The 56,784-nt window shown below is 62.2% G+C and carries 50 protein-coding genes; 30 read left to right on the top strand and 20 right to left on the bottom strand.

Annotation, left to right across the window (positions count from 1 at the left end; translation table 11 throughout):
• Positions 1–733: 733 nt before the first annotated feature.
• Positions 734–2,047, bottom strand: a complete 1,314-nt coding sequence (locus ABQX22_RS25585; protein ID WP_349802654.1) for a methyl-accepting chemotaxis protein — start codon at positions 2,045–2,047, stop codon at positions 734–736.
• Between the two features lie 282 nt (positions 2,048–2,329).
• Positions 2,330–3,265, bottom strand: a complete 936-nt coding sequence (locus ABQX22_RS25580) for a MurR/RpiR family transcriptional regulator (protein ID WP_349802653.1) — start codon at positions 3,263–3,265, stop codon at positions 2,330–2,332.
• 359 nt (positions 3,266–3,624) lie between these two features.
• On the opposite strand from ABQX22_RS25580, the gene ABQX22_RS25575 reads away from it, so the two are divergent.
• The 11 genes from ABQX22_RS25575 to ABQX22_RS25525 all read left to right on the top strand — a co-directional run bounded on the left by ABQX22_RS25575 (position 3,625) and on the right by ABQX22_RS25525 (position 18,596).
• Complete coding sequence (locus ABQX22_RS25575) at positions 3,625–5,562, top strand: bifunctional 5-dehydro-2-deoxygluconokinase/5-dehydro-2-deoxyphosphogluconate aldolase (protein ID WP_349802652.1); 1,938 nt, start codon at positions 3,625–3,627, stop codon at positions 5,560–5,562.
• 56 nt (positions 5,563–5,618) lie between these two features.
• Positions 5,619–6,539: a myo-inosose-2 dehydratase gene (gene iolE, locus ABQX22_RS25570; protein WP_349802651.1), complete on the top strand. Its 921-nt coding sequence runs from the start codon at positions 5,619–5,621 to the stop codon at positions 6,537–6,539.
• Between the two features lie 2 nt (positions 6,540–6,541).
• Positions 6,542–7,351, top strand: coding sequence for a 5-deoxy-glucuronate isomerase (iolB, locus tag ABQX22_RS25565; RefSeq protein WP_349802650.1), 810 nt, complete (start codon positions 6,542–6,544; stop codon positions 7,349–7,351).
• A 25-nt stretch (positions 7,352–7,376) separates the two neighbouring features.
• The gene (locus ABQX22_RS25560; RefSeq protein ID WP_349802649.1) at positions 7,377–8,876 is read left to right on the top strand and encodes a CoA-acylating methylmalonate-semialdehyde dehydrogenase; all 1,500 of its coding nucleotides are present in this window, start codon (positions 7,377–7,379) and stop codon (positions 8,874–8,876) included.
• 245 nt (positions 8,877–9,121) lie between these two features.
• Positions 9,122–11,059, top strand: a complete 1,938-nt coding sequence (gene iolD, locus ABQX22_RS25555; RefSeq protein WP_349802648.1) for a 3D-(3,5/4)-trihydroxycyclohexane-1,2-dione acylhydrolase (decyclizing) — start codon at positions 9,122–9,124, stop codon at positions 11,057–11,059.
• A gap of 155 nt (positions 11,060–11,214) precedes the next feature.
• Positions 11,215–12,240: a Gfo/Idh/MocA family protein gene (locus tag ABQX22_RS25550; RefSeq protein WP_349802647.1), complete on the top strand. Its 1,026-nt coding sequence runs from the start codon at positions 11,215–11,217 to the stop codon at positions 12,238–12,240.
• 237 nt (positions 12,241–12,477) lie between these two features.
• A complete protein-coding gene (locus tag ABQX22_RS25545; protein WP_349802646.1) occupies positions 12,478–13,410 on the top strand; it encodes a sugar ABC transporter substrate-binding protein in 933 nt (310 codons plus the stop codon).
• A 64-nt stretch (positions 13,411–13,474) separates the two neighbouring features.
• The gene (locus ABQX22_RS25540; RefSeq protein ID WP_349802645.1) at positions 13,475–15,043 is read left to right on the top strand and encodes a sugar ABC transporter ATP-binding protein; all 1,569 of its coding nucleotides are present in this window, start codon (positions 13,475–13,477) and stop codon (positions 15,041–15,043) included.
• Between the two features lie 57 nt (positions 15,044–15,100).
• Positions 15,101–16,129, top strand: coding sequence for an ABC transporter permease (locus ABQX22_RS25535; RefSeq protein ID WP_349802644.1), 1,029 nt, complete (start codon positions 15,101–15,103; stop codon positions 16,127–16,129).
• A 317-nt stretch (positions 16,130–16,446) separates the two neighbouring features.
• The gene (locus ABQX22_RS25530) at positions 16,447–16,851 is read left to right on the top strand and encodes a TraR/DksA family transcriptional regulator (protein ID WP_349802643.1); all 405 of its coding nucleotides are present in this window, start codon (positions 16,447–16,449) and stop codon (positions 16,849–16,851) included.
• 230 nt (positions 16,852–17,081) lie between these two features.
• Positions 17,082–18,596, top strand: coding sequence for a T6SS phospholipase effector Tle1-like catalytic domain-containing protein (locus tag ABQX22_RS25525; protein WP_349802642.1), 1,515 nt, complete (start codon positions 17,082–17,084; stop codon positions 18,594–18,596).
• Positions 18,597–18,623: 27 nt separating this feature from the next.
• On the opposite strand, the gene ABQX22_RS25520 is transcribed toward ABQX22_RS25525, so the two are convergent.
• Complete coding sequence (locus tag ABQX22_RS25520; RefSeq protein ID WP_349802641.1) at positions 18,624–18,863, bottom strand: DUF2789 domain-containing protein; 240 nt, start codon at positions 18,861–18,863, stop codon at positions 18,624–18,626.
• Between the two features lie 343 nt (positions 18,864–19,206).
• On the opposite strand from ABQX22_RS25520, the gene ABQX22_RS25515 reads away from it, so the two are divergent.
• Positions 19,207–19,674: a hypothetical protein gene (locus tag ABQX22_RS25515; protein WP_349802640.1), complete on the top strand. Its 468-nt coding sequence runs from the start codon at positions 19,207–19,209 to the stop codon at positions 19,672–19,674.
• A gap of 113 nt (positions 19,675–19,787) precedes the next feature.
• Here the strand turns inward: ABQX22_RS25515 and ABQX22_RS25510 are convergent, their stop codons facing one another.
• Genes ABQX22_RS25510 through ABQX22_RS25485 form a run of 6 tightly spaced genes read right to left on the bottom strand, consistent with a single transcriptional unit; the run spans position 19,788 to position 25,845 of the window.
• Positions 19,788–20,153, bottom strand: coding sequence for a Na+/H+ antiporter subunit G (locus tag ABQX22_RS25510; protein ID WP_349802639.1), 366 nt, complete (start codon positions 20,151–20,153; stop codon positions 19,788–19,790).
• Positions 20,150–20,428 carry a K+/H+ antiporter subunit F gene (locus ABQX22_RS25505; protein WP_349802638.1) on the bottom strand — a complete coding sequence of 93 codons (279 nt, stop codon included), beginning with the start codon at positions 20,426–20,428 and terminating at the stop codon, positions 20,150–20,152. Before ABQX22_RS25505 ends, ABQX22_RS25510 begins: the two co-directional genes overlap by 4 nt.
• A complete protein-coding gene (locus ABQX22_RS25500; RefSeq protein ID WP_349802637.1) occupies positions 20,425–20,913 on the bottom strand; it encodes a Na+/H+ antiporter subunit E in 489 nt (162 codons plus the stop codon). Before ABQX22_RS25500 ends, ABQX22_RS25505 begins: the two co-directional genes overlap by 4 nt.
• The gene (locus ABQX22_RS25495; RefSeq protein WP_349802636.1) at positions 20,910–22,589 is read right to left on the bottom strand and encodes a monovalent cation/H+ antiporter subunit D; all 1,680 of its coding nucleotides are present in this window, start codon (positions 22,587–22,589) and stop codon (positions 20,910–20,912) included. The genes ABQX22_RS25500 and ABQX22_RS25495 overlap by 4 nt, the downstream gene beginning before the upstream one ends.
• Positions 22,586–22,930 (bottom strand): Na+/H+ antiporter subunit C, encoded by a 345-nt coding sequence (locus tag ABQX22_RS25490; protein WP_349802635.1) that lies wholly within the window; start codon positions 22,928–22,930, stop codon positions 22,586–22,588. The genes ABQX22_RS25495 and ABQX22_RS25490 overlap by 4 nt, the downstream gene beginning before the upstream one ends.
• Positions 22,930–25,845 (bottom strand): monovalent cation/H+ antiporter subunit A, encoded by a 2,916-nt coding sequence (locus ABQX22_RS25485; RefSeq protein ID WP_349802634.1) that lies wholly within the window; start codon positions 25,843–25,845, stop codon positions 22,930–22,932. Before ABQX22_RS25485 ends, ABQX22_RS25490 begins: the two co-directional genes overlap by 1 nt.
• 275 nt (positions 25,846–26,120) lie before the next feature.
• Here ABQX22_RS25485 and tusA point away from each other — a divergent pair, with 275 nt between their 5' ends.
• Positions 26,121–26,375 (top strand): sulfurtransferase TusA, encoded by a 255-nt coding sequence (gene tusA / locus ABQX22_RS25480; RefSeq protein ID WP_349802633.1) that lies wholly within the window; start codon positions 26,121–26,123, stop codon positions 26,373–26,375.
• A 35-nt stretch (positions 26,376–26,410) separates the two neighbouring features.
• Positions 26,411–27,553: a 4-phosphoerythronate dehydrogenase PdxB gene (pdxB, locus tag ABQX22_RS25475; protein ID WP_349802632.1), complete on the top strand. Its 1,143-nt coding sequence runs from the start codon at positions 26,411–26,413 to the stop codon at positions 27,551–27,553.
• Positions 27,554–27,762: 209 nt separating this feature from the next.
• Here the strand turns inward: pdxB and ABQX22_RS25470 are convergent, their stop codons facing one another.
• Positions 27,763–27,939, bottom strand: coding sequence for a PA1571 family protein (locus tag ABQX22_RS25470; protein WP_349802631.1), 177 nt, complete (start codon positions 27,937–27,939; stop codon positions 27,763–27,765).
• 276 nt (positions 27,940–28,215) lie between these two features.
• Between ABQX22_RS25470 and ABQX22_RS25465 the strand changes: the two genes are divergently transcribed.
• Complete coding sequence (locus ABQX22_RS25465; RefSeq protein WP_349802630.1) at positions 28,216–29,994, top strand: ABC transporter transmembrane domain-containing protein; 1,779 nt, start codon at positions 28,216–28,218, stop codon at positions 29,992–29,994.
• A 182-nt stretch (positions 29,995–30,176) separates the two neighbouring features.
• On the opposite strand, the gene ABQX22_RS25460 is transcribed toward ABQX22_RS25465, so the two are convergent.
• Together ABQX22_RS25460 and ABQX22_RS25455 are read right to left on the bottom strand one after the other, a co-directional pair.
• On the bottom strand, positions 30,177–30,461 hold the full coding sequence (locus tag ABQX22_RS25460; RefSeq protein WP_349802629.1) for a pyrimidine/purine nucleoside phosphorylase: 285 nt from the start codon (positions 30,459–30,461) through the stop codon (positions 30,177–30,179).
• 95 nt (positions 30,462–30,556) lie between these two features.
• Positions 30,557–31,105 (bottom strand): exonuclease domain-containing protein, encoded by a 549-nt coding sequence (locus ABQX22_RS25455; protein WP_349802628.1) that lies wholly within the window; start codon positions 31,103–31,105, stop codon positions 30,557–30,559.
• A gap of 296 nt (positions 31,106–31,401) precedes the next feature.
• On the opposite strand from ABQX22_RS25455, the gene ABQX22_RS25450 reads away from it, so the two are divergent.
• Positions 31,402–32,238 (top strand): substrate-binding periplasmic protein, encoded by an 837-nt coding sequence (locus ABQX22_RS25450; RefSeq protein ID WP_349802627.1) that lies wholly within the window; start codon positions 31,402–31,404, stop codon positions 32,236–32,238.
• Positions 32,239–32,384: 146 nt separating this feature from the next.
• Here ABQX22_RS25450 and ABQX22_RS25445 read toward each other — a convergent pair whose 3' ends face one another.
• Complete coding sequence (locus tag ABQX22_RS25445) at positions 32,385–32,552, bottom strand: DUF2897 family protein (RefSeq protein WP_349802626.1); 168 nt, start codon at positions 32,550–32,552, stop codon at positions 32,385–32,387.
• 133 nt (positions 32,553–32,685) lie between these two features.
• Positions 32,686–34,050, bottom strand: coding sequence for an ethanolamine permease (gene eat / locus ABQX22_RS25440; RefSeq protein ID WP_441005330.1), 1,365 nt, complete (start codon positions 34,048–34,050; stop codon positions 32,686–32,688).
• A 246-nt stretch (positions 34,051–34,296) separates the two neighbouring features.
• Between eat and pyrF the strand changes: the two genes are divergently transcribed.
• Positions 34,297–35,031 carry an orotidine-5'-phosphate decarboxylase gene (gene pyrF / locus ABQX22_RS25435; RefSeq protein WP_441005329.1) on the top strand — a complete coding sequence of 245 codons (735 nt, stop codon included), beginning with the start codon at positions 34,297–34,299 and terminating at the stop codon, positions 35,029–35,031.
• Positions 35,032–35,145: 114 nt separating this feature from the next.
• Here the strand turns inward: pyrF and ABQX22_RS25430 are convergent, their stop codons facing one another.
• Both ABQX22_RS25430 and ABQX22_RS25425 read right to left on the bottom strand, forming a co-directional pair.
• Positions 35,146–36,273, bottom strand: coding sequence for a glycerophosphodiester phosphodiesterase (locus ABQX22_RS25430; protein ID WP_349802625.1), 1,128 nt, complete (start codon positions 36,271–36,273; stop codon positions 35,146–35,148).
• A gap of 183 nt (positions 36,274–36,456) precedes the next feature.
• Positions 36,457–36,909 (bottom strand): DUF2442 domain-containing protein, encoded by a 453-nt coding sequence (locus ABQX22_RS25425; RefSeq protein WP_349802624.1) that lies wholly within the window; start codon positions 36,907–36,909, stop codon positions 36,457–36,459.
• A 722-nt stretch (positions 36,910–37,631) separates the two neighbouring features.
• Between ABQX22_RS25425 and ABQX22_RS25420 the strand changes: the two genes are divergently transcribed.
• The 4 genes from ABQX22_RS25420 (at position 37,632) to ABQX22_RS25405 (ending at position 40,995) form a co-directional block, all read left to right on the top strand.
• The gene (locus ABQX22_RS25420) at positions 37,632–38,567 is read left to right on the top strand and encodes a 2-hydroxyacid dehydrogenase (protein ID WP_349802623.1); all 936 of its coding nucleotides are present in this window, start codon (positions 37,632–37,634) and stop codon (positions 38,565–38,567) included.
• 226 nt (positions 38,568–38,793) lie between these two features.
• Positions 38,794–39,483 carry a fumarylacetoacetate hydrolase family protein gene (locus ABQX22_RS25415; protein WP_349802622.1) on the top strand — a complete coding sequence of 230 codons (690 nt, stop codon included), beginning with the start codon at positions 38,794–38,796 and terminating at the stop codon, positions 39,481–39,483.
• Between the two features lie 94 nt (positions 39,484–39,577).
• Positions 39,578–40,483, top strand: coding sequence for a helix-turn-helix transcriptional regulator (locus tag ABQX22_RS25410; RefSeq protein WP_349802621.1), 906 nt, complete (start codon positions 39,578–39,580; stop codon positions 40,481–40,483).
• The gene (locus ABQX22_RS25405) at positions 40,480–40,995 is read left to right on the top strand and encodes a MarR family winged helix-turn-helix transcriptional regulator (protein ID WP_349802620.1); all 516 of its coding nucleotides are present in this window, start codon (positions 40,480–40,482) and stop codon (positions 40,993–40,995) included. Before ABQX22_RS25410 ends, ABQX22_RS25405 begins: the two co-directional genes overlap by 4 nt.
• Before the next feature lie 130 nt (positions 40,996–41,125).
• Here ABQX22_RS25405 and ABQX22_RS25400 read toward each other — a convergent pair whose 3' ends face one another.
• Complete coding sequence (locus ABQX22_RS25400) at positions 41,126–42,046, bottom strand: DMT family transporter (protein WP_349802619.1); 921 nt, start codon at positions 42,044–42,046, stop codon at positions 41,126–41,128.
• A 96-nt stretch (positions 42,047–42,142) separates the two neighbouring features.
• On the opposite strand from ABQX22_RS25400, the gene ABQX22_RS25395 reads away from it, so the two are divergent.
• Entirely contained in the window at positions 42,143–43,045 is a 903-nt protein-coding gene (locus ABQX22_RS25395) for a LysR substrate-binding domain-containing protein (protein WP_349802618.1), read from the top strand.
• A 128-nt stretch (positions 43,046–43,173) separates the two neighbouring features.
• On the opposite strand, the gene ABQX22_RS25390 is transcribed toward ABQX22_RS25395, so the two are convergent.
• From ABQX22_RS25390 to ABQX22_RS25380, 3 genes are all read right to left on the bottom strand, one after another.
• Entirely contained in the window at positions 43,174–44,592 is a 1,419-nt protein-coding gene (locus tag ABQX22_RS25390) for a short-chain fatty acid transporter (RefSeq protein WP_349802617.1), read from the bottom strand.
• Between the two features lie 242 nt (positions 44,593–44,834).
• Positions 44,835–45,491 carry a CoA transferase subunit B gene (locus ABQX22_RS25385; RefSeq protein ID WP_349802616.1) on the bottom strand — a complete coding sequence of 219 codons (657 nt, stop codon included), beginning with the start codon at positions 45,489–45,491 and terminating at the stop codon, positions 44,835–44,837.
• Positions 45,492–45,596: 105 nt separating this feature from the next.
• Positions 45,597–46,301 carry a CoA transferase subunit A gene (locus ABQX22_RS25380; protein WP_349802615.1) on the bottom strand — a complete coding sequence of 235 codons (705 nt, stop codon included), beginning with the start codon at positions 46,299–46,301 and terminating at the stop codon, positions 45,597–45,599.
• A 128-nt stretch (positions 46,302–46,429) separates the two neighbouring features.
• Between ABQX22_RS25380 and ABQX22_RS25375 the strand changes: the two genes are divergently transcribed.
• From ABQX22_RS25375 to ligD, 8 genes are all read left to right on the top strand, one after another.
• Entirely contained in the window at positions 46,430–47,326 is an 897-nt protein-coding gene (locus ABQX22_RS25375) for a LysR family transcriptional regulator (RefSeq protein ID WP_349802614.1), read from the top strand.
• Positions 47,327–47,550: 224 nt separating this feature from the next.
• Entirely contained in the window at positions 47,551–48,921 is a 1,371-nt protein-coding gene (locus ABQX22_RS25370; protein ID WP_349802613.1) for a GntT/GntP/DsdX family permease, read from the top strand.
• A 179-nt stretch (positions 48,922–49,100) separates the two neighbouring features.
• Entirely contained in the window at positions 49,101–50,294 is a 1,194-nt protein-coding gene (locus tag ABQX22_RS25365) for a CaiB/BaiF CoA transferase family protein (RefSeq protein ID WP_349802612.1), read from the top strand.
• Positions 50,291–51,229, top strand: a complete 939-nt coding sequence (locus ABQX22_RS25360; protein WP_349802611.1) for a hydroxymethylglutaryl-CoA lyase — start codon at positions 50,291–50,293, stop codon at positions 51,227–51,229. The genes ABQX22_RS25365 and ABQX22_RS25360 overlap by 4 nt, the downstream gene beginning before the upstream one ends.
• A gap of 99 nt (positions 51,230–51,328) precedes the next feature.
• Positions 51,329–52,666: an MFS transporter gene (locus ABQX22_RS25355; protein ID WP_349802610.1), complete on the top strand. Its 1,338-nt coding sequence runs from the start codon at positions 51,329–51,331 to the stop codon at positions 52,664–52,666.
• A gap of 224 nt (positions 52,667–52,890) precedes the next feature.
• Positions 52,891–53,346: an REP-associated tyrosine transposase gene (locus tag ABQX22_RS25350; protein WP_349802609.1), complete on the top strand. Its 456-nt coding sequence runs from the start codon at positions 52,891–52,893 to the stop codon at positions 53,344–53,346.
• 91 nt (positions 53,347–53,437) lie between these two features.
• Positions 53,438–54,352: a non-homologous end joining protein Ku gene (gene ku, locus ABQX22_RS25345; RefSeq protein WP_349802608.1), complete on the top strand. Its 915-nt coding sequence runs from the start codon at positions 53,438–53,440 to the stop codon at positions 54,350–54,352.
• Between the two features lie 33 nt (positions 54,353–54,385).
• A complete protein-coding gene (gene ligD, locus ABQX22_RS25340) occupies positions 54,386–56,647 on the top strand; it encodes a DNA ligase D (RefSeq protein WP_349802607.1) in 2,262 nt (753 codons plus the stop codon).
• Positions 56,648–56,784: the final 137 nt, after the last annotated feature.

The following is a 56,784-nucleotide window of genomic DNA, read 5'->3' as shown; positions in this document are numbered from 1 at the left end:
GCAGGGTTTCAGGGCCGCTGCGCGCCCCATCGCTGGCAAGCCGAGCTCCCACGGCCTGCGGCCAGAGTCAAAAGCACTATCCCTGTCGCTGGCTAGCCGAGTTCTCCTGGCCTCCGACTGGAGTCAAAAGCACCATCCCTGTTGGAGCAGGCGCCCCGCGATTCGCTTCTGCCGGAGGCGTGGGAGCTGGCTTGCCTGCGGTCTGCTGCGAAGCGGCAGTAAAACCTGCTGATTCGGTTCCGACAGACACCCCTGGTTGTGGGGTTTCAGGACCGCTGCGCGGCCCATCGCTGGCAAGCCGAGCTCCCACGGCCTGCGGCCAGAGTCAAAAGCACCATCCCTGTCGCTGGCAAGCCGAGTTCTCCTGGCCTCCGACCGGAGTCAAAAGCACCATCCCTGTTGGAGCAGGCGCTCCGCGGCCCGCTTCTGCCGAAGGCGTGGGAGCTGGCTTGCCTGCGATCTGCTGCGAAGCGGCAGTAAAACCTGCTGAGTCGGTTCCGACAGACACCCCCTGGTTGCAGGGTTTCAGGGCCGCTACGCGCCCCATCGCTGGCAAGCCAAGCTCCCACGGCCTCCGGCCAGAGTCAAAAGCGCAATCCCCATCGCTGGCAAGCCGAGTTCCCCTGGCCTGCGGCCAGAGTCAAAAGCGCCATCCCTGTCGCTGGCAAACCGAGTTTTCACGGCCTGCGGCCAGAGTCGAAGGCGCAACGCGATGCCTGTTGGAGCGCGGCTGTTAATCCTTTTGCGCAAACATCCGCACCGCATCCACGGCATTGAGCGTGCCTTCGCTGATCTGGACGATGGCGGAGCCTGCCTGGTCGGCGAGGTCGACGCCTTTGGCGGCGGTGGTGCGGGTGTTGTCCATGCTGACGATGGCCTGCCGGGTTTCGCTCTGGATCACCTGGATCATCTGCGAGATCTCCTCGGTCGACCGGCTGGTGCGGCCTGCCAGTTGGCGGACTTCGTCGGCCACTACCGCAAAGCCACGGCCTTGATCACCGGCCCGGGCCGCCTCGATGGCTGCGTTCAACGCCAGCAGGTTGGTCTGGTCGGCGATGCTGCGGATCGTGTTGACGATGGCCGTGATTTGCTCGGAGCGTTCGCCCAACTGACCGATGATTCGTGAGGAGTCCTCGATGTTGCGGGAGATCTGGCGCATTTCGCTGGCGGCCTGCTGGATCACTTGCGTGCCTTGCTCCGCCACTTTCTGGGTCTGGACCGAAATGTGATACGCCTGGGAAGCGCTGCGCGAGTCCTGCTCGTGCTGCTCGATACGCACGGTGACGTCAGAGGCGAACTTGACCACTTTGCACAGCACGCCGTTGGCGTCGTAGACCGGGTTGTAACTGGCTTCCACCCACAGCGTCTGGCCCTGGCGACTGACCCGCTTGAACTGGCCGCTGAAAAACTCGCCTTTGTTCAGGCGGCGCCAGAAGTCCTGGTAGTCCGGGCTGGCGCTGACGTCAGGCGGGCACAGCAGCGTGTGGTTCTGGCCCAGCAATGCCTGACGGTTGTAACCCATCAACCGCAACAGGTTGTCGTTGGCCGCGATGATGTTGCCGTTGAGGTCGAATTCGATCACCGCCATGGCGCGATCGATGGCGGCCAGCTTGTTCCGGGTCTCGTTTTCCGCCTGCACCTTGTCCGTGACGTCCATGGCGTACTTGATGACGCCGACCACCTTGCCGTCCACGTCCTTGATCGGGTTGTAGCTGGCCTCGAGCCAGACGGTCGCGCCGTCGCCGGCGATGCGCTGAAAGGTCGAGGACACGAACTCGCCATTACGCAGTCGGGCCCACAACCGTGAGTACTCGCTGCTGCGGGCAAAGTCCGGGGTGCAGAATATTTTGTGTTCCTTGCCGATCACTTGCTCGCTGCGATAGCGCATGGTCGTCAGGAAATTTTCGTTGGCGCTGAGGACGACGCCGTTGAGATCGAACTCAATGGTCGCCATTGAACGGCTTATCGCCGCAAGCAAGCTGTCTTGGCGGGCGAGGGTAAGTTGTAGATCTTGTACAAGTTTTTTATTCGAAGAGTTGAAAAACATGGCGGCGGCTCGGTACATGAACAGCGATGATTCCTGTCCATGGCCCGTAGAGAGCGGGCTAGCACTCTGCTGCGTTTTCCCTTGCAGTGGGCCGATCATACTGATGTGGTGCTAAAAAGCCATGTTATTTATTGTACAGAGAGTTATTTTTGTATAAGTCTGCTGGCTGTAGGAGCGCGCTTGCCCGCGAAGAACGGTAATGCGGTTTATCGAATGAACCGCGTCGTCCCAATCGCGGGCAAGCGCGCTCCTACAATGACCGGTAATCCTCTGCCGCAGAGGTCAATCCTCAAACCCCATCTGCTCGGACATTTCGTCCACTTTGAGCTCCAGGCGATACGCGACGGCGATGAACAGCGCCTGGCACAGGCACAGGGTCGCGCTCAGGGAGCGGAAGGCGAACGAGCTGCCTTCGTTGACCAGCAACACCGAATTGGCCCGCTTGGCCAGGGGCGACAGGTTGCTGTCGGTGATGATCAGGGTCTTGGCCTGATGATGCTGGGCGATGCGCAGGCAGTGCTGCGTCTCTTTGCCGTACGGCGTGAAGCTGATGGCGATCACCAGATCATTGGCGCGCACGCTGCGCATCTGTTCGCGGTAGCTGCCGCCCAGGCCGGAGATCAGGTGAATGCGCTTGTTGGTGTGCTGCAGGTTGTACACCAGGTAATCAGCCACCGCGAACGAGCGCCGCACCCCGACCACGTAAATGTTGTCGGCGTTGACCACCAGGTCCACGGCCTTGTCGAACGCCTCGTCGTCCAGTTCCAGGGCCAGTCGTTCCAGCCCGGACAGGGTCGCGTGCACGCACTCCCGGGCCAGGTCGCCACCGCTGGCTTTCTGCGACTTGTTGGCGATCATGCTGCGAATGCGTTGCTGGTAGTTCTGCACCGGGGTGGCTTTGTGGGTGTAGGCCTCGCGGAACAGCGCCTGCATTTCGCTGAAGCCGCTGAACCCGAAGCGCTGGGAAAACCGCACGATGGCGGAGGGGTGCACTTCGCATTCCCGGGCGATGTCGCTGATGCGGTCGACCATGATCCGGTCGCTCTGCTGGCTCATGTAGCTGGCAATGCGCTTGAGCTGGCGCGGCAGGCTTTCGTATTCGGTGGTGATCAGCCTGAGCAGGGCGTCGGCCGTCTCCGGGGGGATGATCGACGAAGCCTCGGCGCCAGGCGTGTCGACGCCGTTGTCTGGCAAGGAAGGCTGATCGGTGCTGGACATACGCTTGAATTCCTTTGGCTTGTTCTTTTAAGGCGCGGATGGCCGATGGTAGTGATAGGTAGCCTGTAGGAGCGCGCTTGCCCGCGATGGCATCCGTACATTCGACAACCGGCGTCGGCTGAAAGAATGCTATCGCGGGCAAGCGCGCTCCTACAATTGGAACGACCCGCAGTTTACAGCGGTTGCAGCGTCCATCGACGGCCGTGACGGCATTGGATACTTAATGGAAAATATATTCCACATGAAAAATATTTAGAATAATTGTTGATCGGTGTTTCAAGGCGATCTAGTCTGCATCCACCAAGCGCGTTTCGTGCACCCGTGCACAACGCAGGCTGATAAAAATAAAAGGAGCCACTATGGGCCAGACTCGTTTTGCCACCGGGCGTGCACTGGATGTGATTTGCCTCGGCCGCCTGGGCGTTGATCTCTACGCGCAACAGGTCGGCGCGCGCCTTGAAGACGTCACCAGTTTCGCCAAATACCTGGGCGGCTCATCCGCCAACATCGCCTTTGGCACCGCGCGCCTGGGCCTGAAATCGGCAATGCTGACCCGGGTCGGCGATGACCATATGGGCAGGTTTTTGGTGGAGTCCCTGACCCGCGAAGGCTGCGATGTCAGCGGCATAAAAGTGGATCCGGAACGCCTGACCGCCATGGTGCTGCTCGGCATCAAGGACCGCGAAACCTTCCCCTTGGTGTTCTACCGCGAAAACTGCGCCGACATGGCGATTCACAGCGACGACATATATGAAGCGCAGATCGCCACCAGCAAAGCGCTGCTCATCACCGGCACGCATTTCTCCACCGACCAGGTGTTCACCGCCAGCAGCCGGGCGCTGGATTACGCCGAACGCCACAACGTCAAACGCGTGCTGGACATCGATTACCGGCCGGTCCTGTGGGGCCTGGCGGGCAAGGCCGATGGCGCCACCCGGTTCGTCGCCGATCAGAAAGTCAGCCAGCACGTGCAACGAATTCTGCCGCGCTTTGACCTGATCGTCGGCACGGAAGAAGAATTCCAGATGGCCGGTGGCAGCACCGATCTGCTGGCCGCGTTGCGCACAGTGCGCGAACTGACGGCGGCGACGCTGGTGGTCAAGCTCGGCCCGCAAGGGTGCACGGTGATCCATGGCCCGATTCCCGACCGGCTCGAAGACGGCGCCATTTACCCCGGCGTGCGCGTCGAAGTGCTCAACGTCCTGGGCGCGGGCGATGCCTTCATGTCGGGCTTTCTAAAAGGCTGGCTCAATGACGAAAGCGACGAGCGCTGCTGCCAGCTGGCCAATGCCTGCGGTGGGCTGGTGGTGTCCCGTCACGCCTGCGCACCGGCGATGCCCACGCTCGTGGAGCTCGATTACCTGTTCAACAGCCCGGTGCCGATCACGCGCCCCGATCAGGACCCGGTCCTGCAGCGCCTGCATCAGGTCAGCGTGCCGCGCAAACAGTGGAAGCAGCTGTTTATCTTCGCCTTCGATCATCGCGGGCAACTGGTGGAGCTGGCGCAGAAGGCCGGGCGCGACCTGAGCAGCCTCGGTCAGCTCAAGCAGCTGTTCATTCAGGCGGTGGAACGGGTGGAAGCGGACCTCAAGGCACGCGGCATCGAGGCCGACGTCGGGCTGCTGGCCGACCAGCGTTTCGGTCAGGACTCGCTCAACGCTGCCTCCGGCCGTGGCTGGTGGATCGCTCGTCCCGTGGAAGTACAGGGCTCGCGGCCGCTGGCCTTCGAGCACGGCCGGTCGGTGGGCAGCAACCTCATGACCTGGCCCAAGGAACAGATCATCAAGTGCCTGGTGCAATACCACCCGGATGACGAGCCGCTGCTGCGTCTGGAACAGGAAGCGCAAATCCGCGGCCTGTACGACGCGGCCCAGGCCAGCGGCCACGAACTGCTGCTGGAAATCATCCCGCCCAAGGACCACCCGTCCACCTACCCGGACGTCATGCTTCGTTCCCTCAAGCGCCTGTACAACCTGGGGATTTACCCCGCGTGGTGGAAGATCGAAGCGCAGCCAGCCGAGGTCTGGGAACAGCTCGATGCGCTGATTCAGGAGCGCGATCCGTATTGCCGTGGCGTGGTGTTGCTGGGGCTCAACGCACCGGCAGAGACACTCGCCGAAGGATTCCGCCAGGCCCGCCACAGCACGACCTGTCAGGGCTTCGCGGTAGGCCGCACGATTTTTCACGAACCCAGCCGCGCGTGGCTCGAAGGGGAGATCGACGACGCCGCACTGATCGCCGGGGTGCGGGCCAATTTTGGTTTTCTGATTGAATCCTGGCGTGATGCCCGGGCCTGATCGCTCATTGGCTCGACTGACTTTTGCCAGCAACCAAAACAAAAAAGGTGCAGACCATGCCCGCTTCCGCAATCCGCATTGGCATCAACCCGATTTCCTGGAGCAACGACGACCTGCCGGCCCTGGGCGGTGAAACGCCGTTGAGCACCGCCCTCAGCGAAGGCAAGGCCATCGGCTACGAAGGTTTCGAGCTCAACGGCAAGTTTCCCAAGGACGCCCAGGGTGTCGGCGATGTGCTGCGCCCGTACGATCTGGCGCTGGTCTCGGGCTGGTACTCCAGCCGCCTGGCCAGCCGCTCGGTGGCCGAAGAAATCGACGCCATCACTCCTCATGTCGAACTGCTCAGGCACAACGGTGCGTCGGTGCTGGTCTACGGCGAAGTGGCCGACTCGATCCAGGGTCAGCGCATCCGGCTGGTGGAACGCCCGCGTTTTCATACCGAACGTGCGTGGCAGGCCTACGCTGACAAGCTCACTGAACTGGCGCGGTTTACCGGCTCGCATGGGGTGCGGCTGGCGTACCACCACCACATGGGCGCGTACGTCGAATCCCCCGAGGACATCGACCAGTTGATGGCGCGGACCGGTCCTGAAGTCGGGTTGCTGTTCGATTCCGGTCACTGCTACATGGGCGGTGGCGATCCGTTGCAGGTGCTGCGCCGGCACATCGACCGGGTGTGCCACGTGCATTTCAAGGACGTGCGCAAACCCGTGGTGCAGCTGGCGCGCAACCAGTTGTGGAGTTTTCCGGACTGCATCATCAACGGCACCTTCACGGTGCCCGGTGATGGCGACATCGATTTCGCTGCGCTGCTGGACGTGCTGCTCGCGGCCAACTACGCCGGTTGGCTGGTGGTGGAAGCCGAGCAGGATCCGGCCGTGGCGCCCAGCTATATTTATGCCGAGAAGGGCTACCGGACGCTGCGCAACCTGCTGGCCGCGGCCCAAGAGCAGAATCCCGCCCAAAGGAGCGTGTGAACATGAACCTGTTGGTCAAAAGCAAACCCCAGGGCCGCGACGTGGTCGCACTGGCGGAAGGTGTTCTGGAATACGTCGGTTTCGCCGCTCATCGCCTGACGGTGGGCGAACGTCTGCCGGTCAGCGCGGGTGATAAAGAGTTGTGTCTGGTGCTGCTGGCCGGTCGGGTCTCTGTCAGCGGCGAAGCGCCGGGGCAGGGCACGTTCAGCTGGGACAACATCGGCGACCGGCAATCGGTGTTCGAAGAAAAATCCCCGTTCGCCGTGTACCTGCCCCCTGGCAGCCAGGCGCTAGTCACGGCGTTGAGCGCGGTGCAGATTGCCGTCTGTGCCGCGCCGGGCGACGTCAGCAAAAACCTGCCCCCACGGCTGATCAAGCCCGAGACCATGAAGCGCAGCGTGCGCGGCAAGGGCGCCAACACCCGCTACATCTGCGACATCCTGCCGGACACCGAGCCGGCCAACGCCTTGCTGGTGGTGGAAGTGCGCACGCCATCCGGCCACTCCTCCAGTTACCCCCCGCACAAGCACGACACCGACGATCTGCCGCACCAGAGTTTTCTCGAAGAAACCTATTATCACCAGATCAACCCGGCCCAGGGCTACGTGTTTCAGCGGGTTTACACCGATGATCGCAGCATCGATCAGGCCATGGCCGTGGAAAACAACGATCTGGTGACGGTGCCCAAGGGCTACCACCCGGTCAGCGTGCCGTATGGTTACGAGTCCTATTACCTGAACGTGATGGCCGGGCCCACACGCGCCTGGCATTTCCATAACGATCCGGAGCACGCGTGGCTTCTGGACCTGTAAATCAATTGTTTTCAAGGAGCAGATCATGAGCAACGCCCCGGTTATCGGTCATTACATTAACGGCCAGATTCAGGACAGCGGCGAGCGCTTCAGCGACGTGTTCAACCCGGCCACCGGCGAAGTGCAAGGCCGTGTGGCGCTGGCCACCGTTCAGACGGTCGAAGACGCGGTAGCAGCTGCCCACTTCGCCTTTCCGGCCTGGGCCGATCAGTCTTCCCTGCGCCGCGCCCGGGTGATGTTCAAGTTCAAGGAGCTGCTGGATCAGCACCACGACGAGCTGGCGGCGATCATCACCCGTGAGCACGGCAAAGTGTTTTCCGACGCCAAGGGCGAAGTGGTGCGCGGCATCGAAATCGTCGAATTCGCCTGCGGCGCGCCGGCCCTGCTCAAGACCGAGTTCAGCGACAACATCGGCGGTGGCATTGACAACTGGAACCTGCGCCAGCCACTGGGCGTGTGCGCCGGCGTCACGCCGTTCAACTTCCCGGTGATGGTGCCGCTGTGGATGATTCCCATGGCCCTGGTCACCGGCAACTGCTTCATCCTCAAGCCGTCCGAGCGTGACCCGTCGGCCAGCCTGTTGATGGCGCGCCTGCTCAAGCAGGCCGGTCTGCCGGACGGCGTATTCAACGTGGTGCAGGGCGACAAGGTGGCGGTGGATGCGCTGTTGCAGCACAGGGGCATCGAGGCGATTTCGTTTGTCGGTTCGACGCCGATTGCCGAATACATCCACCAACAGGGCACGGCCCACGGCAAACGCGTACAGGCCCTGGGCGGGGCCAAGAATCACATGATCGTCATGCCCGACGCCGACCTGGACCAGGCGGCGGACGCCTTGATTGGCGCGGCCTATGGCTCGGCGGGTGAGCGCTGCATGGCGATTTCCATCGCGGTGGTGGTGGGCGATGTGGGGCAGAAGCTGATCGACAAACTGCTGCCGCGCATCGATGCGCTGAAAGTCGGCAACGGCATGAACGGCGACTCCGACATGGGGCCGCTGGTGACAGCGGTGCACAAGGCCAAGGTCGAGGGCTATATCGATCAGGGGCTGAAGGAAGGCGCGAAGTTGATCGTCGACGGCCGCCACTTCTCGGTGCCCGGTGCCGAGAAGGGCTTCTTCGTCGGCGCGACGTTGTTTGACGACGTGACGGCTGAGATGAGCATCTACAAGGAGGAGATTTTCGGGCCGGTGCTGGGCATCGTCCATGTGGCGGATTTCGCGGCGGCGGTGGAGCTGGTCAATGCCCATGAATTCGGCAACGGCGTGTCGTGCTTCACCAGCGACGGCGGCATCGCCCGGGCGTTCGCGCGCACGATCAAGGTCGGGATGGTGGGGATCAACGTGCCGATTCCGGTGCCCATGGCCTGGCATTCGTTCGGCGGCTGGAAACGCTCGCTGTTCGGTGATCACCATGCCTACGGCGACGAGGGTTTGCGCTTCTACAGCCGCTACAAAAGCGTGATGCAGCGCTGGCCGGACAGCATCGTCAAGGGCGCGGAGTTCAGCATGCCGACGGCGAAGTAACCGACGTCCCCCTGTAGGAGCGCGCTTGCCCGCGATGAGGCCGGTACATCCGACAGAGATGTATGGGCAGATAGGCCGTCATCGCGGGCAAGCGCGCTCCTACAGTGATCATGGTGCCAATGACTGTTTCTGTAGGAGCCAACTTGTTGGCGAGGCGATTGACCAGTCAATCCAGAAACCGCTTCGCGAACAAGTTCGCTCCTACAGAGTTGCTTCATCACCTCCAATAACAACAAGGTGCGAGCATGACCACGACACGATTGACCATGGCCCAGGCCCTGGTGAAGTTCCTTGATAATCAGTACGTCGAAGTCGACGGCGTGCAGAGCAAATTCGTGGCCGGGATGTTCACCATTTTCGGTCACGGCAACGTGCTGGGCCTGGGGCAGGCGCTGGAACAGGACAGCGGCGAACTGGTCGTGCACCAAGGCCGCAACGAGCAGGGCATGTGCCACGCCGCCATCGGTTTCGCCAAGCAACACCTGCGGCGCAAGATCTACGCCTGCACCTCCTCGGTGGGCCCCGGCGCCGCCAATATGATCACTGCGGCGGCCACCGCATCCGCCAACCGCATTCCGCTGTTGCTGCTGCCCGGCGATGTCTACGCCAGCCGCCAACCAGACCCGGTGCTGCAACAGATCGAGCAGTTTCATGACCTGAGCATCAGCACCAACGACGCCTTCAAGGCCGTGAGCAAATACTGGGACCGCATCAATCGCCCCGAGCAGTTGATGAGCGCCGCCCTGAATGCCATGCGGGTGCTCACTGATCCAGCCGACACCGGCGCCGTGACCCTGGCGTTGCCCCAGGACGTGCAGGCCGAAGCCTACGATTACCCCGACAGTTTCCTGCAAAAGCGCGTGCACCGGATCGACCGTCGCCCGCCGAGCCAGGCCATGCTCGACGACGCCCTGACCCTGCTCAAAAGCAAACGCAAGCCGCTGCTGATTTGTGGCGGCGGCGTGCGCTACTCCGGCGCTAACGCTGCGTTGCAGGCCTTCGCCGAGCGCTTCGACATTCCCTTCGCCGAAACCCAGGCCGGCAAGAGCGCCATCGTGTCCGCGCACCCGCTGAACATGGGCGGCATCGGCGAAACCGGCAGCCTGGCTGCCAACATCCTGGCCAAGGAGGCGGACCTGATCATCGGCGTCGGCACCCGCTACAGCGATTTCACCACCGGCTCGAAATGGCTGTTTCAGCACCCGGACGTGCAGTTTCTCAACCTCAACGTCGGCGCCTTCGATGTGATGAAAATGGACGGCGTTCAGCTGCTGGCCGACGCCACCGTGGCGTTGCAGGCGCTGACCGCTGCGCTGGAGAAGACCGATTACCGCGCGGCCTGGGGCGAGCAACCCCGTGAGGCGAAAGCGGCACTGGACGCGGAGGTCGACCGCATCTACGCCATCGAGTACCAGACCCAGGATTTCGCCCCGGAAATCACCGACCACCTGGACCCGGCGGTGCTGCGCGAATTCATCGAACTGACCGGCTCGTGCCTGACCCAGAGCCGGGTGCTCGGGGTGCTCAATCAACGCCTGCCAACCGACGCGGTGATTGTCGCCGCGGCGGGCAGTCTGCCGGGGGATTTGCAGCGGGCGTGGCGCAGCACCGGGGTCGACACCTACCATATCGAGTACGCCTATTCGTGCATGGGCTACGAGGTCAACGCGGCGCTGGGGGTCAAGCTCGCCGCACCGGAGCGCGAGGTGTACGCGCTGGTGGGGGACGGCTCGTACATGATGCTGCATTCGGAGCTGGCAACCTCGATCCAGGAGCGGCGCAAGATCAACATCGTGCTGCTGGACAACATGGCCTTCGGTTGCATCAACAACCTGCAGATGGGCAACGGCATGGACAGCTTCGGCACCGAATTTCGCTATCGCACTCCCGAGACCGGGCAGCTCGATGGCGGCCTGGTGCCGGTAGACTTCGCCATGAGCGCCGCCGCCTATGGCTGCAAGACCTACAAGGTCAGCACCGAGGCCGAACTGGAAGCGGCGTTGATCGATGCGCAGCAGCAAACCGTTTCCACGCTGATCGACATCAAGGTTTTGCCCAAGACCATGATCCACGGCTACCTGTCGTGGTGGCGAGTGGGGGTGGCGGCGGTGTCGACCAAGGGCACGACGGCGGAGGTTTATCAGCGGTCGCAGGCCGAGTTGGCCAAGGCCCGACAGTATTGAATCTCGGGCCCGACGCTGAACCCGTGGGAGCGGACCTGTCCGCGAAGAGGTCGGTACATTCGACGCAGCTGCAGCGCCCGTGCCTAAGTCTTCGCGGACAGGTCCGCTCCCACGGGTTTGGCGTTGATTCGAACTGAACGAACAAGGAGAGCAAGATGAAAATCGGATTGGTCGGCTACGGCAAGGGTGGGCGGTATTTTCATGCGCCGCTGATTGCCAGCCTGCCCGGCGCGGTGTTTGCCGGTGTGGTCACCCGTTCGCCGGAGCGCCGCGAAGAGCTGTCACGGGATTACCCCAAAGTCCCGGCGTTCGACACCCTGGCGGACATGGTCGCTGCCGGCATCGACGCCGTGGTCATTTCCACGCCCCTGGCCTCACGTCAGGCGTTGATCCTGGAAGCCATCGAACTGGGCGTGCCGGTGGTCAGCGACAAGCCTTTCGCCTACGACGCGGCACACGCCCAGGCATTGGTCGACGCCGCGCAACAGCGGCGCGTACCGCTGGGCGTCTATCAGAACCGGCGCTGGGACTCGGACTTTCTCACCGTGTGCAAGCTGATCAACGACGGCGTGCTGGGCAAGGTCACTCGCTTTGAGTCCCGGGTCGAGCGCTATTCGCCTGCCTCGGTGGGCAAACCCAGTGGCGGCGGCATGTTGCGTGATTTGGGCAGCCATCTTGTGGATCAGGCGCTCCTGTTATTCGGGCCGGTGACGCGGGTGTACGCCGAGCTTGAATTCGCCACGCCGGATCAGCCGGTGGACCACGGCTTTTTTGTGTCCCTGCAACATGCCGGCGGCGTGGTTTCGCACTTATGGGGCAATTGTCTGCAGAACGCCCAAGGACCGCGTTTTCGGGTCAATGGTTCGCTGGGTTGCTACAGCGTTGAGGGCCTGGACGGGCAGGAAGACGCGGCGCTGGCCGGGTTGTCACCCAAGTCCGAAGGCGAGCGGTGGGGCGTCGAGGAACACCGTCGCTGGGGCTGGTTCGAGCAAGGCGAGCACCGCGAGCGCGTGCCGTCGGAGCGCGGCTGCTGGCCCGAGTTTTACCGGCTGTTCCAGGACGCGGTGGAGAAGGGTGGGCCGCTGCCGGTGGATGCCCGGGACGCGGTGGCCTCGGCAGTGATTCTGGATGCCGCGCGGACCAGTGCACTGGAAGGGCGGGTTGTTGGGTTGACGGGATGATCAAAGCGAAATGATCGTCCCCACGCTCTGCGTGGGAATGCAGTTTGGACGCTCCGCGTCCGTCACATGACGCGGAGCGTCAGTAGTGGTGTGCCCACGCAGAGCGTGGGAACAATCGGAGCAGGTGAAAATAGAAATTAATTCTAAAAGCTGTTGAATTAGAAATTATGTTCCAATAGAGTCGTTTCGTCGTGACCCAATTCACTACAACAACAAGAATTTGGAGACACACCTTTCATGAATATCAAGCTTCGTTTTACCTCGCTGGCCCTGGCCTTGATGCTCGGCAGCGGGGCTGCCATGGCGGCGGATCTGAAGATCGGCGTAGCCATGTCGCAGTTCGACGACACCTACCTGACCTACATGCGCGAATACATGGGCAAGAAAGCCAAGGCCATGGGCGATGTTGACCTGCAATTTGTGGACGGTCGCAACGACGTGAACCGACAACTCGACCAGGTCCAGGAGCTAATCGGCAAGGACGTCGATGCGCTGATTGTCAATCCGGTAGACACAGAGGGCACTGCAAAAATCACCAAAGCCGCCACTGCCGCTGGCATTCCGCTGGTCTACGTCAACCGTCGCCCTGACGATCCGAAATTGCCAGCAGGCGTTGCCTCCGTGACCTCGGACGACAAGGAAGCCGGCAGGTTGCAGATGGAATACCTGGCCAAGAAGATGGACGGCAAAGGGACCATCGTAATTTTGCTGGGCGAGCTGTCGAACAATTCGACCCGGGGCCGGACGGATGGGGTTAAGGAAGTTCTGAAAAAATACCCGAACATCAAGATCACACAGGAGCAGACAGGCGGCTGGCAGCGGGAGAAGGGCATGGCCCTGACCAATGACTGGTTGACTCAAGGAACGGGCTTCAACGCGATAATTTCCAACAATGACGAAATGGCGATTGGGGCCGCCATGGCGTTGAAAAGCGCTGGGAAGAAGCAAGGCGAAGTGCTTGTGGCTGGTGTCGACGGTACGCCTGACGGCTTGAATGCGGTGAAAAAAGGCGATCTGACGGTTTCGGTGTTCCAGGACGCCAAGGGTCAGGGTGAAGGCGCCATCGACGCCGCGGTGAAAATGGCGAAAAAGCAGCCCCTGCCCGAGCAGGCGATCGTCATTCCGTTCCGGTTGATCACGGCGGACAACGTCAAAACCTTCGAACAATAATCGACGCGCCGGGGACAAGGGCGCGCTCGCGTCCCCGGCGACTGTCGCACAGGAGCCTGTGATCATGTTCGCTTCAGCTACTGCTAACAGCAACGCCAGCACCGACGCTGCGCCCGATGCCGCCGCGCAGGGCATCGAGTCGCCCTACCTGCTGGAAATCGTCGACGTAAGCAAGGCCTTTCCCGGCGTCATCGCGCTGAACAACGTGCAGCTGCGTGTCCGGGCGGGCAGTGTGCTGGCGCTGATGGGCGAGAACGGCGCGGGCAAATCGACGTTGATGAAAATCATCGCCGGCATCTACCAGCCGGACGCCGGCGAGATCCGCCTGCGTGGCAAGCCGGTCACCTTCGACACGCCGTTGACGGCGCTGCAATCGGGCATCGCCATGATCCATCAGGAACTCAACCTGATGCCACACATGAGCATCGCCGAGAACATCTGGATCGGCCGTGAACAGCTCAACGGCTTTCACATGGTCGATCACCGGGAAATGTACCGCTGCACCGCCGCGCTGCTGGAGCGGTTGCGCATCCGCCTCGACCCGCAGGAGCTGGTGGGTAACCTGAGCATCGCCGAGCGGCAGATGGTGGAGATTGCCAAGGCGGTGTCCTACGACTCCGACGTGCTGATCATGGACGAACCGACCTCGGCCATCACTGAAACCGAAGTCGCGCACCTGTTCTCGATCATTGCCGACCTGCGCGCCCAGGGTAAGGGCATCATTTACATCACCCACAAAATGAATGAGGTCTTCGCCATCGCCGACGAAGTGGCGGTGTTTCGCGACGGCGCCTACATCGGCCTGCAGCGCGCCGACAGCATGAACGGCGACAGCCTGATTTCGATGATGGTCGGCCGGGAGGTCACGCAACTGTTTCCCGAGCGCGACACGCCCATCGGCAAGCGGGTGCTGTCGGTGCGCAATCTGTCACTGGACGGGGTGTTCGATGGCGTGTCGTTCGACCTGCACGCCGGGGAAATCCTGGGCATCGCCGGGCTGATGGGCTCCGGGCGCACCAACGTGGCGGAAACCATTTTCGGCATCACCCCCAGCACCGGCGGCGAGATCGAGCTGGACGGCGTCAGGGTTCGGGTCAGCGATCCGCACTTCGCCATCGAGAAGGGCTTTGCGCTGCTGACCGAGGATCGCAAGCTCACCGGGCTGTTCCCGTGCCTGTCGGTGCTGGAAAACATGGAAATGGCCGTGCTGCCGCATTACGCCGGCAACGGTTTCGTGCAGCAAAAGGCCCTGCGCGCGCTGTGCGAAGACATGTGCAAGAAGCTGCGGGTCAAGACCCCGTCGCTGGAGCAGTGCATCGACACGCTGTCCGGCGGCAATCAGCAAAAGGCGTTGCTGGCGCGCTGGCTGATGACCAATCCCCGGATCCTGATTCTCGACGAGCCGACCCGCGGGATCGACGTCGGCGCCAAGGCCGAAATCTATCGGCTGATCGCATTCCTCGCCAGCGAAGGCATGGCCGTGATCATGATTTCCTCTGAACTGCCGGAAGTATTGGGCATGAGCGACCGCGTGCTGGTCATGCATGAAGGCGAACTGATGGGCACCCTGGACCGCGCCGAAGCAACCCAGGAGCGCGTGATGCACCTGGCGTCGGGCAATGCGATCCACTGACGCGGCCTGCCGACTGACCTGTTGGGCGGCACACACCTACAAGAATAAGAGGCACCGATGAAAATGAACGCGATCCTGGACAATAAACCTGCCACCGCGCCCCACAAGCACAAGCGTCGGCTGCCCACTGAACTGAGTATCCTGCTGGTGCTGATCGGCATCGGCCTGATCTTCGAGCTGTTCGGCTGGATCGTGCGGGACCAGAGCTTTCTGATGAACTCCCAGCGTCTGGTGCTGATGATCCTGCAAATGTCGATCATCGGCCTGATTGCCATCGGCGTGACCCAGGTGATCATCACCACCGGCATCGACTTGTCGTCGGGTTCGGTGCTGGCGCTGTCGGCGATGGTGGCGGCGAGCCTGGCGCAGTCCTCCGATTACGCCCGCGCGGTGTTCCCGTCGCTCACTGACCTGCCGATGTGGATACCGGTCATCGCCGGGCTGGCGGTCGGCCTGCTGGCCGGCGCCATCAACGGCAGCATCATTGCCATCACCGGTATTCCACCGTTCATTGCCACGCTGGGCATGATGGTCTCGGCCCGTGGCCTGGCGCGCTTCTACACCGAAGGCCAGCCGGTGAGCATGCTCAATGATTCCTACACCGCGATCGGCCAGGGCGCGATGCCGGTGATCATCTTCCTCGTGGTGGCGGTGATTTTTCACATCGCCCTGCGCTACACCAAGTACGGCAAATACACCTACGCCATTGGCGGCAACATGCAGGCGGCGCGGACCAGCGGGATCAACGTCAAGCGTCACCTGGTCATCGTCTACAGCATCGCCGGGCTGCTGGCCGGGCTGGCCGGGGTGGTGGCCTCAGCACGGGCCGCGACCGGGCAGGCGGGGATGGGGGTGTCCTATGAACTGGACGCCATTGCCGCCGCCGTGATCGGCGGCACCAGCCTGGCAGGTGGCGTGGGGCGCATCACCGGGACCGTGATCGGCGCGCTGATTCTGGGTGTCATGGCCAGCGGCTTCACCTTCGTCGGGGTGGACGCCTACGTGCAGGACATCATCAAGGGACTGATCATTGTGGTGGCGGTCGTCATCGACCAATATCGAAACAAGCGTAAACTCAAGCGCTGAGCAGCGGATGCACAGACAAAGGGCCTGAAAGGGCCCTTTTTGCATGCAAAGCATTTGAACCGACCCGACAGGGCCGAGTCAGAGGCAGGCATGTGGTGGGACGCGCTCCAACCGTTTCCGAACCCCCGCACAGCGGGTTTTGGTGACTTGTTGGGCGAATCTCGTTCAATTATGTTGCCGAGCCGGGGACCCGGCCTTAGACTGCCGCCCCTCGTAAATTGAGTGCCGGGTGGCGCTTGGAGACTTTGGCGCTTTTACGGCTATTCTGAGCCGCTCCTTTAATTCGCCTTAATGCACGTTTTTTTATAGAGAAATCAATGACCAAGGAAAAGTTGCTGGCGATGCCGGCCGATGATTACATGAACGCCGAGCAGCACGCTTTCTTCGTCGAGCTGTTGCAGTCCATGAAAGTGGAAATCCACGACCGCATCGAGCAGAGTCGTATCGCCATCGAGAGCCTGGACTCGCCGGCCGATCCTGCGGACGCTGCGTCCGTCGAAGAAGAGCGCCACTGGCTGGTGAACGTGATCGACCGCGACCAGCGCATGCTGCCGCAGTTGGAAATGGCCCTGTCGCGTATCAACGACGACACCTTCGGCTGGTGTGAAGACAGCGGTGAAGCCATCGGCCTCAAGCGCCTGCTGATCAGCCCGGCCACCAAGTACTGCATCGAAGCCCAGGAACGCCACGAACAGATCGACCGTCACCAGCGTCAGGCGTGATGTTCATCCTCTGACTGCCCCAGGGCAGTCAGAGTCTCGCGGGATCCCCCGGCCCCTCATCTGTAGAAGCCAAACGCCTGGCGAGGCTATTCGCTCATGCGGTGTAAGGCATGAGTGTTAGTTGCGTTTAATTAATCGCTATTGTATGTGGGACTTGTCTGAAGTGCGGGTGGTTGACTTGACGTTTGGTCAACAGCAAGCAAGCTGTATTAAATATAACTGAATGTTAGTTGGCATTCTTTATTTACTACAACTTGCCAGGCGTACATCCCATGAAACAATCAGATAGTACTGCATATAAAAAATCCGTTTCCACCGCCGGTTCACTGGCGGTCACCTTGCGTATCGGCGTGTTCTTCGACGGTACCGGCAATAATCGCATCAACAGCCAGATCGGCGCCGACTGCCGCGCGCTGGCCGAGACATACCATCATGCGCACATCAAGGAATGCGGGGGCCGACACCTCGATCCCCATAGCAGCTACAGCAGCGAGCTGACCAATATCGCGTTGTTGGCGGACCTGTACCGACAGCAACCTGCGGCCAAAAATAACGGCGGCGGCCTCATGGCCTTTCACGCTATCTATGTCAGTGGGGTCGGTACTACTTCCGGTGGACGGGACTCCCTTATTTCGGGCCAGAGTTTTGGTCGTGGACAAACAGGTGTCGTGGCGAAAGTTGTCAAGGGCGTCAAAAAGATCGCCCGGGTCTTGCATGGGTTCGAGGCACATAATCCCGGCTGTGTCATTGCCGGCCTTGAACTTGACCTGTTCGGTTTCAGCCGCGGTGCTGCCGCCGCGCGTCATTTGGCCAACGAAGTGCTTAAACAACAGGCCGGCCTGCTGGAAGGGATTCTGAATCGGCGCACGTTACCCCTCAGTCCAACATGCACCTGGGCCAACGGCCGTATCAGACTCAAAGTGATCGGACTGTTCGACACGGTGGCCGCGGTGGGCGGTATCACTGACATGGGCCGGGTCAGTGATTCGGCCAACAAAAGGGTCAACCTGTTTCTGCCACCGGGATGCGCCGACCACGTGATCCAGCTCGTGGCGGGGGACGAGCAGCGGCGCAATTTCTCGCTGAACAGCATTTCGCCGGGCTGGATGATCGAGATCACCGTCCCCGGAGCGCACTCCGACGTGGGCGGCGGCTACCCGCCCCAGGCGCGGGAGAACGTGTTTCTGACCCGACCCCGTCGCAGTCTGGTGCGCCTGAGCACGCGCAGCGAGGACACCGATGCCTGGCGCGACGCGCAGGCTGAGCTGGAAACGCTGGACGCCTCCCGGTGGCTCGACCCCCGTGACATCGACGGCCGCATACGGGTGGTGTGCTGGGAACATCATCTGCACTCAAGCAGCAGCATGAAGGAAGTATGGGCTGCGGTGAGCCTTGAGCGAGTGGTCTTCGGCCATCTTTCGGGGGTGTACCTGCGGCTTATGCACGCGCTGAGCACGGAGCAAGGTGTTCCGTTTGAGCCGGTGCCGGCGTCGGTGTTTGCCAGTGTGCCGCCCGAATTGCGCGGCATCGCGGCCACATTGATCGAACAGGGCAGGGCCGGAAAGATCTCCCTGACGGAGCAAGAGGCGCTAGTGCTGTCGCGGCGCTACGTTCATCGATCAGCGCACTGGAATGCCATGGCGGGGAAAAGCGGTGCCTGGGGTGACAGTTTCTTTATTCACGCGCCCGCCGAGGGCGGGCGGGTGCGGTTTCCGAACTGCGAACAGCCAGGCTATCCGCAGTAGCGCCAAAGGAGGCGCGGGTGCAGACTTTTATTTCGCTTCGTGCAACAGCACGTTCAACTCGTCGACCACCGGCGCCCATTCAGCATCCAGCATCAGCTCACCCTTGAGAAACTTCTGCTGGTTCGGCGTCCAGAAGTCGGCTTCGGAGACTTTGACATCGTCCGGCAGCGGGCCATGTTGATCGACAAACGCATCAATACTGTCCTGATCCGAATCCAGGCCCAGTTGTTCGAACAAGGTTTCAAGTGTCGGCGTGGTGAGTTCCATGTCATCTCCTCGTCGGGCATACGGCCCGCACTGGCGTTTACGGTATGTTTGAGCCTGTGCTGTATGTGAGTCGGGTCCCTCACAAGAGTTCTACGCGTTTGCAGCGCCGAACAATGATAGTTGCCCGCGTCCGGTTAAGGTCCGGCAGGCCGATAAAGCCTTCAAGTGGCCTGCATGGGCGCCATAACGGACGAAAGGTATGTATCCGGTTGGGACTGCGAGCCGGTAGAATCCCTGCGGTGGCAACGCCCGGCATCGCGGGCGTATCAGCCGATCGTTATCTTCTTTTGTATTGCCCGGCGGCATGGCCGGGTCGGTCTTTTTCAGGTGGGGAGTTTGTACATTGGCAGTCAGTAATCTGGATACCCATGCGTTGTTTGTGCTCGGTGATCTGCGCGCGAAGTTGGTGAAACAGTTCCAGGCCCGTTTCGTCTATGTCCTCGAGCAGTCCCCCGAAGGCATTTACATGTCTGAAATCGATACGCAAAGCGCGCTGGTGGTGGATGACAAACCGCGCCTGGAACTCAAGGTCGGCGATCATTTCCGCGCCGCCGTGCTGCCCAGCCGAGAAGGCGGCAAGTTTGAAGTGAAGTTTCGCGAGATCAAGATGACCATTTACGGCCTGGGCGAATACGCCTACGTCGACACGCCAGAAGGGCATGGCGTCGTGTTTAAAGAGTCGCAGACCATCTTCATGGTGTTCGCGGCCCACGAACAGATTGCCAGCGGCCTGGGCAAGGTCCTCAAGACCGCAGCGGCCAAAGCCGCGAAATGGCGCAAGGGTGAGTTGGTGTTCAAGCCGAGCGAGTGAGCATCGTTAGTCGCGTCATTCTGTAGGAGCGAATTTATTCGCGAAGCGGCGTGCCTGATACGCCGAGGTCAAACCCTTCGCCAACAAGTTGGCTCCTACAGAAAAACCTTTATTTAATTCCCCTCCTGCCGCTCATCGCTCACTTCCGGCGGTACGTCATCACCGGCCATGCGCTGGCGGAACAGGCTGGTGCGCGCCAGCAGCAGGGTAGTGACCGGGACGGTGATGGCCAGCAGGATCGGAATCAGCCAGGCGTGCACCACCGGGCTGGACTTCAGCGCCGAGCAATACACGATCGACGCCAACGCCACGCACCAGGCCCCCAACGTCGAGGCCAGCGCGGGCGGGTGCATGCGCTGGAAAAAATCCTTCATGCGCAGCAGCCCCATGGCGCCGGTCAGGGCGAACAGGCTGCTGAGCACCAGCAACGCAGCGGTCAGCGCCTCGGCCCAGAACGGCAGAACATCCAGCGAATTCATTCAATCACCTCGCCACGCAGCAGGAACTTGGCCAGCGCAAACGAGCCGACGAAGCCGAACAGCGCGATCAGCAGCGCCGCCTCGAAATAGGTGTCGCTGGCGTAGCGAATCCCCAGCACCAGCATCGTCAGCATCGCCAGGATGTACAGGTAATCCAGGGCCAGCACCCGATCCTGAGCCGACGGCCCCTTGAACAGGCGGATAAGCGTCAGCACCATGGCCAGCGCAAAAATGAACAGGCTGATCAAAATGGCAGTGGACAACAGGGCGCTCATTGGAAAATCTCCACCAGCGGGCGTTCGTAGGCGGATTTGAAATGCGCGATGAAGGCCGCTTCGTCGTCCAGATCAAACACGTGCATCAGCAGCACGCTGCGGTCCAGCGCCAGTTCGGACCAGACCGTGCCGGGCACCACGGTGGTGATCATCGCCAGCGCGGCCAGGCCGTTGGCGTCGTGTAGGTCCAGCGGCACTTTGACGAACGCCGAGCGTGGCGGATGCCGACCCGCGCGCCACACGGTCCAGCCCACGGCCAGGTTGGACACGATCACATCGCGGCCGACGGTGAAGAACAGCCTGAGTGCCACGCCCGGCCGGCGCATCCGCACTGGCAGCGGACGCAGGGGCGCAAACATCAGCGGGGCGATGACACCCAACAGCGCGCCCAGCAGCAGATTGCCGGGGCTGAGCGACAGGTTGAGCAGCAGCCACAGCGCCCACAACGACAGCGATAACAGCGGGGCAGGGAACAGCCGTTTCATGGCTGCACCTCCGGGCTTAGGGCGGTAGGGCCGGGCAATACCTTGGTGCCCATGACCGACAACACGTACTGCCGTGGATCATGCAGCGCGGCGGCGGTGTCCTGGGTGTATTGCAGCAAGGCCTGGGCCTTGAAGGTCATGACCATGCACAGCCCGAGCAGCATCGCGATGGGCAGGCACTCATAGCGGCGCAGCAACGGCGCCGGACGCTCATGGGGCGTCCAGAACCGCTGGATGCCGATCCGGGCGAACGACAGCAGGGCCGCCAGCCCGGAAAAAATCAGCAGCGCAATCAACGCCCAGCTGGCAGCGCCAATGGCTTCATCCTGCGCGACATCCAGCCCCAGCGGGTTGAGCAGGGCACTGATCAGCGCCAGTTTGCCGAGGAACCCGGACAGCGGCGGCAGGCCGATGATCAATAGCGCACACACCACAAAACTCAGGCCGATAAAGGCCATGGTCCAGGGAATCACCTGACCGACCACGGCTTTCTGTTCATCGTCCAGGTTGGTGCCCGGCAACGGGTGCAACGCCTCCACCGCCTTGGGCAGCTGGTCGGCGTCTTCTTCCAGCGGGATCTCGTTGGCCGAACGCGAGCGCTCGATCAGCTCGGCCAGCAGGAACAACGCGCTCAGGGCCAGGGTCGAGCTGACCATGTAAAACAGCGCCCCGGCTGTGAGGCTGGGTTGGGCAAAGCCGACGGCGGACAAGAGAATGCCGGCCGAGACCAGGATGCTCAGGCTGGCCATGCGCTCAAGGCGCTGGGCGGCGATGATCGAGACGGCGGCCACCAACAGCGTCGCCATGCCGCCGTAAATCAGCCACTGGCCGCCAAAGAACGCCGATGTCCCGGCCTGTCCGGAAAACAGCAGGGTCCACAGGCGCAGCAGGGTGTACGCGCCGACCTTGGTCATGATCGCGAAGAGCGCCGCCACCGGCGCGCTGGCGGCCGAATACGCCGGCACCAGCCAGAAATTCAGCGGCCACATGCCGGCCTTGGCCAGAAACGCCACGGCCAGAATGGCAGCGCCGGCGTGAAGCAGCCCCAGATCCTTGTCGGCCACCAGCGGGATTTTCACCGCCAGGTCCGCCAGGTTCAGGGTCCCGGTGACGCCGTAGATCAGCGCCGCGCCAATCAGGAACAACGACGAGGCCAGCAGGTTGATGGTGATGTAATGCAGGCCCGCCGACACCCGGGCGCGGCCGGAACCGTGAAGCATCATCCCGTAGGAGGCGGCGAGCAGGACCTCGAAGAACACGAACAGGTTGAACAGGTCGGCGGTCAGGAAGGCGCCATAAAGCCCCATCAGCTGAATCTGGAACAGCGCATGAAAGCTGGCACCGGCCCTGTCCCAGCGCGCCATGGCGAACAACAGGGCGCAGAACGCGATGATGCCGGTCAGCACCAACATCAGCGCCGACAGGTGATCAATCACCAGCACAATGCCGAACGGCGCCTCCCAGTTGCCCGGCAGGTACACGCCAATGGCGCCGGTGGTCCCGGTTTTCTGCACCCACATCATCAGGCTGATGGCGATCAACAGCCCTAGCCCTGTGGACAGCAAGTTGATCCGCGCCTTCAGCGGGCGGTGCTTTTCCCCTAGCCAGAGCATCAACGCAGCCGTGATCACCGGCAGCAGGATCGGCGCGACGATCAGTTGGTTCATCCACGTCATTCGCTGGACTCCCGACCGTCCACATGGTCGTTGCCGGTCAGCCCGCGGGACGCCAGCAGCACCACCAGGAACAGCGCGGTCATGGCGAAACTGATGACAATCGCGGTCAGCACCAGCGCCTGGGGCAGCGGGTCGGTGTAATTGAGCAGGTCCTGCGGCACGCCGTTTTTGATGATTGGCTCCTTGCCGATGAACAGGCTGCCCATGCTGAAGATGAACAGGTTGACGCCGTAGGACAGCAGGCACAGGCCCATGACCACCTGGAAAGTCCGTGGGCGCAGAATCAACCAGACGCCGGAAGCGACGAGTATTCCGATGGCAATGGCGATGACTTCTTCCATCAGGCGACTCCTTGCGCGTTGATCGGTTTGGGCAGCGACGTCGGGCGATGGCTGCGCACCGACTGGTGGGCCAGGGCGGTGAGGATCAGCAGCGTCGAACCCACCACCACCGCGTATACGCCGATGTCGAAGAACAGCGCGCTGGCCACATGCACATCGCCTAGCAGCGGCAGGTGCAAATGCGCGGTGTGGGTGGTCATGAACGGGTAGCCGAAGACCATCGAGCCGATGCCCGTAACCAGGGCGAAAAACAGCCCGGTGCCCATCCAGCGCAACGGCCGCAGGCTCATTTGCGCCTCGACCCATTGGGTGCCGGCCACCATGTATTGCAGGATGAACGCCACCGACATCACCAGCCCGGCGACGAACCCGCCACCCGGCTGGTTGTGCCCGCGCATGAACAGGTACATCGACACCACGAACGCCATGGGCAACAGCAAACGCACCAACACCGCCGGCACCATCATGAAGCCCAGGGCGGTGTCGCTGGCGCCGCGCGGGTTGACCAGATCGGTGACCACGTCGCGGGCCAGCAAGCGCTGCTGCGCCGGCAGGGGAATGCTCTCCCTGGGCGGACGGAAGCGGCGCAGCAGGGCAAACACGGTCAAGGCCACGGCCGCCAGCACGGTGATTTCGCCAAAGGTGTCGAAGCCACGGAAATCCACCAGCATCACGTTGACAACGTTGGTGCCCCCGCCCAGCGGCACCGCGCGGCTCAGGTAAAACTCGGAAATGGCATTGGGTGTGGCGCGGGTCAGCATCGCGTAGGACAGCAGCGCCATGCCGGCACCCACCCCGACCGCCAGGACGAAATCGCGAATCCGCCGGGCCCTGGCGCGGTTGCGCGAACGCGGTCCGGGGACGTTTTCGTTGCGGCGCGGCAGCCAGCGCAGGCCCAGCAGGATCAACACCGTGGTGACCACTTCGACCACCAGCTGCGTCAGGGCCAGGTCCGGCGCCGAAAACCAGACGAAGGTGACGCAGGTCGTCAGGCCGCACACGCTGACCATCGTGACCGCAGCCAGTCGATGGTATTTGGCCTGCCACGCCGCGCCGATGGCACAGGCAATGGCGATCAGCCAGAGGATCACAAACACCCCGGAGCCCGGGATTTTCGGTCGATCACCCCAGGTCAGGCCGTTGACGTACATCGGCACGAAGCCTGCGACCAGGGCTGCAACCACCATCAGGAACAACTGCGCCTGCAGGCGGCGCGTGGTCAGCAGCCGCTCGAAGCGCTGGGCCAGGCGCATGATGATCACCAGCGAGCGTTCGAACAGCCGCTTGCCGTTCAGGCGTGACACCAGCGGCGGCCCGTTGAAGCGCTCGCGCTTGAGCGGCTTGCGCAGCAGCAGGTACAACACGATCCCGGCGCCCATGGCCACCAGGCTCATGATCATCGGCGCGTTCCAGCCGTGCCAGATGGCCAGGCTGTATTCGGGCAGGGTGCCGCCGACCACGGGCTGCGCCGCTGCGGCCAGCAAAGGGCCTACCGAATGCGCCGGAAATACGCCGACGATCAGGCAGGCCAGCACCAGGAACTCCACCGGCGCGCGCATCCAGCGGGGCGGTTCGTGGGGCGTGTGCGGCAGGTCGGTGGCTTTCGGGCCGAAGAACACATCCACCGTGAAGCGCAGGGAATAAGCCACGCTGAAGGCACCGGCGAGGGTGGCGATCACTGGCAGGGCCATCTCGACCCAGTCGGTGGCGTTGATGAACACGGTTTCGGCGAAGAACATCTCTTTGGACAGAAAGCCGTTGAGCAGCGGCACGCCGGCCATGGAGGCGCTGGCCACCATGGCCAGCGTCGCGGTGTACGGCATGAGCTTGATCAGTCCGCTGAGCTTGCGGATGTCCCGGGTGCCGCTTTCGTGGTCGATGATCCCCGCCGCCATGAACAGCGAGGCCTTGAACGTGGCGTGGTTGAGGATGTGAAACACCGCCGCCACCGCCGCCAGCGGGCTATTGAGCCCCAGCAACAGGGTAATCAGGCCCAGATGACTGATGGTGGAATAGGCCAGCAGGCCTTTGAGGTCGTTCTGGAAAATCGCCGAATAGGCGCCGATCACCAGGGTGCAGGCCCCCGCGCCACTGACGATCCAGAACCACTGCTCGCTGCCGGACAAAGACGGCCACAGACGCGCCAGCAGGAACACCCCGGCCTTGACCATGGTCGCCGAATGCAGATAGGCCGACACCGGCGTGGGCGCCGCCATGGCATGGGGCAGCCAGAAGTGAAAAGGAAACTGCGCGCTTTTGCTCAGGGCGCCGATGAGGATCAGGGTCAGCAACACCGGGTACAGCGCGTGGGCGCGGATCGCGTCGCCGGATGCCAGCACCCGGTCCAGGTCGTAGCTGCCGACCACATGCCCCAGCAGCATCATGCCCACCAGCAACGCCAGCCCGCCGGCCCCGGTGACCATCAGCGCCATGTACGCGCCGCGGCGGGCGTCGGCCCGGTGGTGCCAATAGCCGATCAGCAGGAAGGAGAAGACACTCGTCAGCTCCCAGAAAAACACGATCTGAATAAGATTGCCGGACAACACCAGGCCGAGCATCGCGCCCATGAACGCCAGGAAAAACGAGAAGAAGCGCGGCACCGGATCGTTGGGGGACATGTAGTAGCGGGCGTACAACGAGACCAGCGTGCCGATGCCCAACACCAGCATCGAGAACAGCCAGGCGAAGCCATCCATGCGCAGCGAGAAATTCAGGCCCAGGCTGGGCAGCCAGAAGAACTCCTCGCGGATCACCCCGCCGTGGGCAATCTGCGGATACCACAGCGCCACCTGAACAGCCCCGATCAGGGCAATCAGGCCGGCCAGCAAGGATTCACTGTTACGCGCGTTGTGCGGTAGTACCGCTGCAATACAGCTGCCAATGAACGGCAGAAGCAGTAGAACTATCAGAGACATAGGCTTCTAATCTGCGAAGAAATGTCAAGGATCATACGTGGCACCCTCCAGATCACCAAACGCCAAGGTGTCGCAGAATCCTACAAAGAACAACGCAATTTCCTTCACTTAGCGGGAAGTCACGGTTAGGCACGCACGGGTAGGAGCTGCCGAGGCACGAAGGCTGCGATGCGGTGCATCAGGCGAAACAATGACTATAGATACGCCGCAGGACCCGCGTCATTGGCGACACCGTTCATTTAAGCCACAATGCCCGCCTGTTTTTGGAGCCGTTTATGCCTGAATCCATCGAAAGCCTGTCCCCCGACGCCGTCCTCGACGCCAGCGGTCTCAATTGCCCTGAGCCGGTGATGATGCTGCACCAGAAGGTCCGTGACCTGCACCCGGGCGGCCTGCTCAAGGTCATCGCCACCGATCCCTCCACGCAGCGTGATATCCCGAAGTTTTGCGTGTTCCTGGGCCATGATCTGGTCGATCAGGACGCCACCGAAGGCGTTTATCGCTACTGGATCCGCAAAAAGCAGGACTGAGCGGCTACACTGCCGCCACTTCAGGGGAGCCCACCATGCGCATCGTTGCTGACGAAAACATTCCACTGCTCGACGCCTTTTTCGAAGGGTTCGGCGACATCCGCCGTTATCCCGGCCGTACCCTTGATCGCGCGGCCGTGGCCGATGCCGACATCCTGCTGGTGCGCTCGGTCACCCAGGTCACCCGTAAATTGCTCGAAGGCAGCCCGGTGCGCTTCGTCGGCACCTGCACCATAGGCACCGACCACCTTGATCTCGATTACTTTGCCGAGGCCGGCATTCAGTGGGCCAGCGCACCCGGCTGCAATGCCAGGGGCGTGGTGGATTACGTGCTGGGCAGCCTGTTGACCCTGGCGGAAATCGAAGGCGCGGACCTGGCCCAACGTACTTATGGCGTGGTCGGCGCAGGACAGGTGGGCGGGCGCTTGATTCAGGTGCTGCGCGGCCTGGGCTGGCACGTGCTGGTCTGTGACCCGCCCCGGCAAGCGGCCGAAGGCGGGGATTACGTCAGTCTCGACGAGATCATTCAGCGCTGCGACGTCATCAGCCTGCACACACCCCTGAGCAAGACCGGTGATGTGCCCACCTGGCATCTGTTCGATCGCCAACGGCTGGAACAGCTCAAGACCGGCACCTGGCTGATCAACGCCGCCCGTGGCCCGGTGGTGGACAACGCCGCACTGCGCGAGGTGTTGCTGGCCCGGGAAGACCTGCAAGCGGTGCTGGACGTCTGGGAAAAGGAGCCGCACGTCGATGTCGAACTGGCCGAGCTGTGTGTCATCGCCACGCCACACATCGCCGGCTACAGCCTGGACGGCCGGCAACGGGGCACGGCGCAGGTTTATCAGGCGCTGTGCGGGTTTCTCGATCAATCACCGGTCGTGACACTGGAACAGCTGCTGCCCAAGCCGTGGCTGGCGCAACTGACCCTGGACGCCGCCACTGACCCGATGTGGGCGCTCAACACCCTGTGTCGTGGCGTCTATGACCCGCGTCGTGACGATGCCGATTTTCGCCGCAGCCTGGTGGGCACTGCCGACAGTCAGCGGCTGGCCTTCGACGCCCTGCGTAAACACTACCCGCCACGCCGCGAGATAGAGGGGTTGCCCGTTGCCATCAATGGCGAGTCCGACGCATTGCGCACGCTCATTACCGCGCTGGGCGCTATCCCTCTGTAGACGGTTATCACGCGGTCCCCTGTAGGAGCATTCGGAGGTTACGACGGGCGCGATGCGGTTCGCCTGAAACCCCTCGATCGCATGACCACAGGGCCGCTGTGTACCCATCGCTGGCAAGCCGAGCTCCCACGGCCTGCGGCCAGAATCAAAAAAATGAAGCACACAGAAAAAACCCGGCAGGCGGGCCGGGTTCTGAATGAGGGGTCGCATCAATCTTGTTTTTCAGGAATGACCCACTGCTTTTCACATGCCTGACACGCTTCCTGCACCATTTCTTCAGTGATCAGGACTTCCTTACCCTCGTCATCGAGAAGGGCACCCCCTACGTCAGGGTTGGCCTGGGTGTGGCCTGTGGGTACGCGATTGCTGCTTTCATGCAAGCTCATGGCCTGTCTCCTCATCAGGTGTGCTTCAAACCTACTTGACGTTCGATGACCGCACCGTGACATCCCTTGGCGCTGTAAACGTCGGACCAGTCCACCAGAAACGTCGGCAAACCTCTACCCGGCTGTTAGATCAATCGCATCTAGCGCCAATACCCTACGGTCATAAGGCTATTGCCCCACACGAATTCTCCGCGTTCAGGCCACGGCGACGAGCGTGCCAAGGGCCGGGAGGTGTAGGCTCTGTATTCGAGTCATCTACCCAAGGCAGTCCCCGTTATGGTCTCAGTGCTTTCCGGTCGTCAGCGTCATGCCATTCGTCTGGCGCTGCGGATGATCGCGCCTTACCGCAAGCAGGCCATCGGCGCCTTGATTGCGTTGATTGTCACTGCCGGCATCACATTGTCCATGGGGCAGGGCATCCGTTTGATGGTGGATCAGGGCTTCATGACCCGCTCGCCCACCCTGCTTAACGAAACCATCGGCCTGTTCATGCTGCTGATTGTGGCGCTGGCTTTGGGCACGTTCGCCCGGTTTTACCTGGTGTCGTGGATTGGCGAGCGGGTGGTGGCGGATCTGCGCAAGCAGGTGTTCGACCATTTGGTAAACCTGCACCCGGGCTTCTACGAAAACAATCGCAGCTCCGAGATCCAGTCCCGGCTGACGGCGGACACCACCTTGCTGCAATCGGTGATCGGCTCGTCACTGTCGATGTTCCTGCGCAACGCGTTGATGGTGATCGGCGGGATCATTCTGCTGTTTTTCACCAACCCCAAACTCACCAGCATCGTGGTCGTGGCCTTGCCGCTGGTGGTGGCGCCGATCCTGATCTTCGGTCGTCGGGTGCGCAGCCTGTCGCGGGAGAGCCAGGACCGGGTGGCTGACGTCGGCAGTTACGTGTCCGAAGCGCTGGGCCAGATCAAAACGGTGCAGGCCTACAACCACCAGGCGCAGGACAAACAACGCTTTGCGAAAACCGCCGAAGACGCGTTCGAGACGGCGCGCAAGCGAATTCTGCAGCGTTCATGGCTGATCACGCTGGTGATTATGCTGGTCTTGGGCGCGGTGGCGGTGATGCTCTGGGTGGGCGGCATGGACGTGATCGCCGGGCGCATTTCCGGCGGCGAGCTGGCGGCTTTCGTGTTCTACAGCCTGATTGTCGGCAGCGCCTTTGGCACCTTGAGCGAGGTGATCGGTGAGTTGCAGCGGGCGGCGGGCGCAGCAGAGCGCATCACCGAACTGCTGCAGGCGCGCAGCGAAATCACCGCGCCGACCCATGATTTGCTTCAGTTGCCGGTTCGGATCAGTGGGCGTCTGGCGCTGGAAGACGTCACCTTTGCCTACCCGTCGCGGCCGGAACGCAACGCCATTGATGGCCTGAGCCTGGTGATCGAGCCGGGTGAGACGGTGGCGTTGGTTGGCCCTTCCGGCGCCGGAAAATCAACGCTGTTCGACCTGTTGCTGCGGTTTTACGATCCGCAGCACGGCCGGGTGCTGGTGGAAGGGCTGCCGGCGAATCGCCTCGACCCGCTGGACCTGCGGCGCTGTTTTGCCTGGGTCTCGCAGACGCCTGCGCTGTTTTTCGGCAGCGTCGAGGACAACATCCGCTACGGCAACGCCAGCGCCACCCTGGAGCAGGTCGAGGCGGCGGCCAGAATCGCCCATGCCCATGAATTCATTCAGCAACTGCCGAAGGGCTATCAGACCCATCTGGGTGACGGCGGCATGGGCTTGTCCGGCGGTCAGCGCCAGCGATTGGCGATTGCCCGGGCGCTGTTGTCCGAGGCGCCGATCCTGTTGCTGGACGAGGCGACCAGTGCACTGGATGCGCAAAGCGAGCATCTGATTCAGCAGGCATTGCCGACGTTGATGCAGGGCCGCACGACCCTGGTGATCGCCCACCGGCTCGCCACGGTGCAGAACGCCGACCGCATCGCCGTGATCGATCAGGGCCGTTTGATGGCGGTGGGCACTCACCAGCAGTTGATCGCCAGTAATCCGCTGTACGCGCGGCTGGCGGCGTTGCAGTTCAATCAGGGGGTGGAGGAGGTGGTGTGATCACCGCGCCTTTTGGAATGGCGCGGAATCTGTAGGAGCCAACTTGTTGGCGAAGCGGCTAACGCGGTGTGCCAGGCAGAACGCTTCGCGAACAAGTTCGCTCCTACAGAGGTAGCGCCTAACGCGGTGTGCCAGGCAGAACGCTTCGCGAACAAGTTCGCTCCTTCAGGGGGGGCGGGGAATCAGTGGTACTCGCACAGGTACGCAGTATCTACCGCGACTTTCAGCTGAAATTTGCTTTCGCCCGGCACATCGAACGACTCACCGGCGGCGAAGGTTTTCCAGTCGCTGCTGTCGGGCAGCTTCACGGTCAGGGAGCCCGACACCACCAGCATGGTTTCCGGCTGGCCGGTCCCGAATTCGTATTCGCCCGGCGCCATGACGCCGACGGTGGCGGTTTTGCCTTCAACGGGTGTGAAGGCGATGGACTTGACGGTGCCGTCGAAGTATTCGTTGACCTTGAGCATGACGGGGTCTCCTTGAAGGACTTGGGAAAAGGGCTTTAAAAGGCCCGACAGTATGCCGAACGTACAAAAGGGCGTCATCCGCTTTGATTAAAGCGTCATTGCCGCCCCGGCATGATCAACGGCAAAAGCCTCGCCGTATTGCGGGCATCGTTCAGCGCGCGATGTTGCTGACCGTTGAAATGCATCCCGGCCAACTGCAATGCGCCATTGAGTCCGGGTGCCTTCTGCAGGTGGCGGGCCTCAGCGAAACGCTGCTTGAGGTTCAGATGGGGCAGGGTGCTCAGCGCGCTGGTCAGCGCCTGTTGCTGCCACTGGGTTTCAAACTGCAAACGGTCGTAATCGCCCCAGCTGGCCCATCCGGCCAATTTGCCCTGATGGTGCCCCAGCCAGCGTTCAAACAACGGCCAGACCACGTTCAGCGGTGTGGCGCTGTCGATGTTGCTCTGACTGATGTGGGTCAGCTGACGACAGAAGGGCGTCAACAGCGGGCGGCGCAAGGGCCGTACAAACCGTTCGAAATGGTCCACCTCGCGTCCGTCCTGATTGACCACGGTCGCGCCGATTTCAATGATCTCCATTTCCGCTACAGGCCATCCGCCTTCCTCGGTGGTGGCCTCCAGATCAATCACCAGCCAATGCGGCATGTCGAACTCCAATTTCAACCCAGTACGCAATGAACTGGAGCGTAGTCACATAAGGCTCGCGCCGTCCAACGGGAATACGCAATCAACTGTCGCGCTTGATTGGGACTCACGAGGCAGCGGATGATTTCGCGCCGGCCTGATATTTTTGTCGCGCTGTGGTGTGATTGCGGCAGAAAATGGCCGGCCGGGTCAGCAGCTCTCCTGTCCGGGTAGTTGCACATTGTCTAATTGTGTCGAAGCGCCTAGCTTAGCGGGACTCGATTCGCCAGAGGTGCTTTGTCTTGAGGTCTACACCCGTGCGGACGGCTGTCAAAACCGCTTTCATCATCCCCCTTCGCACGCTGCTGCTGGCCACGGCAACGCTGTGGGCGACCCAGGCGGCCGCCACGCAACTGGTGCGCGTGGGCGCGGCGCATTTTCCGCCGTACACGATTCGCCCGGAGCGCGGTGAGGCCACCGGTTTGCTTGCGCAGATGATCACGGCGCTGAACGCGATGCAAAACGACTTTCGCTTTGAAATGGTGCCGACGTCGCTGCCCCGCCGGTTTCGGGAGTTCCAGCAGGCGCGTTATGACATGGCAATTTTTGAAAACCCCGGCTGGGGCTGGAAAGGCATTCCTCACGTCGAGGTCGACATGGGGCTTGAGGACGCAGAAGTCTTTGTGGCCCATCAAGCCGAGGGGCGGGGTCAGGGTTATTTTAGTCAACTGCAGGGCAAGCGCCTGGCGCTGTTCAATGGCTATCATTACGCCTTCGCCCAGTTCAACGCCGACCCCAAATACCTGGCCGACACTTACAACGCCACCGTGACGTATTCCCACGACAGTAACCTGCTCATGGTCCTGCGTGACCGGGCCGACATTGCGTTAGTTACGCGTTCGTACCTGAGCACGTTTCTGGCTGCCAACCCGGCCGATGCGAACCAATTGTTGGTGTCGGAGAGGGCTGATCAGGTCTATCGCCACTACGCATTGCTGCGGCCCGACGCGCCAATCACCGGCGAACAGTTCGACGCGCTGCTGCAGCGCCTGCGGGACAATGGAGGGCTGCTGAAGATATTCCAGCCGTATCGAATAGCCGTGACGCCGCCGACCGATCACCACGCCGTGGCCATCGATATGAATAAGGATTAGGGGAATGTCCGGTCGCCAGTAACGACACCGCATTGTAGGCGCGCACCTTTGCCCGCGACTGCTGCGTGTCAGCGCACATTAAGGTCGCTGGCAACATCGATCGAGGGCAAGCGCGCTCCTACAGTTGAAACGCCTGCGGTGACGCTTCAGCGGTCCCGCGCTTCCTTGGCGTCCATTTCAGCATTGCGCTCATGGACACGCTTGAGTTGTTCATCGGTCAGGGGCAGCTTCTTCGCCGAATCTTTCAGCATGAACAGACCGCCGACGATCGAGCCAATTGCAATTACCAGAATTAACCAGGCATACCAGGGCATTGGGGCTCTCCTCTTGTGATACCCGTTGGAACAGCGGCGCTGTCCACTGGTTCAATGTAGAAGCCCGATGGGCCCGCGTCGTGTCGGCGCGGGACCGTTTCCGGTGGGGTGATCGCCCGATGGTGTCCGGTCCTCAGAGACCGGTGAGCATGGCGTCAGCAGGCGCGGCAGCCCGGGAATGAGCGGTTAGGAAGAAGTACACGAAACCCACCGCCATGAACGCCAGGAAGATCAGGCCGATCAAGGGGTTAAACCACGCCATGGCGATCAGGCACACCACCGCCAGCACCAGTGCGATGCCTGGCACGATGGGGTAGCCCGGCGCCCGGAACGTACGCTCCAGCAGCGGTTCGGTCTTACGCAGCTTGAACAGGCTGAGCATGCTCATGATGTACATGACGATGGCGCCGAACACCGCCATGGTGATCATCGCTGCGGTCAGCGTCATGCCGCTGAGGTTGATCATGCCGTCGCTGTAGATGGCCGCGATGCCGATGATGCCGCCGGCGATGATGGCGCGGTGGGGGGTCTGGAAGCGCGACAGCTTGGCCAGCGACGCGGGCAGGTAACCGGCGCGGGCCAGCGCGAAGAACTGCCGCGAGTAGCCCAGGATAATGCCGTGGAAGCTCGCCACCAGACCGAACAGGCCGATCCAGACCAGCATGTGCAGCCAGCCGGAGCTTTCGCCGACCACGGCTTTCATGGCCTGGGGCAGCGGGTCGTTGATGTTCGACAGGGTGCGCCAGTCACCCACGCCACCGGCGAAGAACATCACGCCCATGGCCAGCAATACCAGGGTGATGATGCCGCTGATGTAGGCTTTCGGGATGGTGCGCTTGGGGTCCTTGGCTTCCTCGGCGGCCATGGCCGCGCCTTCGATGGCCAGGAAGAACCAGATCGCGAAGGGGATCGCCGCGAACATCCCGGAAATCGCACCGGGGCCGAAGCTGTCGGCACCAGCCCAGCCGTTGAGCGCGAAATTGCTGAAGCTGAACGCCGGGGCGACCACGCCCATGAACACCAGCAGTTCGAGCACTGCCAGCACGCAGACCACCAGTTCAAAGGTGGCGGCCAGCTTGACGCCCAGGATGTTGAGGGTCATGAACACGATGTACGCGCCCACGGCGGCGTGTTTGGGGTCCAGGGCCGGGAACTGGACGTTCAGGTAAGCGCCAATGGCCAGGGCGATGGCGGGCGGGGCGAAGACGAATTCGATCAGCGTCGCCAGCCCGGCGATCAGTCCGCCTTTTTCACCGAAGGCGCGGCGGCTGTAGGCAAACGGACCGCCGGCGTGAGGGATCGCGGTGGTCAGCTCGGTAAAGCTGAAGATGAAACAGGTGTACATCGCGGCGACCATCAATGAGGTCACCAGGAACCCCAGCGTCCCGGCCACGCCCCACCCATAACTCCAGCCGAAGTATTCGCCGGAAATGACCAGCCCTACGGCGATCCCCCACAAATGCAGCGTGCCCAACGTGGGCTTTAGTTGCGTATTCATGTGTCTCTCCCTGGATTCGTTTGGATCATCGAACAACCTGCTGCAGTGGTCATGCCAGCCTGTGGCGGGTATGTCGTTATGTTTCAAAACCCGTCGCTTGCAGAACGTTTGTTACGGGATGTAAGCGTAGACGTGCAGGATTGGTGCGTGGGATGCTCGTGGGGGGTGCGAAAGCCATGCGCTCCAACCGTCCGGGTTCTGGTATTTACCGCCGCCGACCCCCGCCCGCTGACATGTTCAGCTACAATGCGCGCCGATTTCGACTTGCCAGAGAACCCGCACATGTCCATCTGCCAGACCCCCATCATCGTTGCCCTGGATTTTCCGACCCGTGAAGCTGCGTTGAAGCTGGCCGATCAACTGGACCCTAAATTGTGTCGGGTCAAAGTGGGCAAGGAGCTGTTCACCAGTTGCGCTTCCGACATCGTCGAAACCCTGAACAGCAAGGGTTTTGAAGTCTTCCTAGACCTGAAATTTCACGACATCCCCAACACCACCGCCATGGCCGTCAAGGCTGCAGCGGAAATGGGTGTGTGGATGGTCAACGTGCACTGCTCGGGTGGCCTGCGGATGATGGCGGCGTGCCGCGATGTACTGGACCAGCGCACCGGGGCCAAGCCGCTGTTGATCGGCGTGACCGTGCTGACCAGCATGGAGCGCGAGGACCTGGCCGCCATCGGCCTGGACATCGAGCCCCAAGAGCAGGTACTGCGTCTGGCGGCGTTGGCCCAAAAGGCCGGGATGGACGGGCTGGTGTGTTCGGCGCTGGAAGCCCAGGCGTTGAAGCAGGCGCACCCGTCGCTGCAACTGGTGACGCCGGGGATTCGTCCCGCCGGCAGCGCAGTCGACGATCAGCGCCGCATCCTGACCCCGCGCCAGGCGCTGGATGCGGGTTCCGATTACTTGGTCATCGGGCGGCCGATCAGCCAGGCGGCTGATCCGGCGAAAGCGTTGGCGGCGGTTGTGGCGGAATTGGCGTAAGGCATACGCCGGCCATTGTAGGAGCGCGCTTGCCCGCGATTGAGGTGTGTCAATCGACGCATCCGGTTCAGGCACACCGCCATCGCGGGCAAGCGCGCTCCTACAGTCCTGAACTCAGAAATTATTGCGCGTCAAAATCGCCTCCATGCTCTCTTTCGACGGCCGACCGTAGAATTTCAACAATTCCGACGCCCGATTGGTGAAGAACCCATCGACGCCGTTATGGCTGATGGCTTTGAAATCCACGGCTTCGTCGACCGTGTACGGGTGCACCACCATGCCGCGATCATGAGCCATCTGGTTCATCCACGGCTTGACCAGGTCCATGTAGCTCTGATCCCCGCCGTTCTTAAGTGCCGCCGCAGGACCTGTGCCGATCGCACCGTGGGCCTTGGCCCAGTCCATCCACGCGGCAAACTCTTCTTTGGATTTCACCTGCTGACTGGCGTAGAACGTGGCCTTGTCCTTGGCGCCCGACGTCTTGAACGTCGCATCGGAGCTGGCCTGGATCGAGCCGTCGCCCAGCCACAACAACAGGACTTTCGGCACGTTCGGCATGCTCTGTTGCAACAGTTCAAGGCTGGGCTTTTCAAAGGTCTGCAAGACCACGCGGCCCGGCATGTGGGCGGTGTTGACGTAGCCCTTCTCGGCGGCAGGGCGCTGACTCAGCCAGCCGCGCTGTTGCAGCTTTTTCTGCAGGTCCGCTTCGATGCCTGGAAACTGCGCCGGGACTTTGGTTTCGATGTACAGGCCGGGCTTGTTCTTGCCGCCTTCGGCGATGTCGATCACTTCGTCCAGGGTCAGGATCTTCAAGCCTGCGTAGCTGGGGCGCGCCCGATCCGGGTACTTGGTGTTGAACCACGAGCCGGCGTCCAGGCGCTTGATCTCGTCCAGAGTAAAGCTGCTCAACGGTTGTTTGGCGCGGTCCGGGTAGACCTCGGCGACGTTGGTGGTGCGCTCCAGCGTGTCATCGTGCAGCGCAATCAGCACGCCGTCCTTGGTGCGCTGGATGTCCATCTCCAGATAATCAGCGCCCAGTTCCCGCGCCAGCGTGTAGGACGGAATCGTTTCTTCCGGTGCGTTGAAGGACGCGCCTCGGTGGGCGATGACCGCAGGCCATGGCAGACCGATCTTCTGCGCAATGGCTTTGCCCGGCTCGCCGGCGGCCGACACGACGCCCGACGACAACATCACACCGGCCAGTGCGGCAGTGCCCAGCGTTCTGGAAATTCCTTTCAACATGGTCTCGACGTTCCTTATGTGCATGATGGATTCATGACGGAGCCAGTCAGCGCCCCAGGGGATCAGTCAGAGCATTAGCAGCTACGCCCGCCACGAGCAACCCTGCGCTCGAGTTTCAGGGTCGTGGATGAAGAAGGGGCGTCGAGTGTGTGACGGTTTTGCTTCGCTGAGCGGGTCTTCCGATTACGCCTTGTCGACGAGCTTTCGCGGCCGTCCGCCCTTGAGTCCGTTTGCCCGGGAGGCACTCGCCTTGGCACTGCTGCTACGGCGCCCGTTGCGAGCGGCGATGACGCTGGCCGCCATCTCCATCAGCGACTTGCTGTCAGAAACCATGCCGGCCAGGTGCAGGTGAATATCGTGGGATTCCAGGCATAAGGCATTCCCGCCGAACCCCAACTCAATCCGGGCGAGTTCCGCAGGGAGAAGGTCCGCCAGCTCCGGGTAGAGGCCGACCGGCAATAGCAGGGCCGTGTGATCCGCAAGACCGATCATGAGCGCTTGATCGTCTTCCCTGTAACGCACCGTCGTGGCAGTCAAGGTGCATTGAGAGCGTTTGCGCCCTCGGGTGAGCGCTTCGGCCAGCGTCGCCTGCGTGATTGGGTTGTCATGACGCTCAGTCGCTTTTATGGGTTTCATAGCTGTATCTCCAAGGGGCATAAATGCCCTGATAAACGTAGTCGGGTGATGTTGGCCTGCGGGTCAAAGGCGGCACAGAGAATGGGGCAGGTGGCGGGCGGGTCAATGTGAACGGCTGCCACCTCATGTGCATCTTCATCCCAACCCTGATTCTCCAGGCACAAGGTGCTTCGGCTGACCCACCAGCATTCACGAGCCCGGCGCAGGTTTGCACGACGTTTGAGCACTTGCCGCAGCTCCTCCAACACTCTCGCGCAGGGCGTGTTCTGCGTGGGGGTCACATCCCATAGCGAAACGCCGTTATGCCAAAAGCTGAATAGAAAACGCGCATCCCACTCCCTGTTGCCTACGTGAACGTGAGGCGGACAGTGCTCATCACGGGTGAACACGGCGATCCTGTATCCCTTGTGACTGCAAACTCTCATCGTTAACCCATCCGTTAGGTTCTGGAGTCTACGCCGCTGATTGCATCCTTGCGACGCCGAAATGCCTGTTTGCCCAGCCGCCGACGTTTTTCGGAAATCGGCTACAGGCTGAGCCGAGTGAATCGCATCCCGGGTTTTCTCTCCACGTCCCAGGTGATACAAAACTTGGCCGCAGGACGTTGGCTCACGAACGGCAAGCCTTGCGCAGCTGTAACGTGAAATGTGCAGCGTCGGCCTGCCCAATCGTGCTGACTCGCGCTACTGTCTGCCCCTTGAATTTTTCTGTGGAGCGGGGCGATGACGGAGACGGTGTTGGTGCTGGTGGAAAGCGTGAACGAGTATTTGCCGATTCTGGAGGCGCAGGGGTTTCGGTTGATTCTGGCGCCGACCCCGGCGATGCGCGCGGAGGCGGTGGCCAACGGTCGCGATGAGATCACGGCGGTATTGACCCGTGGGCCGTTGGGGTTTTTCGACGAAGAAATGGCGGCGCTGCCCAAGCTGCAGATCATTTGCGTGCTTGGCGCCGGCTATGAACAAGTGGATTTGCCGGCCGCCGAGGCGCGAGGCATTACCGTGACCAACGGTGCCGGGGTCAACGCGCCCACCGTGGCTGACCACGCGATGGCGTTGCTGCTGGCCATGGTCCGCGACATTCCCCTGGCCGACGCGTCGGTGCGCCGCGGTGAATGGCGCAAGCTGACGCGGCCTACGTTTGCCGGCAAACGCATCGGTATTCTCGGCCTGGGTTCGGTGGGCATGGCGATTGCCAAACGCGCCCAGGGCTTTGACATGCAGGTGTGCTACCACAGCCGCACGCCGCGCAACGATGTCGATTTCGCGTATTGCGAGACGCCACTGGCGCTGGCCCACGCGGCGGATTTCCTGATCGTCGCGACACCGGGCGGTGCGGGCACGCGGCACTTGATCGACAAACAGGCGCTGGAGGCATTGGGGCCGGACGGCTTCATCGTCAACATCGCCCGGGCCAGCGTGATCGCCACCGACGCTCTGGTCGATGCGTTGCAGCACGGCCGCATTGCCGGTGCTGCGCTGGACGTCTTCGACGACGAGCCCCAGGTGCCGGACGCGCTGAAGACGCTGAACAATGTCGTGCTGACGCCCCATGTCGCAGGGCTCTCGCCAGACGCTTCGCGTGACACCGTGCAGCGGGTGGCGGACAACCTGCTGGCGTTCTTTGCCGGGGAGCCGGTGCTGACGCCCGTGCGCAGTTAAAGAGTCATGACCGTGGGAGGGCGCTTGCTCGCGATGAGGCCGGGACATGAAACACATGTCCGCCAAACAGCGGATCGCGAGTGAGCTCCCTCCCACCGTGCTCGGCGGCGGATTCACGACCAACACCGTTGTTCCGTCCAAAACCCTGTGTGATCCGTCCAACCTGCCCCCGCGCAAACCGCCCACACTGGCGTCAGACCGATCACTGTTTAGCCGAGGAAACACCATGAGCGAATTTGTCATCGCCCCCGTCGCCACCCCGTCGCTGGCGGTCGAAGGCACGTCCAGCCGCTTCCCGATCCGCCGCGTGTTCTGCGTCGGCCGCAATTATTCCGAGCACGCCCGGGAAATGGGCCACGACCCAGAGCGCGAGCCGCCGTTCTTCTTCATGAAACCGGCCGACGCCGTGGTTCCGGCCAAGGGCAGCATTGCGTATCCGCCGCTGACCCAGGATCTGCACCACGAAATCGAACTGGTGGTGGCCATCGGCAAGGACGGCGTCGACATTCCCGCCGAAGAGGCCCTGACCCACGTGTGGGGCTACGGCGTCGGGCTTGACCTGACCCGTCGCGATCTGCAGGCCCAGGCCAAGAAGATGGGCCGTCCGTGGGAGTTCGCCAAGGCGTTCGATGCCTCCGCACCGGCCACGCCGCTGCAGCCGGTAAGCAAGATCGGTCATCCCGACAAGGGCGCGATCTGGCTGGACGTGAACGGTGAGAGCCGCCAACGCGGTGATCTGTCGGACCAGATCTGGGCGGTCAAGGATGTCATCGCTTACCTGTCGCAATCGGTCGGCCTCAAGGCCGGCGACCTGATTTACACAGGTACACCGGCGGGCGTCGGTGCGCTGCAAAAAGGCGACGTGGTCACCGCCGGCGTCGAAGGCATTGCCGAGCTGACCGTCACACTGGTCTGACGCGCCGCACCCGGCGCATGAATCGCTTGGTCCGACACCCGCCGTTGCCCTAACATGCGGCGGTCAGATCCGGCGATTCCAGGGTGTTCAAGCGATGACCAGTCAGTCCCGTATCCCCACGTACGGCATGCAGCAACGCAGCGATCGCGCGGATTTCTACATCCGTGACAAGCTGGCGCGTCCCGCCCTGACGTCGCCCCATCGCCACGAATACTTCCAGATCCAGATCAACCTTGGCGGCGACACTGTGCAGCACATCGGCGGGGCGATCCGGCCGTTTGCCCGCAACACCCTGGCCTTCATCCTGCCGCACCGGCTGCACGTTATTCCCCATCCCGATGACGGCAATTTCGTGCTGATCAATTTCTCCCAGGATTTCTTCCTGCCGCATGTGCACTGCGATCCCATGGATCTGGAAGACATCGCCATGGCGCAGGCCCCGGAACTGGCGCCGTTTCGCTTTCAGGAACACCTGGATTTCGTGCTCGACGATGAAGATTTTGCTGAAGTCCTGGCGCTGTTGACCCTGATGCGCAAGGCGGACTTGTCGCGGCAGCTGGGGTCGGCCTCGATCCTGCGCGGTTATCTGCTGCAACTGATCGGCAAGGTCTGCAACCTGTTCGAGGCGCCCTTGCTGGCGCTGGCCGACAGCAAGGCCGAACGGCGAGGGCGGCGGGACGCCATGGGCCGGGTGATGGAATACATCCGCGCGCACATCGCCGACCCGGCCATGACCCTGACCGACGCAGCGGCGGCAGCGTTTTTGTCGCCCAATTACCTGACCCACCTGCTGCGCAAGGAAACCGGCAGCACGTTTTCCGAACTGGTGCTGGAACGCCGCATGCGCCTGGCGCGCACCCAATTGATGAACAGCGACACCGCCCTGAGCCGCATTGCCGAAAGCTGCGGGTTTGCCGACGAGGCGTATTTCTCCCGACGCTTTCGCAAAGCCCACGGTATGCCGCCCGGCCAGTTTCGACGCCAGCAGCGCGGCTCATGAACGCTGAACACGAACGCGGCGCAGGGCTGCCCGTGAACGACTCGCCCTGCCATCAGGTGCCGGTGCCGGATGGCCTTCGGGTGTCGGCGCAGGTGGTGTGCCACGCGACGCATCTGCGCAAGGCCACGCGGCGGATTACTTTGCTGTACGACGCGGCGTTGGCCCCTTGCGGACTGCGCTCCACCCAGCGCTCGATCCTGATGCAGATAGCCCGCAGCCAGGCGCCGAGCCTGTCCGAACTGGCCGCTGCGCTGGTGATAGACCGCTCCGCGCTGGCCCAGAACCTCAAGCCGCTGGAGCGTGAAGGGCTGCTGGCGGTGAGCGTGGACCCGGCTGACAGGCGCAGCCGATTGGTGACCCTGACACAAGCGGGCATGGACAAATTGCTGGAATCGCAGCCGCTGTGGGAACAGGCCCAGGCCGCGTTCGAGAAGGGGTATGGCGTGAAGCAGTCCCAAATGTTGCGGGAAGCGCTGGCTGCGGTGACAGTGGGGGAATACGACGAAATTTAGGGCTGATCGAGCCCGCAGCCCGGACGTTTCTTGTTGGAGCGAGGCTTGCCCGCGAAGAGCGATAACGCGGTGTGTTGGTTGAACCGCGTCGTCAACTTCGCGGGCAAGCCTCGCTCCAACCCATCATCGTTTATTTCACGATAACCGCAGCCCGCAACGGCATCGCCTGACCCCTGCGCCTCCCCACCTGCAACAGATAAACCCCGGCCAGGATGGCGCCGATCGCCAGCAGGTCCATCCCGTGCATCGGCTCTCCGGCGACAAGGATGCCGATCATCAGCGCCACCACCGGCGGGATGTAGGTCACCGAGGCAGCGACCACAGCGCCCAGTCTGTCGACGATGAAGTAATAAAGAATGTACGCCACCCCGGTGCCCAGCAGGCCCAGGCCCAGCGAGACGCCGAGCATGGCTTTCGGGCTTTGGGTGATGCGTTCGATGCCGCTCCAGTCGCTCACCACGGCGATGACCACCAGCGCCAGGCCGATCTGATAGGTGCACAGCGCCACCGGCGAGATGTTCAGACCGGTGAGAAAGCGCTTGGCATAGACGAAGGAGCAACCGACGCTGAGCGAGCCCAACACCATGTACATCACGCCCGGTACCGAAATCGCCGCCGCGCCGCTGGCCCAGGGACGGGCGATCAACAGCACGCCGACGAACCCCAACAGCACGCCGGCGGTCATCGGCCCGTTGAGCTTTTCTTCGCGCAAAAACAGGTACGCGCAGACGAAGGTAAACAGCGGGATGGCGCCGCTGAGCAGACCGGCGACGCTGGACAGCAGCAACGTCGTGCCTTTGGCGTAGAAGTAGTAGCAGATCACGGTGGCCAGCAAGGCCATGACCAGAAAATGGTGGGCATGGCGCAGATGGCTCCAGCTCAGGCAACGGCGACTCAGCGCATATATCAGGAGCGGCAGGAAGCCGAACAGCATCCGCAGCAACACGGTCTGCGCCGGCGAGATCCATTCCACCGCCCACTTCATGAACATGAAGTTGGTCCCCCAGATCAATCCGAGGAGGGCGAAGGCAAGGTAGGCAGTGTTTTTCATGGGCTCATCCGCCGGTTTGAAAGAAGGCGATTGTGCGGTCGGGCGTGATCCGCTACAAACGATCATCCTTGCGCCATGAAGTAGAAAAACTACGCCATGCACACACCGCCGCCGTTAAAAGCCTTGTCCTGTTTCGACGCTGCCATGCGCCACAAGAGTTTTTCTCTTGCCGGCGACGAACTGCACGTGACGCCCGGTGCCATCGGCCAGCAGGTGCGCAATCTTGAGCTGTGGCTGGGCGTGACCCTGTTCATCCGGCACATTCGTCGGATCGAACCCACCCCGGACGGCCTGGCCTATTGGGCGCGCATCCAGCCGGCGCTGACGCAGATCATCGACGCCAGCCAGGCCCTGCGTGACAGGCACAGTCAGAATGTCTGGCTGAGCATGCCGCCGAGCCTGGCGGCCAAATGGTTCGCGCGGCGCATGGCGAACGTTATCGAGTCCAACCCCAGCGCTTCGCTGCACCTGAGTTCTTCCAGCGCGCTGGCGGATTTCTCCAGCGAACGGGTGGACCTGGCGGTCCGGCATTTCGACGGCATCGCACCCGGACTGGACGTGCACCTGTTGCATCCCGATGAGGCGAGGGTCTATTGCAGCCCGGCGTATGCACGGCAGCTGAAGCTGGTGTTACCGGCGGATTTACGCGGTGCGACCTTGCTGCACAACACCTTTCACCCGCACTGGCCTGAGTGGCTGGCGCGGTTTGCGGGTATCGATTCGCAAGCGGTGGCGCAGATTGCCGGCATTCATTTCGATCAATCGATGATGGCCATCGAGGCGGCGCGAAGGGATCAGGGCGTGGTCATTACCAGCGAGTGGCTGGTGGAAGACGAGATCGCGAGCGGGGCGCTGATCGAACCCTTCGAACAGCGCTTGCCGCTGTCCAAGGGTTATTACGTGGTGCAGCCCAGACATGCCATCCCGCGACCGGCCGTGCAGGCGCTGAAAGACTGGTTGATCGATCAGGCGCAAGGGACAAACAACGCGGGCTGCTGATCCGTATAGCGCCTGCACGTGGGAGGGAGCTCGCTCGCGAAGCGGTGGCTGTCGCGAAAGTGATGCAGCGGCGTTCCCGCCTCTCGCGAGCAGGCTCCCTCCCAAAATGACCTTGTCCAGCCTCGCCGTTACGGCATCACCGGCGGGATGTACGCCAGCGTCGTGCCCAATGCCCACAGCAGAAACAGCACCAGCGGCGTGTGCACCAGCAATTGCACGAACGAGAAGCCGATCAGGTCCCTGGCTTTCAGGCCCAGCACCCCCAGCAACGGCAGCATGTAGAAGGGGTTGATCAGGTTCGGCAAGGCTTCGGCAGCGTTGTAGATCTGTACCGCCCAGCCCAAGTGGTATTTCAGGTCATTGGCCACTTGCATCACGTACGGCGCTTCGATGATCCACTTGCCGCCGCCCGACGGGATGAAGAAGCCGAGGATCGCCGAGTACACGCCCATCAGCAGCGCATAGGTGTCGTGGGACGCGATGCTGGTGAAGAACAGCGAAATGTGATGCGCCACGGTTTGTGCATCGCTGCCTTTGACCGTGGTCAGCAGCGCGGCAATCGAGCCGTACAGCGGGAATTGGATCAACACGCCGGTGGTGGTGGGCACCGCGCGGGCCACGGCATCCAGAAAACTCCGAGGCCGCCAGTGCAGCAGGGCGCCGACCATGATGAACAGGAAGTTGTAGGTGTTCAGCCCGGAAATCGCCGTGATGGCCGGCTTGGTCGAGAACTCGTTGAACAGCCAGCCTGACGCCAGAATCACCATCAGGATGATCAACAGCGGGCTGTATTCCAGCCATTCGCCCGGTCGGGTGCGCGGCGGCAGGGGTGGCAGGCTGAAGGCCGGATCGATCCCGCATTCCTTGGCATCCCGGGCCGTGTTGGGGCCGGGCGCGGTGGCGTAGGCGACGATGATCGAGACGACGACCAGTGCCAGCAGCATCACGCCGGACTGCCAGAGGAAGATGGTTTCGGTGAACGGAATGACGCCGGTGATCGCCAGGATCGAGGGCGGCAGGCTGCCGGGGTTGGCTTGCAATTGCGCCGCAGACGAAGACAGACCCAAGGCCCACACGGCGCCGAGGCCGAGATAGGCGGCGGCGCCGGCAGCGCGGTAATCCATCTTCAGGTCAGTACGGCGGGCGAGGGCGCGCACCAGCAAACCGCCGAACACCAGCGACAGGCCCCAGTTCAGCAACGAGGCGACCATGGAAATCAAGGCGACCCAGGCCACGGCCGAGCGACCGTTCTTCGGGATGCGCGCCAGACGGTCGATGAGCTTGACCGCCGGCGGGGAGCTGGCAACCACGTAGCCGCCGATGACCACGAACGCCATCTGCATGGTGAACGGAATCAGGCTCCAGAACCCGTCACCGAAGGCCTTGGCGGTATCGGCCGGTTTGGCGCCGATCACCAGCGTGGCGAGGGTGACAATCACCACCGCCAGCGCGGCGAATACCCAGGAATCGGGGAACCAGCGTTCAGCCCATCGCGCACAACGCAGGGCAAAGCGGGCATAGCGGCTTTCTTCGATTTCGGTGGCCACGGTGTTTCCTCTTGGATTTATTGTGTGGTTGCCAGTGGGAGCAGTGTTGTGTGTTCAGTGGTGCAAAAAGTGAGGTGCTTCAGATACAGCAAAGCCCCTTCATGGCTGAAGGGGCTGATGTCGAACACTGTCGTCGCGAATGACCTGTAGGCGCGCGCCTGCCCGCGATTGCATTCTGCCTGTGACGTATTCGGTGATCACCCACCGTAATCGCGGGCAAGCGCGCTCCTACAGGGGTATCGCTAAAACGTCATCTCGGTCACGTCATCCGGCACGATCAACTTGCCGGCGGTCTTGGCGATGATTTCTTCGACGCTCACCCCCGGTGCGGTTTCACGCAGGATGAACGCGCCGTCTTCGATTTCCAGGTACGCCAGGTCCGTCAGCACTTTGCGGATGCAGCCCGCGCCCGTCAGCGGCAGGCTGCAGCGTGACAATAGCTTGGATTCGCCGTCCTTGGAGGCGTGGGTCATGGTGACGATGATGTTGTCGGCGCCGGCCACCAGGTCCATCGCGCCGCCCATGCCCTTGACCAGTTTGCCCGGGATCATCCACGACGCGATGTTGCCTTCGACGTCGACCTCGAAGGCGCCCAGCACCGTCAGGTCCACGTGGCCGCCACGGATCATGGCGAAGGACTGCGAGGAGTCGAAGATCGACGCGCCCTTGCGCGCAGTGACGGTCTGTTTGCCGGCATTGATCATGTCGGCGTCGATGGTTTCCTCGGTGGGGAAGGCGGCCATGCCAAGCAAGCCGTTTTCCGATTGCAGCATCACGTCGATGTCGTCCGGGATGTAATTGGCGACCAGGGTCGGAATGCCGATCCCCAGGTTCACGTAGAAGCCGTCTTGCAGTTCGCGCGCGACGCGCTGTGCCATTTGTTCGCGGGAAAGTGCCATGATCTCGGGTCTCTTTTATTCTGTCCGGCCGGCGTGCGGGCCAGTACGTTCGAGGGAATACGCGCCATGCAACGCGCGTCGAGTGCAGGGAGCGGATCCCGTTTCTCAGTCCGGGTCTCGCAGCGTGCGCTTCTCGATGCGTTTCTCGAACGTGCCCTGAATCACCCGGTTGACGTAGATGCCCGGGGTGTGGATTTCGGAGGGCAGCAACACGCCGGGCTCGACGATTTCTTCGACTTCCACCACCGTGATGCGGCCTGCGGTGGCCACCACCGGGTTGAAGTTCTGCGCGGTGTGACGGTAGACCACGTTGCCGAAATGATCGGCTTTCCAGCCTTTGACGATGGCGAAGTCGCCGGTGATGGCTTCTTCCAGGATCACGTTGCGGCCGTTGAACTGGCGGGTTTCCTTGCCTTCGGCCACGGGGGTGCCGTAGCCGGTCGCGGTATAGAACGCGGGAATGCCAGCACCGCCTGCGCGCATTTTTTCGGCAAGGGTGCCTTGGGGGGTGAGTTCGACTTCCAGCTCGCCGTCGAGCAACTGGCGCTCGAACAGGGCGTTTTCGCCCACGTAGGACGCGATCATTTTGCGGATCTGGTGATCTTCCAGCAGTACGCCCAGACCGAAGCCATCGACGCCGCAGTTGTTGGAGACCACGGTCAGGCCCTTGACGCCACGGCGCTTGATTTCGGCGATGAGGTTTTCCGGGATCCCGCAGAGGCCGAAGCCGCCCGAAAGCACGGTCATGTTGTCGGTAAGCCCGTCGAGGGCTTCCTCGTATGTTGCCACTCGCTTGTCGAGTCCAGCCATGGTGATCCCGCCTTCTTTGTAGTTGTGTCCGGCCGTGCAATGACCGGGTAGCGTTGCGCGCATCTTCTCTTGCAGTCAGTGATTTGTTAATTTTGTTTTTTTCATCGATTGATAAAGAAATCAAATAAATGAATGTGAAGCAGCTTCGTGCGTTTCTGGCGGTTGCCCAGTGCTTGAGCTTTGCCCAGGCGGGCGAGCGGCTGCACCTGTCGCAGCCGGCGCTGAGCCTGACCATCAAGGCGCTGGAGGAAGACCTCGGCGGGCAACTGCTGACCCGCACCACGCGCACGGTCAGCTTGACCCCCGAAGGTGAAACCCTGCTGCCCATCGCCCGCCAACTGCTGGCCGATTGGGACAACACTGAAGAATTGCTGCGTCAGCGCTTCACCTTGCAACTGGGCAAGGTCTCGGTGGCGGCGATGCCGTCGTTCGCGGGCAATCTGCTGCCGGGCGCGCTGAAGGTGTTTCGTGAGCGCTACCCCCGGGTCAATGTCGCAGTGCACGACGTGATCAACGAACAGGTGCTGGAAATGGTAGACCATCGACGGGTCGAGCTCGGCATCGGCTTCGAGCCCGAATCCAGCAACACCCTGACGTTCACGCCGTTCTACATGGACCGCTTCGTCGCCGTGGTGCCGCTGGACTCACCGTTGGCGGAGCAGGGCGTGGTGACCTGGGACGAACTGCTGCACCATGACTTCATCACCTTGCAGCGCCCCTCGGCGGTGCGCCTGCTGCTGGAGCAAGACCTGCGCACCCGGCATGGCAAATTGGCGGTAGCCTTCGAAAGTCATCAGCTGTCTACGGTGGGCCGCATGGTTGCCAACGGCCTGGGGGTGAGTGCGGTGCCGTCGCTGTGCATTCAGCAGATGCAGGAACTGGGCGCGCGCTGCATTGCGCTGGAGGGGCCGATCATCGAGCGCCGGATCGGCCTGATCACCCTGGCCGATCACAAACTGTCGGCGGCCGCGCAGGCGTTGCGCGATGTGTTGATTGAGTGTGCGCAGGTCACGCAAGCGGTGTAGGAGCGCGCTTGCCCGCGAATGCCATATGTCTGCGACTTCTTCGGTGATGACACACCGTAATCGCGGGCAAGCGCGCTCCTACAGGCGGACCGCAAAACCCCGGCCAGACGCTTCCCTGTCAAAAGTTTCACTGCGGCGCAATGTCGCATCCGGTATGGTTGGGAAAGTTGCTACCAAATGTTTCGACCTCGCGTTGACCAATTTCAAACGATAAGGAGTCCTCGTTGGACGCTTCTTCTGCTGCCTGGGTTTTCCACGACACCCAACTGATTGTCTGCTGCCTGATCGCCATCGCCACCATCATCGTCCTCATCAGCGCGACCAAACTTCCTCCGTTTCTGTCCATCCTCGTGGGTACGTTCATCGCCGGGATTGGCGCCGGGCTGCCCGCTGAAGCGGTGGCCAAGGCCTTCAGCAAAGGGGCGGGCGGGATTCTCGGTGAGGCCGGGATCATCATCGCGCTGGGGGCGATGCTCGGGGCGTTGATGGCCGAATCCGGGGCGGCTGACCGTATCGCCTCGACCTTGCTCGGGATCGGCAAAGGCAAGGCGCTGCCGTGGGTGATGGCGCTGGTGGCGATGGTCATCGGCCTGCCGCTGTTCTTCGAAGTCGGCCTGGTGATGATGGTGCCGATCATCTTCGTCATGGCCCGTCAGTCCGGGCAACCGCTGCTGAAAATCGCGATCCCGGCGCTGGCGGGGATGACCACCTTGCACGCCCTGATGCCGCCGCATCCCGGTCCGCTGATTGCGGTGAGCGCCCTGCACGCCGACCTCGGCCTGACCATGTTGCTGGGGTTCTGCATCGCGGTGCCGGCCGTGATTCTGGCCGGTCCCCTGTACGGCAACTGGTTGTCCAGACGCCTGCACATCGAAGCCCCGGCCGAACTGGGCGAACTGTTCTCCGCCAAACCCAATGCCACCCGTCAACCGAGCTTTGTGGTGTCGTTGCTGATCATCTTGTTGCCGGTGATTCTGATGCTCGGCAGTACGCTGGCCAAGGTCGCCATGGCGCCGGAAAGCTCCGTGGCCCTGACCCTGAAATTCCTCGGCGAGCCGTTGGTGGCGCTGGGGATCGCGGTATTGGCGGCGGTGATTTGCCTGGGCTGGGCCAACGGGATTTCCCGGGAGCACGTCGGCGGCACGTTGCGCAAAAGCCTGGCGCCGATTGCCGTGCTGTTGCTGACCATCGGCGCTGGCGGCGGCTTGAAGCAGACACTGCTGGACGCCGGCGTGAGCCAGACCATCAGCAAGGTCGCCGAAGGCGCGCACATGCCGTACCTGTTGCTGGCCTGGTTGATCGCCGTGGCCCTGCGTCAGGCCACCGGTTCGGCGACGGTGGCCACCACGACCACGGCGGGGATTCTTGCGCCGATGATGGCCGGGCTGGAAGCGACCCAGGCCTCGCTGGTGGCGCTGGCGATTGGCGCCGGCTCGGTGTTCTTCTGCCACGTCAACGATGCCGGTTTCTGGATGGTCCGCGAGTATTTCGGGCTGGAATTGAAGCAGACAATCTGGGTCTGGTCGGTGCTGCAGACTATCGTCTCGGTGGTCGGCCTGATCGGCACGCTGCTGCTGTGGCAATGGCTGACCTGATTCAATCCACGCACTCACTTCTCCAGGCGCGCCCGCGACAGTGTCCGGGCGCGTCGCATGATCTGAAACCCATGACCCTTCGCGTTTCGCGAACGCCCTTTGCCAACTGACGGTTGGATTGTGCGCGGTGTCGTCCTCTAGTCTTGGCTCAAATTCCAAGAAAGACAGAGGTACGCACCATGACTGCCCCCCTTACCGGCATTCGCGTGATCGAAATTGGCACGCTGATCGCCGCTCCGTTCGCTGCCCGGCTGATGGCGGAGTTCGGCGCCGAAGTCATCAAGATCGAATCCATGGGTCAGGGCGATCCTCTTCGTAAATGGCGAAAACTTCACGAAGGCACCTCCCTCTGGTGGTACCTGCAATCGCGCAACAAGAAATCCCTCGCACTGAATCTCAAATCCCCTGAAGGCATCGCCATCGTCAAGCAGCTGGCGGAAAGCACCGACGTGCTGATCGAAAACCTGCGGCCCGGCGCGCTGGAAAAGCTTGGACTTGGCTGGGATGTCCTGCACGCGTTGAACCCCAAACTGACGCTGGTGCGTATCTCCGGCTACGGCCAGTCCGGGCCTTACCGCGACCGGCCCGGCTTCGGTGCCATCGGCGAGGCCATGGGCGGCATCCGCTACACCACCGGCACGCCGGGCTCGCCGCCAGCGCGGGTGGGGGTCAGCCTCGGTGATTCCCTGGCCTCGATGCACGCGGTGATGGGCGCGCTGATGTCGCTGTTGCGGGTCAAGACCGGGCAGGGCGACGGCCAGATCGTCGACGTGTCGCTGGCCGAAAGCGTGTTCAACGTCATGGAAAGCCTGGTCCCGGAATACGACATGATGGGCCATGTGCGCGAGCGCAGCGGCGGGGCGTTGCCGGGCATTGCGCCGTCCAACACCTACCCGACCGGAGACGGCGCTTATGTTGTCATCGCCGGCAACAGCGACCCGATCTTCAAGCGCCTGATGAACGTCATCGGCCGCAACGACCTGGGTGACAACCCTGAGTTCGCCCACAACGACGGGCGCGCCGCCCAGAGCAATCTGCTGGATGACGCCATCAGCGGCTGGTCGTCCAGCCTGCCCATCGACGACGTGTTGCAGGCGCTGGAGCAGGCCGAAGTGCCCGCCGGCCGCATCTACAACGTGGCCGACATCGTCGCCGACCCGCATTACCAGGCACGGGGCATGATCCTCGACGCCCAGTTGCCGGGCGGTGCCAGCGTCAAAATGCCGGGCATCGTGCCGAAACTGTCGGACACCCCCGGTGGTGTGAACTGGCAAGGCCCGAGCCTGGGGCAGCACACCGACAGCGTACTGGACAGTCTGGGCCTGTCTGCCGCCAACATCGAACAGCTGAAAAAAGACGGGGTGGTGCAATGATCACTGATTTCTCCGAGCGCCTGATCGTGCAGGAAGTGTCGCCCCGCGACGGCCTGCAGATCGAACCGAAATGGGTCGAAACCGCTGACAAGATCGCGCTGATCGATCAGCTGTCGTTGGCCGGTTTTTCCCGGATCGAAGCCGGGTCGTTCGTTTCGCCGAAAGCGATTCCGGCCCTGCGCGATGGCGATGAAGTGTTTCGTGGCATCCATCGTCAGCCGGGGGTGACCTACGTTGCGCTGATCCCGAATCTCAAGGGCGCGCAGCGGGCGCTGGACGCGGGGGCCGACGAGCTGAACCTGGTGATGTCCGCCAGCCAGACCCACAACCTGGCCAACATGCGCATGCGTCGCGAGCAATCGCTGACCGCGTTCGGTGATGTGGTGGCACTGGTCCAGGGCACTGCGCTGAGCCTCAACGGCTCGATTGCCACTACCTTCGGCTGCCCGTTCGAAGGCGTGATCGACGAAGACGTGGTGCTGCAGATCGTCGATGCCTATCTGGAACTGGGCATGCACGGCGTCACCCTGGCCGACACCACCGGCATGGCCAACCCGCGTCAGGTCTACCGGCTGGTCCAGCGGGTGCTGCAACGGCTGCCGGCGTCGGCACTGACCCTGCATTTTCACAACACACGCGGCCTGGGCCTGAGCAACGTGCTGGCCGCGTACGAAGCCGGGGCGCGGCGCTTCGATGCGTCCCTGGGCGGGCTGGGCGGTTGCCCGTTTGCGCCGGGGGCCTCGGGCAATATCTGCACCGAAGACCTGGTCAACCTGTGCGAAGAAATGGGCATCGACACCGGCATTGACCTGCCGCACCTGCTGACGATGTCGCGCCGCTTGCCCGACCTGCTGGGCCACGACATGCCCGGCCAGGTGGCCAAGGCGGGGCGCAACAGTGACCTGCATCCGGCACCGGACAATCTGCCCACCTGAGCCGCACTGCGACACGCCGTAACCACGGGCGCGCGAGCGTCCAGCCAGACAACAAAAACAAACGGGCACCCACCGGGAAGCCCGCCTGGAGAAACCTGAATGACGATCTCTGTTCTGAATCCGGACAGCAGCCTCCCCGAGGTCCTGAGCGCGGAAAAAGCCCTCATCCGCAAGGTCGCGTGGCGCATCATGCCGCTGATCATGGTCTGCTACCTGTTCGCCTTTTTTGACCGCATCAACATCAGCTTCGCCAAGTTCCAGCTGCAAAGCGACCTCAGCCTGAGCGACACCGCCTACGGCCTGGGCGCCGGGCTGTTCGTGGTCGGTTACGTGCTGTTCGAGGTGCCGAGCAACATCATGCTGTACAAGGTCGGCGCCCGGCGCTGGATCGCGCGGATCATGATGTCCTGGGGCGTTGCCACGGCGTTGATGATCTTCGTCACCAGCGAATGGCAGTTCTACACACTGCGCTTCATCATCGGCGCCATGGAAGCCGGTTTCGCGCCCGGCGTGTTGTATTACCTGACGCTCTGGTTTCCGCAAACCTACCGTGGACGCATCACCTCCATCCTGTTCCTGGCGTCAGCCTTTGCCGGACTGATCGGCGCGCCGGTGTCCGGTTTGGTGCTGGGCCACATGGACGGCGTGATGCAGATGCGCGGTTGGCACTGGCTGTTCCTGCTGGGCGGCCTCCCGTGCATCGGCCTGGGGTTCCTGGTGCTGAAAGTGCTCAAGGACAAAGTCACTGACGCGCACTGGCTGACGTCTGAAGAAAAGACCTACCTGGCCAGTCGCATTGCTCATCACGAACCGAACAAGCACGGCGGCTCATTGCTGACCGCGCTGAAGATGCCCGGCTTCCTGATGCTCGGCTTTATCTACTTCCTGATTCAGGTAGCGTCCTACGGCCTGAACTTCTGGGCGCCGCAGCTGATTCGCAGCGCCGGCACCGAAAGCCCGGTGATCATTGGCCTGCTGACCGCCATTCCGTACATCTTTGGCGCCATCAGCATGGTCGTGGTGGGGCGCTTGTCGGATGCCACGGGTGAGCGGCGCAAGTTCGTCTGCGGCCTGGTGGTGCTGGGGGCAATCGGCTTCTTCAGCGCCGGCATTTTTGCCCAGCACACGGTGTTCCTGATCGTGGCCCTGGCGATGCTCGGCGCCGGGATCGTCGCCTCGATTCCCGCGTTCTGGACCTTGCCGCCCAAGTTGCTGGCCGGTGCCGGGGCGGGCGCTGCGGGCGGTATCGCACTGATCAACACCCTGGGCCAGTTCGGCGGCATCGTCAGCCCGGTGATGGTCGGCAGCATCAAAGACCTCACCGGCAGCACCACGCCTGCGCTATACGTCATCGGCGTGTCGAGTTTACTGGCCGCGGCGTTGCTGATGTGGGCGTTGCCGGCGAAGTTGCGGACGCTGGATAAGCACGGCGATTGATCGAATCGAGGGCGGCATCAATGCCGCAGCTGCCGCCCTCATCACCGCATCGCAGCCTTCGGCGGCTCGTCAGCTCCTACAGAAAACGCCGCCACCTGTAGGAGCTGACGAGCCGCCGAAGGCTGCGAAGCGGTCTACCTGACATACGCCGAAACCTACTCTGCTCACACTCGAAACCTGCACGCCTAATCTGGTTCTATACCAACGCCAGGGCGGGAACATGAATGCATGACTTGAACGGACATCAATTACGCAAAGGCCGGTTTTCGGCGACCGGCAACATCTACCTCCTGACCACCGTTACGCATCAACGACAACCGTTTTTCTCCGACTGGCGATTGGGTCGTCTCGTCGTTCATCAGATGCGCTACATGGAGCGAGAAGGGCTTGTTCACTCCATGGCCTGGGTCGTCATGCCGGACCATTTGCATTGGCTCATTGCACTTGAGCAAGGTTCGTTGGCGGCTCTCATGTCCCGGATGAAATCCCGAAGCAGCCAGGCGTTTAAAGAGCGTACCCGTTATTCAGGTGCCGTCTGGCAAAAAGGCTACCACGACCGGGCCCTGCGCCGGGACGAAGATCTGCAGCAGGCCGCGCGCTATATCGTCGCCAACCCCCTGCGCGCCGGGCTGGTGAAACGTCTCGGTGATTACCCGCTTTGGGACGCTGTCTGGTTGTAAGTTTCGAATACCGTCGCACCCGTCACCCCACCGAAACTTTTCCCCACCCCCCCCGGTCACTGCTAAACACATCCCCTCAAGGAATAAGGCAATGGCTCGGGCAATCTGGAAGGGCGCGATCAGTTTTGGGCTGGTGCATATTCCGGTGGCGCTGGTGTCCGCCACGTCGCAGCAGGGTGTCGACTTCGACTGGCTGGACAAGCGCAGCATGGACCCGGTGGGCTACAAGCGGATCAACAAGGTCACCGGCAAGGACATCACCAAGGAAAACATCGTCAAGGGCGTGCAGTACCAAAAAGGCCAGTACGTGGTCATCAGCGAAGAAGAGATTCGCGCTGCGCACCCCAAGTCCACGCAAACCATCGGAATCTTCGGCTTCGTCGACGCCGATCAGATTCCGCTGCAGAACATCGACACCCCGTATTTCCTGGCCCCCGACAAGCGCGGCGAGAAGGTGTACGCGCTGTTGCGGCAGACGTTGATCGACACCAACAAGGTTGCGCTGGCCAATGTGGTCATTCGTACCAGCCAGCACCTGGCGGCAGTTATGCCGCTGGACTCGGCCATCGTGCTGGTGCTGCTGCGCTGGCCGGCTGAAGTGCGCAGCCTCGATACCCTGGAGCTGACCAAGGACGTGACCGACGCCAAGCTGAGCAAGGCCGAGCTGGACATGGCCAAGCGCCTGGTCGAGGACATGAGTGCCGACTGGCAACCCGACGACTACCGCAACACGTTCCAGGATCAGATCATGGAACTGGTCGAAACCAAGGCCCGCGAAGGCAAGATCGAGGACGTGGGAACCGACGCCGGGGAGACTGAGCGCAAGTCGGCCGACGTGATCGACCTGACCGAGCTGCTCAAGCGCAGCCTGGGCAGCAAAGGCAGTGCCGCAAAAACTCCCACGAAAGCCAAGCCCGCCAGCAAGAGCAAGTCCGCTACCGAAGACGAAGAAGTTCCGGCCAAACGACGTGCCCCTGCCAGGAAAAAAACCAATAAGGCGTCCTGAGTGACGCCCGCCGGTGCAGAGGTGTAATCGACCATGAACAAGCCTGTCAGCGAATACGCGCGCAAGCGCAATTTCGACGTCACGTCCGAGCCGCCTGAAGCCGCCGCCCCGCACAAGGGCGACGAGGCCCATGCCCTGAGCTTCGTCATCCACAAGCATGACGCGCGCAACCTGCATTACGACTTCCGCCTGGAGCTCGACGGCACGCTCAAGAGCTGGGCGGTGCCGAAGGGGCCAAGCCTGGATCCGAAGAACAAACGCCTGGCGGTGCACGTGGAAGATCATCCGCTGGGCTACGGCACCTTTGAAGGCAGCATCCCCGAAGGCGAATATGGAGCCGGGGATGTGATTGTCTGGGACCGGGGCGTCTGGCAACCCCACGGCGACCCTCGGCAAACCTACAAGGACGGTAAGCTCAAATTCACCCTGATCGGCGAGAAGCTCACTGGCGAGTGGGCCTTGGTGCGCACTCACCTGCGCGGCAGCGGCGACAAGGAGCAATGGCTGCTGATCAAGGAAAAAGACGACGCCGTGCGCCCGGAAGACGAGTACGACATCGTCACTGACATGCCGCAGAGCGTGGTCAGTGGCGCCACCGTGGGCGAGGGCAGAAAGCCCGTCACCCGTAAATCCGCACGCAAACCTTCGGCGGCCAAGGCCGATACAAAAGCAGCGCCGGCGACGAAAAAGAAACCGGCGAAAAGCAAGACGGCGATACCGGAAAAACTCACGCCTCAACTGGCCACGCGGGTGGAGTCTCCGCCGGAAGGTGACTGGTTGTACGAGATCAAATTCGACGGTTACCGGATCCTGACGCGCATCCAGGACGGCGAAGTGCGCCTGTTCAGCCGCGATGGCGATGACTGGACCGAGCGTCTGCCGTTGCAGGCCAAGGCGTTGACCGCTATGAAGCTGGGCGATGGCTGGCTCGACGGCGAAATGGTCGTGCTCAATGACGCTGGCCTGCCGGACTTCCAGGCGCTGGAGGAAGCGTTCGAGATCGGCCGCAGCAAGGACATCGTGTACTACGTGTTCGACGCACCGTTTCTGGATGGCGAAGACCTGCGCAACACGGCGGTGGAAGAACGCCGCGCGGCGGTCAAGGCGCGTCTGGGCAAGCAGCGCAGTCGCTTGCTGCGGTTCTCGGATGCCTTCGCCGCCAAGCCCCAGGACATCATTGAAAGCGCCCGCGCGCTGTCCCTGGACGGGGTGATTGGCAAGCGCGTTGGCAGCGCTTACGACTCGACACGCAGCGCCGACTGGATCGAGCTCAAGTGCGACGAATACCCGGAAACGCCGAAGGCTGCGAAAGCGCCGGTCAAGGCCAAGGCTTCGAAAGCGACGGCGCCTGCCAAGGGCAAAAAAGCGGCGTCTTCCAGGCGCGTGCCCAAGGGCAAAATCGAGGTGGCCGGGGTGCTGATCAGCCATCCAGAACGGGTGATTGATCAGGAAAGCGGGCTGCACAAGATCGATCTGGCGCAGTTCTATGAGTCGATTGCCGACTGGATTTTGCCGCACCTGGTGCACCGGCCGGTGGCGTTGCTGCGCTGCCCGGACGGGGTGGAAGGCGAGCAGTTTTTCCAGAAGCATTGTGAGCGGCTTGCAATCCCGAACATCAAGCAGCTAGACCCAAAGCTCGACACCGGTCATGCGCGGTTGATGGAAATCGACACCGTGCAGGCGCTGGTGGGCGCGGCGCAGATGGGCACCATCGAGCTGCACACCTGGGGCGCCACCGCCGACAAGATCGAAACCCCTGATCACTTCGTCCTCGATCTCGACCCGGACCCGGCCTTGCCGTGGCGCAGCATGATCGAAGCCACCAGCATGACGTTGGCGGTGCTGGACGAACTGGGCCTTGAGGCGTTCATCAAGACCAGCGGCGGCAAGGGCATGCACATCATCGTGCCGCTGGCGCGCAGTGCCGATTGGGATACGGTGAAAGCGTTTGCCAAGGCGATTGCCCAATTCATCGCCGACAAATTGCCCGAACGCTTCACGGCGGTGATGGGGCCGAAGAATCGCGTCGGCAAGATCTTCATCGATTTTCTGCGCAACACCCGAGGCGCCAGTACCGCCACCGCGTATTCGGTGCGTGCGCGGCCGGGTTTGCCGGTGTCGGTGCCGATCACCCGGGAAGAACTGCCCACCCTCACGTCCGCGTCCCAGTGGAACATCTCCAACCTGCAGGCACGGCTGCGCAAACTCAAGGCCGACCCGTGGGCGGGCTACAAGAACAAGCAGCGCATTACCAAGAAGATGTGGAAGCAGTTGGGGGCGAAGGCGCCGGAGTGAGCGTGAAATTCTGGGGGACCGCATCCGCAGGATTGCTGCCGGTTCCCGGCAGATCGCAGGCAAGCCAGCTTGTATGGTAGAACCCGAAGGGGTGGGTGGGACTTCAAGTCAGCATCTGACTGTTTGCAGCAGTACAG

Origin of the sequence: Xanthomonas sp. WHRI 1810A, assembly GCF_040202885.1 — a bacterium.
Taxonomy (GTDB): domain Bacteria; phylum Pseudomonadota; class Gammaproteobacteria; order Pseudomonadales; family Pseudomonadaceae; genus Aquipseudomonas.
This window is presented reverse-complemented; position numbering and strand designations above follow the sequence as displayed.

Coding starts and splice junctions, on each gene's coding strand:
- ku (WP_349802608.1), top strand. CDS start 53,438: ATGGCTCGGGCAATCTGGAAGGGCGCGATCAGTTTTGGGCTGGTGCAT.
- ABQX22_RS25410 (WP_349802621.1), top strand. CDS start 39,578: ATGACCAGTCAGTCCCGTATCCCCACGTACGGCATGCAGCAACGCAGC.
- ABQX22_RS25585 (WP_349802654.1), bottom strand. CDS start 2,047: ATGTTTTTCAACTCTTCGAATAAAAAACTTGTACAAGATCTACAACTT.
- ABQX22_RS25405 (WP_349802620.1), top strand. CDS start 40,480: ATGAACGCTGAACACGAACGCGGCGCAGGGCTGCCCGTGAACGACTCG.
- ABQX22_RS25510 (WP_349802639.1), bottom strand. CDS start 20,153: ATGAATTCGCTGGATGTTCTGCCGTTCTGGGCCGAGGCGCTGACCGCT.
- ABQX22_RS25380 (WP_349802615.1), bottom strand. CDS start 46,301: ATGGCTGGACTCGACAAGCGAGTGGCAACATACGAGGAAGCCCTCGAC.
- ABQX22_RS25520 (WP_349802641.1), bottom strand. CDS start 18,863: ATGGAACTCACCACGCCGACACTTGAAACCTTGTTCGAACAACTGGGC.
- ABQX22_RS25400 (WP_349802619.1), bottom strand. CDS start 42,046: ATGAAAAACACTGCCTACCTTGCCTTCGCCCTCCTCGGATTGATCTGG.
- pyrF (WP_441005329.1), top strand. CDS start 34,297: ATGCGCGCCGATTTCGACTTGCCAGAGAACCCGCACATGTCCATCTGC.
- pdxB (WP_349802632.1), top strand. CDS start 26,411: ATGCGCATCGTTGCTGACGAAAACATTCCACTGCTCGACGCCTTTTTC.
- ABQX22_RS25535 (WP_349802644.1), top strand. CDS start 15,101: ATGAAAATGAACGCGATCCTGGACAATAAACCTGCCACCGCGCCCCAC.
- ABQX22_RS25395 (WP_349802618.1), top strand. CDS start 42,143: ATGCACACACCGCCGCCGTTAAAAGCCTTGTCCTGTTTCGACGCTGCC.
- ABQX22_RS25545 (WP_349802646.1), top strand. CDS start 12,478: ATGAATATCAAGCTTCGTTTTACCTCGCTGGCCCTGGCCTTGATGCTC.
- iolE (WP_349802651.1), top strand. CDS start 5,619: ATGCCCGCTTCCGCAATCCGCATTGGCATCAACCCGATTTCCTGGAGC.
- ABQX22_RS25495 (WP_349802636.1), bottom strand. CDS start 22,589: ATGACGTGGATGAACCAACTGATCGTCGCGCCGATCCTGCTGCCGGTG.
- ABQX22_RS25420 (WP_349802623.1), top strand. CDS start 37,632: ATGACGGAGACGGTGTTGGTGCTGGTGGAAAGCGTGAACGAGTATTTG.
- ABQX22_RS25575 (WP_349802652.1), top strand. CDS start 3,625: ATGGGCCAGACTCGTTTTGCCACCGGGCGTGCACTGGATGTGATTTGC.
- ABQX22_RS25465 (WP_349802630.1), top strand. CDS start 28,216: ATGGTCTCAGTGCTTTCCGGTCGTCAGCGTCATGCCATTCGTCTGGCG.
- ABQX22_RS25360 (WP_349802611.1), top strand. CDS start 50,291: ATGATCACTGATTTCTCCGAGCGCCTGATCGTGCAGGAAGTGTCGCCC.
- ABQX22_RS25375 (WP_349802614.1), top strand. CDS start 46,430: ATGAATGTGAAGCAGCTTCGTGCGTTTCTGGCGGTTGCCCAGTGCTTG.
- iolB (WP_349802650.1), top strand. CDS start 6,542: ATGAACCTGTTGGTCAAAAGCAAACCCCAGGGCCGCGACGTGGTCGCA.
- ABQX22_RS25500 (WP_349802637.1), bottom strand. CDS start 20,913: ATGAAACGGCTGTTCCCTGCCCCGCTGTTATCGCTGTCGTTGTGGGCG.
- ABQX22_RS25550 (WP_349802647.1), top strand. CDS start 11,215: ATGAAAATCGGATTGGTCGGCTACGGCAAGGGTGGGCGGTATTTTCAT.
- ABQX22_RS25365 (WP_349802612.1), top strand. CDS start 49,101: ATGACTGCCCCCCTTACCGGCATTCGCGTGATCGAAATTGGCACGCTG.
- ABQX22_RS25505 (WP_349802638.1), bottom strand. CDS start 20,428: ATGAGCGCCCTGTTGTCCACTGCCATTTTGATCAGCCTGTTCATTTTT.
- ABQX22_RS25530 (WP_349802643.1), top strand. CDS start 16,447: ATGACCAAGGAAAAGTTGCTGGCGATGCCGGCCGATGATTACATGAAC.
- ABQX22_RS25460 (WP_349802629.1), bottom strand. CDS start 30,461: ATGCTCAAGGTCAACGAATACTTCGACGGCACCGTCAAGTCCATCGCC.
- ABQX22_RS25470 (WP_349802631.1), bottom strand. CDS start 27,939: ATGAGCTTGCATGAAAGCAGCAATCGCGTACCCACAGGCCACACCCAG.
- iolD (WP_349802648.1), top strand. CDS start 9,122: ATGACCACGACACGATTGACCATGGCCCAGGCCCTGGTGAAGTTCCTT.
- ABQX22_RS25415 (WP_349802622.1), top strand. CDS start 38,794: ATGAGCGAATTTGTCATCGCCCCCGTCGCCACCCCGTCGCTGGCGGTC.
- ABQX22_RS25350 (WP_349802609.1), top strand. CDS start 52,891: ATGCATGACTTGAACGGACATCAATTACGCAAAGGCCGGTTTTCGGCG.
- tusA (WP_349802633.1), top strand. CDS start 26,121: ATGCCTGAATCCATCGAAAGCCTGTCCCCCGACGCCGTCCTCGACGCC.
- ABQX22_RS25490 (WP_349802635.1), bottom strand. CDS start 22,930: ATGGAAGAAGTCATCGCCATTGCCATCGGAATACTCGTCGCTTCCGGC.
- ABQX22_RS25560 (WP_349802649.1), top strand. CDS start 7,377: ATGAGCAACGCCCCGGTTATCGGTCATTACATTAACGGCCAGATTCAG.
- ABQX22_RS25445 (WP_349802626.1), bottom strand. CDS start 32,552: ATGCCCTGGTATGCCTGGTTAATTCTGGTAATTGCAATTGGCTCGATC.
- eat (WP_441005330.1), bottom strand. CDS start 34,050: ATGAATACGCAACTAAAGCCCACGTTGGGCACGCTGCATTTGTGGGGG.
- ABQX22_RS25455 (WP_349802628.1), bottom strand. CDS start 31,105: ATGCCGCATTGGCTGGTGATTGATCTGGAGGCCACCACCGAGGAAGGC.
- ABQX22_RS25385 (WP_349802616.1), bottom strand. CDS start 45,491: ATGGCACTTTCCCGCGAACAAATGGCACAGCGCGTCGCGCGCGAACTG.
- ABQX22_RS25430 (WP_349802625.1), bottom strand. CDS start 36,273: ATGTTGAAAGGAATTTCCAGAACGCTGGGCACTGCCGCACTGGCCGGT.
- ABQX22_RS25425 (WP_349802624.1), bottom strand. CDS start 36,909: ATGAAACCCATAAAAGCGACTGAGCGTCATGACAACCCAATCACGCAG.
- ABQX22_RS25540 (WP_349802645.1), top strand. CDS start 13,475: ATGTTCGCTTCAGCTACTGCTAACAGCAACGCCAGCACCGACGCTGCG.
- ligD (WP_349802607.1), top strand. CDS start 54,386: ATGAACAAGCCTGTCAGCGAATACGCGCGCAAGCGCAATTTCGACGTC.
- ABQX22_RS25485 (WP_349802634.1), bottom strand. CDS start 25,845: ATGTCTCTGATAGTTCTACTGCTTCTGCCGTTCATTGGCAGCTGTATT.
- ABQX22_RS25355 (WP_349802610.1), top strand. CDS start 51,329: ATGACGATCTCTGTTCTGAATCCGGACAGCAGCCTCCCCGAGGTCCTG.
- ABQX22_RS25580 (WP_349802653.1), bottom strand. CDS start 3,265: ATGTCCAGCACCGATCAGCCTTCCTTGCCAGACAACGGCGTCGACACG.